General features: G+C 70.6%; 52 protein-coding genes and 4 pseudogenes. 25 read left to right on the top strand and 31 right to left on the bottom strand.

The window, feature by feature from the left end; all coding sequences use genetic code 11:
• Positions 1-295: 295 nt before the first annotated feature.
• Genes ACWDSL_RS23930 through ACWDSL_RS23920 form a run of 3 tightly spaced genes read right to left on the bottom strand, consistent with a single transcriptional unit; the run spans position 296 to position 1,734 of the window.
• Positions 296-1,063, bottom strand: coding sequence for an MBL fold metallo-hydrolase (locus tag ACWDSL_RS23930; protein WP_450488528.1), 768 nt, complete (start codon positions 1,061-1,063; stop codon positions 296-298).
• A gap of 2 nt (positions 1,064-1,065) precedes the next feature.
• Positions 1,066-1,266 (bottom strand): DUF397 domain-containing protein, encoded by a 201-nt coding sequence (locus tag ACWDSL_RS23925; protein WP_450488527.1) that lies wholly within the window; start codon positions 1,264-1,266, stop codon positions 1,066-1,068.
• A 45-nt stretch (positions 1,267-1,311) separates the two neighbouring features.
• Positions 1,312-1,734 carry a winged helix-turn-helix transcriptional regulator gene (locus ACWDSL_RS23920; RefSeq protein ID WP_450488525.1) on the bottom strand — a complete coding sequence of 141 codons (423 nt, stop codon included), beginning with the start codon at positions 1,732-1,734 and terminating at the stop codon, positions 1,312-1,314.
• A gap of 86 nt (positions 1,735-1,820) precedes the next feature.
• Here ACWDSL_RS23920 and ACWDSL_RS23915 point away from each other — a divergent pair, with 86 nt between their 5' ends.
• Positions 1,821-2,636: an NAD(P)H-binding protein gene (locus tag ACWDSL_RS23915; protein WP_450488523.1), complete on the top strand. Its 816-nt coding sequence runs from the start codon at positions 1,821-1,823 to the stop codon at positions 2,634-2,636.
• A gap of 42 nt (positions 2,637-2,678) precedes the next feature.
• Here ACWDSL_RS23915 and ACWDSL_RS23910 read toward each other — a convergent pair whose 3' ends face one another.
• The 3 genes from ACWDSL_RS23910 to ACWDSL_RS23900 form a co-directional block, all read right to left on the bottom strand.
• Positions 2,679-2,924: a VOC family protein gene (locus tag ACWDSL_RS23910; RefSeq protein WP_450488540.1), complete on the bottom strand. Its 246-nt coding sequence runs from the start codon at positions 2,922-2,924 to the stop codon at positions 2,679-2,681.
• Positions 2,925-2,997: 73 nt separating this feature from the next.
• On the bottom strand, positions 2,998-3,303 hold the full coding sequence (locus ACWDSL_RS23905; RefSeq protein ID WP_450488521.1) for a hypothetical protein: 306 nt from the start codon (positions 3,301-3,303) through the stop codon (positions 2,998-3,000).
• A gap of 62 nt (positions 3,304-3,365) precedes the next feature.
• Positions 3,366-4,919: a DHA2 family efflux MFS transporter permease subunit gene (locus ACWDSL_RS23900; RefSeq protein ID WP_450488519.1), complete on the bottom strand. Its 1,554-nt coding sequence runs from the start codon at positions 4,917-4,919 to the stop codon at positions 3,366-3,368.
• A 109-nt stretch (positions 4,920-5,028) separates the two neighbouring features.
• Here ACWDSL_RS23900 and ACWDSL_RS23895 point away from each other — a divergent pair, with 109 nt between their 5' ends.
• Positions 5,029-5,670 (top strand): TetR/AcrR family transcriptional regulator, encoded by a 642-nt coding sequence (locus ACWDSL_RS23895; RefSeq protein WP_450488517.1) that lies wholly within the window; start codon positions 5,029-5,031, stop codon positions 5,668-5,670.
• An 83-nt stretch (positions 5,671-5,753) separates the two neighbouring features.
• On the opposite strand, the gene mctP is transcribed toward ACWDSL_RS23895, so the two are convergent.
• From mctP to ACWDSL_RS23880, 3 genes are all read right to left on the bottom strand, one after another.
• Positions 5,754-7,391, bottom strand: coding sequence for a monocarboxylate uptake permease MctP (mctP, locus tag ACWDSL_RS23890; protein ID WP_450488515.1), 1,638 nt, complete (start codon positions 7,389-7,391; stop codon positions 5,754-5,756).
• On the bottom strand, positions 7,388-7,669 hold the full coding sequence (locus ACWDSL_RS23885) for a DUF3311 domain-containing protein (RefSeq protein ID WP_450488513.1): 282 nt from the start codon (positions 7,667-7,669) through the stop codon (positions 7,388-7,390). Before ACWDSL_RS23885 ends, mctP begins: the two co-directional genes overlap by 4 nt.
• 193 nt (positions 7,670-7,862) lie before the next feature.
• Positions 7,863-8,750: a GntR family transcriptional regulator gene (locus ACWDSL_RS23880; RefSeq protein ID WP_450488538.1), complete on the bottom strand. Its 888-nt coding sequence runs from the start codon at positions 8,748-8,750 to the stop codon at positions 7,863-7,865.
• A 240-nt stretch (positions 8,751-8,990) separates the two neighbouring features.
• On the opposite strand from ACWDSL_RS23880, the gene ACWDSL_RS23875 reads away from it, so the two are divergent.
• The 6 genes from ACWDSL_RS23875 (at position 8,991) to ACWDSL_RS23850 (ending at position 16,744) form a co-directional block, all read left to right on the top strand.
• A complete protein-coding gene (locus tag ACWDSL_RS23875) occupies positions 8,991-10,262 on the top strand; it encodes an extracellular solute-binding protein (RefSeq protein ID WP_450488511.1) in 1,272 nt (423 codons plus the stop codon).
• 5 nt (positions 10,263-10,267) lie between these two features.
• Entirely contained in the window at positions 10,268-11,296 is a 1,029-nt protein-coding gene (locus ACWDSL_RS23870; protein ID WP_450488509.1) for a carbohydrate ABC transporter permease, read from the top strand.
• On the top strand, positions 11,293-12,123 hold the full coding sequence (locus tag ACWDSL_RS23865) for a carbohydrate ABC transporter permease (RefSeq protein ID WP_450488507.1): 831 nt from the start codon (positions 11,293-11,295) through the stop codon (positions 12,121-12,123). Before ACWDSL_RS23870 ends, ACWDSL_RS23865 begins: the two co-directional genes overlap by 4 nt.
• Before the next feature lie 9 nt (positions 12,124-12,132).
• Positions 12,133-13,698 carry a glycoside hydrolase family 3 protein gene (locus ACWDSL_RS23860; protein WP_450488505.1) on the top strand — a complete coding sequence of 522 codons (1,566 nt, stop codon included), beginning with the start codon at positions 12,133-12,135 and terminating at the stop codon, positions 13,696-13,698.
• A gap of 65 nt (positions 13,699-13,763) precedes the next feature.
• Positions 13,764-14,834, top strand: a complete 1,071-nt coding sequence (locus ACWDSL_RS23855; RefSeq protein ID WP_450488503.1) for an SIS domain-containing protein — start codon at positions 13,764-13,766, stop codon at positions 14,832-14,834.
• A 440-nt stretch (positions 14,835-15,274) separates the two neighbouring features.
• Complete coding sequence (locus ACWDSL_RS23850) at positions 15,275-16,744, top strand: PAS domain-containing sensor histidine kinase (RefSeq protein WP_450488536.1); 1,470 nt, start codon at positions 15,275-15,277, stop codon at positions 16,742-16,744.
• Between the two features lie 237 nt (positions 16,745-16,981).
• Here ACWDSL_RS23850 and ACWDSL_RS23845 read toward each other — a convergent pair whose 3' ends face one another.
• Together ACWDSL_RS23845 and ACWDSL_RS23840 are read right to left on the bottom strand one after the other, a co-directional pair.
• A complete protein-coding gene (locus ACWDSL_RS23845) occupies positions 16,982-17,239 on the bottom strand; it encodes a WhiB family transcriptional regulator (RefSeq protein WP_003953983.1) in 258 nt (85 codons plus the stop codon).
• 318 nt (positions 17,240-17,557) lie between these two features.
• On the bottom strand, positions 17,558-18,526 hold the full coding sequence (locus ACWDSL_RS23840; protein ID WP_358627711.1) for a diacylglycerol/lipid kinase family protein: 969 nt from the start codon (positions 18,524-18,526) through the stop codon (positions 17,558-17,560).
• A gap of 84 nt (positions 18,527-18,610) precedes the next feature.
• On the opposite strand from ACWDSL_RS23840, the gene ACWDSL_RS23835 reads away from it, so the two are divergent.
• On the top strand, positions 18,611-19,159 hold the full coding sequence (locus ACWDSL_RS23835) for a hypothetical protein (protein ID WP_450488501.1): 549 nt from the start codon (positions 18,611-18,613) through the stop codon (positions 19,157-19,159).
• 26 nt (positions 19,160-19,185) lie between these two features.
• Here the strand turns inward: ACWDSL_RS23835 and ACWDSL_RS23830 are convergent, their stop codons facing one another.
• From ACWDSL_RS23830 to ACWDSL_RS23820, 3 genes are all read right to left on the bottom strand, one after another.
• Entirely contained in the window at positions 19,186-20,094 is a 909-nt protein-coding gene (locus ACWDSL_RS23830) for an RNA polymerase sigma factor SigF (protein WP_450488499.1), read from the bottom strand.
• 16 nt (positions 20,095-20,110) lie between these two features.
• On the bottom strand, positions 20,111-20,524 hold the full coding sequence (locus tag ACWDSL_RS23825) for an ATP-binding protein (protein WP_089511125.1): 414 nt from the start codon (positions 20,522-20,524) through the stop codon (positions 20,111-20,113).
• 388 nt (positions 20,525-20,912) lie between these two features.
• Positions 20,913-21,173, bottom strand: a complete 261-nt coding sequence (locus ACWDSL_RS23820; protein ID WP_450488497.1) for a UBP-type zinc finger domain-containing protein — start codon at positions 21,171-21,173, stop codon at positions 20,913-20,915.
• Between the two features lie 45 nt (positions 21,174-21,218).
• Here ACWDSL_RS23820 and ACWDSL_RS23815 point away from each other — a divergent pair, with 45 nt between their 5' ends.
• Positions 21,219-22,823, top strand: a complete 1,605-nt coding sequence (locus ACWDSL_RS23815; protein WP_450488495.1) for a Na+/H+ antiporter — start codon at positions 21,219-21,221, stop codon at positions 22,821-22,823.
• Positions 22,824-22,868: 45 nt separating this feature from the next.
• Here ACWDSL_RS23815 and ACWDSL_RS23810 read toward each other — a convergent pair whose 3' ends face one another.
• Positions 22,869-23,459, bottom strand: coding sequence for an N-acetylmuramoyl-L-alanine amidase (locus ACWDSL_RS23810; RefSeq protein WP_450488493.1), 591 nt, complete (start codon positions 23,457-23,459; stop codon positions 22,869-22,871).
• Positions 23,460-23,627: 168 nt separating this feature from the next.
• Between ACWDSL_RS23810 and ACWDSL_RS23805 the strand changes: the two genes are divergently transcribed.
• The 3 genes from ACWDSL_RS23805 (at position 23,628) to ACWDSL_RS23795 (ending at position 25,581) form a co-directional block, all read left to right on the top strand.
• On the top strand, positions 23,628-24,539 hold the full coding sequence (locus ACWDSL_RS23805; protein ID WP_450488534.1) for a glutaminase: 912 nt from the start codon (positions 23,628-23,630) through the stop codon (positions 24,537-24,539).
• 63 nt (positions 24,540-24,602) lie between these two features.
• Positions 24,603-24,827: a hypothetical protein gene (locus ACWDSL_RS23800; RefSeq protein ID WP_450488491.1), complete on the top strand. Its 225-nt coding sequence runs from the start codon at positions 24,603-24,605 to the stop codon at positions 24,825-24,827.
• Between the two features lie 43 nt (positions 24,828-24,870).
• Entirely contained in the window at positions 24,871-25,581 is a 711-nt protein-coding gene (locus tag ACWDSL_RS23795; protein ID WP_450488532.1) for a DUF6597 domain-containing transcriptional factor, read from the top strand.
• Between the two features lie 25 nt (positions 25,582-25,606).
• Here the strand turns inward: ACWDSL_RS23795 and ACWDSL_RS23790 are convergent, their stop codons facing one another.
• Together ACWDSL_RS23790 and ACWDSL_RS23785 are read right to left on the bottom strand one after the other, a co-directional pair.
• The gene (locus ACWDSL_RS23790; RefSeq protein ID WP_450488489.1) at positions 25,607-26,005 is read right to left on the bottom strand and encodes a VOC family protein; all 399 of its coding nucleotides are present in this window, start codon (positions 26,003-26,005) and stop codon (positions 25,607-25,609) included.
• Between the two features lie 65 nt (positions 26,006-26,070).
• The gene (locus ACWDSL_RS23785; protein WP_450488487.1) at positions 26,071-27,036 is read right to left on the bottom strand and encodes a beta-ketoacyl-ACP synthase III; all 966 of its coding nucleotides are present in this window, start codon (positions 27,034-27,036) and stop codon (positions 26,071-26,073) included.
• 385 nt (positions 27,037-27,421) lie between these two features.
• Between ACWDSL_RS23785 and ACWDSL_RS23780 the strand changes: the two genes are divergently transcribed.
• The 3 genes from ACWDSL_RS23780 (at position 27,422) to ACWDSL_RS23770 (ending at position 29,843) form a co-directional block, all read left to right on the top strand.
• The gene (locus ACWDSL_RS23780) at positions 27,422-28,576 is read left to right on the top strand and encodes a DUF2330 domain-containing protein (RefSeq protein WP_450488530.1); all 1,155 of its coding nucleotides are present in this window, start codon (positions 27,422-27,424) and stop codon (positions 28,574-28,576) included.
• A gap of 169 nt (positions 28,577-28,745) precedes the next feature.
• Positions 28,746-29,138, top strand: a complete 393-nt coding sequence (locus ACWDSL_RS23775; RefSeq protein WP_450488485.1) for an STAS domain-containing protein — start codon at positions 28,746-28,748, stop codon at positions 29,136-29,138.
• A 237-nt stretch (positions 29,139-29,375) separates the two neighbouring features.
• On the top strand, positions 29,376-29,843 hold the full coding sequence (locus ACWDSL_RS23770) for an anti-sigma factor antagonist (protein ID WP_450488483.1): 468 nt from the start codon (positions 29,376-29,378) through the stop codon (positions 29,841-29,843).
• Positions 29,844-29,889: 46 nt separating this feature from the next.
• Here ACWDSL_RS23770 and ACWDSL_RS23765 read toward each other — a convergent pair whose 3' ends face one another.
• Together ACWDSL_RS23765 and snpA are read right to left on the bottom strand one after the other, a co-directional pair.
• The gene (locus ACWDSL_RS23765) at positions 29,890-30,105 is read right to left on the bottom strand and encodes a hypothetical protein (protein WP_450488481.1); all 216 of its coding nucleotides are present in this window, start codon (positions 30,103-30,105) and stop codon (positions 29,890-29,892) included.
• Between the two features lie 167 nt (positions 30,106-30,272).
• Complete coding sequence (snpA, locus tag ACWDSL_RS23760) at positions 30,273-30,935, bottom strand: snapalysin (protein WP_450488479.1); 663 nt, start codon at positions 30,933-30,935, stop codon at positions 30,273-30,275.
• A gap of 284 nt (positions 30,936-31,219) precedes the next feature.
• Between snpA and ACWDSL_RS23755 the strand changes: the two genes are divergently transcribed.
• Entirely contained in the window at positions 31,220-32,218 is a 999-nt protein-coding gene (locus ACWDSL_RS23755; protein ID WP_450488477.1) for a LysR substrate-binding domain-containing protein, read from the top strand.
• A gap of 30 nt (positions 32,219-32,248) precedes the next feature.
• Here the strand turns inward: ACWDSL_RS23755 and ACWDSL_RS23750 are convergent, their stop codons facing one another.
• Positions 32,249-33,220, bottom strand: coding sequence for a quinone oxidoreductase family protein (locus ACWDSL_RS23750; protein ID WP_450488475.1), 972 nt, complete (start codon positions 33,218-33,220; stop codon positions 32,249-32,251).
• A gap of 102 nt (positions 33,221-33,322) precedes the next feature.
• Between ACWDSL_RS23750 and ACWDSL_RS23745 the strand changes: the two genes are divergently transcribed.
• Complete coding sequence (locus ACWDSL_RS23745) at positions 33,323-33,796, top strand: MarR family winged helix-turn-helix transcriptional regulator (protein ID WP_450488473.1); 474 nt, start codon at positions 33,323-33,325, stop codon at positions 33,794-33,796.
• Positions 33,797-33,843: 47 nt separating this feature from the next.
• Here the strand turns inward: ACWDSL_RS23745 and ACWDSL_RS23740 are convergent, their stop codons facing one another.
• On the bottom strand, positions 33,844-36,396 hold the full coding sequence (locus ACWDSL_RS23740; protein WP_450488471.1) for a SpoIIE family protein phosphatase: 2,553 nt from the start codon (positions 36,394-36,396) through the stop codon (positions 33,844-33,846).
• A gap of 172 nt (positions 36,397-36,568) precedes the next feature.
• Positions 36,569-36,901, bottom strand: coding sequence for a hypothetical protein (locus tag ACWDSL_RS23735; protein WP_450488469.1), 333 nt, complete (start codon positions 36,899-36,901; stop codon positions 36,569-36,571).
• 152 nt (positions 36,902-37,053) lie between these two features.
• On the opposite strand from ACWDSL_RS23735, the gene ACWDSL_RS23730 reads away from it, so the two are divergent.
• Positions 37,054-38,445, top strand: a complete 1,392-nt coding sequence (locus ACWDSL_RS23730; RefSeq protein ID WP_450488467.1) for a pyridoxal phosphate-dependent decarboxylase family protein — start codon at positions 37,054-37,056, stop codon at positions 38,443-38,445.
• Between the two features lie 293 nt (positions 38,446-38,738).
• A complete protein-coding gene (locus ACWDSL_RS23725; RefSeq protein WP_450488465.1) occupies positions 38,739-39,659 on the top strand; it encodes a nitroreductase/quinone reductase family protein in 921 nt (306 codons plus the stop codon).
• A 102-nt stretch (positions 39,660-39,761) separates the two neighbouring features.
• Here the strand turns inward: ACWDSL_RS23725 and ACWDSL_RS23720 are convergent.
• From ACWDSL_RS23720 to ACWDSL_RS23695, 6 genes and pseudogenes are all read right to left on the bottom strand, one after another.
• A pseudogene (locus ACWDSL_RS23720) lies at positions 39,762-40,260 on the bottom strand (NUDIX domain-containing protein).
• 35 nt (positions 40,261-40,295) lie between these two features.
• A pseudogene (locus ACWDSL_RS23715) lies at positions 40,296-40,585 on the bottom strand (hypothetical protein); the annotation flags it as partial.
• Positions 40,586-40,662: 77 nt separating this feature from the next.
• Positions 40,663-41,013, bottom strand: a complete 351-nt coding sequence (locus ACWDSL_RS23710; RefSeq protein ID WP_450488463.1) for an ASCH domain-containing protein — start codon at positions 41,011-41,013, stop codon at positions 40,663-40,665.
• Positions 41,010-42,125 (bottom strand): hypothetical protein, encoded by a 1,116-nt coding sequence (locus ACWDSL_RS23705; RefSeq protein ID WP_450488461.1) that lies wholly within the window; start codon positions 42,123-42,125, stop codon positions 41,010-41,012. Before ACWDSL_RS23705 ends, ACWDSL_RS23710 begins: the two co-directional genes overlap by 4 nt.
• Positions 42,126-42,153: 28 nt before the next feature.
• Positions 42,154-42,441, bottom strand: coding sequence for a hypothetical protein (locus tag ACWDSL_RS23700; protein WP_450488459.1), 288 nt, complete (start codon positions 42,439-42,441; stop codon positions 42,154-42,156).
• A complete protein-coding gene (locus ACWDSL_RS23695) occupies positions 42,435-42,896 on the bottom strand; it encodes an ATP-binding protein (RefSeq protein WP_450488457.1) in 462 nt (153 codons plus the stop codon). Before ACWDSL_RS23695 ends, ACWDSL_RS23700 begins: the two co-directional genes overlap by 7 nt.
• A gap of 104 nt (positions 42,897-43,000) precedes the next feature.
• Here ACWDSL_RS23695 and ACWDSL_RS23690 point away from each other — a divergent pair, with 104 nt between their 5' ends.
• The 3 genes from ACWDSL_RS23690 (at position 43,001) to ACWDSL_RS23680 (ending at position 45,554) form a co-directional block, all read left to right on the top strand.
• Positions 43,001-44,338 (top strand): helix-turn-helix domain-containing protein, encoded by a 1,338-nt coding sequence (locus tag ACWDSL_RS23690; protein WP_450488455.1) that lies wholly within the window; start codon positions 43,001-43,003, stop codon positions 44,336-44,338.
• Positions 44,335-45,153: a class I SAM-dependent methyltransferase gene (locus ACWDSL_RS23685; RefSeq protein WP_450488453.1), complete on the top strand. Its 819-nt coding sequence runs from the start codon at positions 44,335-44,337 to the stop codon at positions 45,151-45,153. Before ACWDSL_RS23690 ends, ACWDSL_RS23685 begins: the two co-directional genes overlap by 4 nt.
• Before the next feature lie 86 nt (positions 45,154-45,239).
• On the top strand, positions 45,240-45,554 hold the full coding sequence (locus tag ACWDSL_RS23680; RefSeq protein WP_450488451.1) for a helix-turn-helix domain-containing protein: 315 nt from the start codon (positions 45,240-45,242) through the stop codon (positions 45,552-45,554).
• A gap of 114 nt (positions 45,555-45,668) precedes the next feature.
• On the opposite strand, the gene sodN is transcribed toward ACWDSL_RS23680, so the two are convergent.
• Positions 45,669-46,064: a superoxide dismutase, Ni gene (gene sodN / locus ACWDSL_RS23675; protein WP_450488449.1), complete on the bottom strand. Its 396-nt coding sequence runs from the start codon at positions 46,062-46,064 to the stop codon at positions 45,669-45,671.
• 112 nt (positions 46,065-46,176) lie between these two features.
• On the opposite strand from sodN, the pseudogene sodX reads away from it, so the two are divergent.
• Positions 46,177-46,527, top strand: a pseudogene (sodX, locus tag ACWDSL_RS23670) (nickel-type superoxide dismutase maturation protease); the annotation flags it as partial.
• A gap of 53 nt (positions 46,528-46,580) precedes the next feature.
• Here sodX and ACWDSL_RS23665 read toward each other — a convergent pair.
• Complete coding sequence (locus ACWDSL_RS23665; protein ID WP_450488447.1) at positions 46,581-47,264, bottom strand: CGNR zinc finger domain-containing protein; 684 nt, start codon at positions 47,262-47,264, stop codon at positions 46,581-46,583.
• Positions 47,265-47,352: 88 nt separating this feature from the next.
• Here ACWDSL_RS23665 and ACWDSL_RS23660 point away from each other — a divergent pair, with 88 nt between their 5' ends.
• The gene (locus ACWDSL_RS23660) at positions 47,353-48,141 is read left to right on the top strand and encodes a class I SAM-dependent methyltransferase (protein ID WP_450488445.1); all 789 of its coding nucleotides are present in this window, start codon (positions 47,353-47,355) and stop codon (positions 48,139-48,141) included.
• A 77-nt stretch (positions 48,142-48,218) separates the two neighbouring features.
• Here the strand turns inward: ACWDSL_RS23660 and ACWDSL_RS23655 are convergent.
• Positions 48,219-48,493, bottom strand: a pseudogene (locus ACWDSL_RS23655) (ectoine/hydroxyectoine ABC transporter ATP-binding protein EhuA); the annotation flags it as partial.

Below are 48,493 nucleotides of genomic sequence, written 5' to 3'. Positions count from 1 at the left end.
CCCGGGCGGCGCGCACCGCTGGGCTGACCGGCTCGCCACCGCGCGGCAGCAGCTGCGGCGGAGCGCAGCGGAGCCTGTTCTGAGCTCAGCCGCCTGCCGGGCTGAGGACGGGGACGCCGGGCCGGCCGCCCCCTTCCCTCCCGCTGCCGCCGCTTTGGACCCGGAGGGTCCGAGACGAAACCCGCACCCGCCCGAACCGAATGCCGCGAGACGGCGCATAGGCCACGTACGGGCGCGGGCCGCTACACCGTGCGGATCTGCGCGGACAACTGGGGCGGTCCGCCGCGCAGGCGAGTTAGCCGACTACAAACGTGGCGCCGGGTGCGGCGTAGTCGACGGGGCCGGTGAAACGGGCCGAGGCCCGGGCCACCGCCTGCTGCGGGGTGAGGAAGCGGCCGACATGCGTGACGATCAACCGTCCCGCCCCGGCCGCGCGGGCGGTGTCGCCCGTGTCTTCGGGCGTGTGGTGGACCTGTTCCCCCGAACTCGGCCGTTCCGCGCTCTCGGCCTCGCACAGCAGCACATCGCACCCCTCGGCCAGGCTGGTGAGGCTGGGGCACGGGGCGGTGTCCCCGGAGTAGACCAGCGACCTGCCGTCGGCCTCGGCGCGCAGGGCGAAGGCCGGGATGCCGTGCGCCACCGCGCGGCTGGTGAGGGTGAGCGCGCCGACGCGCACCTGGTGTCCGTCGTGCAGTTCGTCGATGGCGAAGGCGGACTCGACCGGGCTGCGCTCTGAGGTGTTGGTGAGGAAGTGCGCGAGCCGGTCGGCGATACCCGGCGGGCCGTACAGGGGGATGGGCGCGGCGAGCTGGATGTCCGCGAAGAGCGCGCCGTAGTAGGCGGTGAGCAGGTCCGCGCTGTGGTCGGCGTGCAGATGCGAGATCCAGATCGCGTCCAGCTCGTCGAGCCGGACATGTCGTTGCAGCGGGGACAGCGTCCCGGTGCCCGCGTCCACCCATATGCGGGTGTCGCCACTGGTTACGAGGTAGCCGGAGCAGGGGTTGTCGGTGCTGGGGTAGGGCGTGGCGCACCCCAGGACGGTGAGACGCAGTTTTGCGGACATGGTTACGCCTTGTCGAGATGGTCGAGGTGGCCCGCCTTGGCGCTGCGTATGAAGGCGCGCAGGGCGTCGGGGGTGGTGGTGAGGATGGTGTCGGGGGCGTCGCTCTCGCGGAGCCGGATGGTGGCGTCGTCGGTCGAGGATATATAGAGGCAGGCGTTGCCTTCAGAGCTGTACGAGGACTTCCGCCAGCAGCGTGTGCGCATGCGTTCCCTCCCAGGTGTCGTATGCGATGCCGCGCATCAGCCCGATCAGCGCATGTCGTGACCAGGGTGCTTGTGGTCGTACTCGCTTCGGGCTTCGGCGATGACGGATCGGTGGGCCAGGGACCACTCGGCGAGCGCCCTGATCAGGTGGGTGAGGCTCGCGCCGGTTTCGGTGAGGCGGTAGTCGACCTGGGCCGGGACCGTGGGGTACACGGTGCGCAGGACGAGCCCGTCGCGCTCCAGTCTGCGCACCGTGAGGGTCAGCATGCGCTGGGAGATGCCGTCGATCGCGCGTTGCAGTTCTCGGAAGCGCCGTGGCCCGCCGGCGAGCTCGACGATGACGAGGACCGACCACTTGTCGCCGACCCGGTCCAGCACATCCCGGATGCCGCAGTCGGGGTGGTCCTTCTGGCCGCAGGGGCTGAGTTCGGCGGGCCCAGCGGTTACACCGGTGTGCGTGAGTGACATCGAAGTGCCTTCTTGTGGCCGATTTGCGGGCGGGTCAGGATCCGATCGTAGTTACTGACGAGAACCACGAAGGAGGCTTCGGCCCCATGATCTTGGTGACCGGCGCGAGCGGAAACCTCGGCTCACTCACCCTCGCGGCGCTGCGTGCCCGCCGTGTGGAGGCGATCGGCGGCAGCCGTACGCCCGGCGAAGGAGTACGGCTCCTCGACTTCGACCAGCCGTCCGGTATCGGCCTGACCGGTGTCTCGACGCTCGTGCTGGTCTCCGCGGGCTACGCGGAGGACGATCAGGTGATCCCTCGGCATGCGGCGGTGCTTGACGCCGCCGCCCGCGACGGCGTCAAGCACGTCATCTACACGAGCGTGACCGGCGCCGGCGACCACCTCGGCTTCGCGTTGGCGCATCGCGCGACGGAACGACTGGTCAAAGAGAGCGGCCTGAGGTGGACGATCCTGCGCAACGGCCTGTACGCCGAGCTCTTCGGTGCCCTCTTGATATGGAACGGCGATGCGGTGGAGTCCGCGTTCGGTGAGGGCGCGCTGTCCGCCGTGGCGCGTGAGGACCTGGCCGACGTGGCGGCGATCGTCGCGGGCGATCCGGAGCGACACGGTGAGCGCGTCTACGACCTCGTCGGCGCGCCGATCACGGCGCCCGCTGTCGCCGATGGCCTTGGAGTCGCCCACCACACCATCGGATTGGGCGAATACCGGCGCAGGCTCCTGGAGGCCCCTGGACTGTTGCCGTTCCAGCCGCCGATGCTCTCCTCGATCGCCACCAGCATCCGCCACGGCTTCCTGGGCAACACCGGTACGGATCTTCAAGACCTGCTCGACCGCCCTGCGCGCGACCCACTCGCCGTTGCTGTCGCCGCCGCGGCGGCGGCGCGCCCGGGTCCGAGCTGAACGGCGCGGCTCACCGCCGCGGCCCGTGACGCGGCGCGCCGTCTAATCGCGTTCGAGAGCGGTGCAGATACAGACGTTATTGCCCTCTGGATCGGCGAGCACGGTGAACGACGGGGCCTGGGAATCGTCGACCAAGGTGCCACCCGCGGCGACGGCGGCCGCGATGCGCTCGTCCGCCACCTCGGGGGCCAGCCACAGATCCATGTGCCAGCGTTGGCGTGGGGTCGGGTGCCTGTCGGTCTGCTCAGCACGGTGTGGGTGGCGTCTCCTGTCAGCAACGCCGCCCAGAAGGGGCCCGCTGCCGAATCGTCGGCGGTGTCGAGGGCGAGCTCAAGCTGTGCCACCTCGCCGGGGACGGCAGTCAGGTCGAACTCGCGGGCAAGCCCGGTGATGACGCCGGCCAGTTCAAGGTCCTGGCGGTAACCCTCCGGGCGCCGGCCTCGTCGACGCTGAACAGGGTCACGTCGATGACTCCGCGCCCCAGCCTGATCTCCGGTACGTCGTAGCGGGCGGCGGCTGCCGCCCGCGCGACCGCTGCCACGAACGCGGCTCCGGCCACGGCGTCCGTGGCGCGGTAGCGAGCAGCGAGAGGCTGAGCGAGCTTGCGCCAGTCGGCCAGGCCGCCGGCGATCTCTGCGAGGATCTCAGCGTTGCTGATCGTATCCATGATCCTCATGCTGCCAGTCATGGCGGCACACAGCACCGGAAACGCCATGTGCCGCCAAGCGGCTACGTCTTGTCGCCGCTGTGAGAACTACGCGCGCGCCGCGACAGCAGCACCACCGCCGAGACCGCGCCCAGGACGACGACCGCGATGCCGCCGAGCAGCGCGTTGGCCATGCCGCTGTTGAACGCCTCGCGGGCCGCGTCGGCCAGCCGGGCTCCGGTCCGGCCGTCCAGTTCGGCGGCGGTGCGCAGCGCGCCGGCCAGCGAGTCGCGGGTCGCGTCCGCCGCCTCGGTCGGCAGGCCGTGGGTCGTATCGGCGACGTCGGAACGGTAGGTGGTGTTGAAGACGCTGCCGAGGACGGCGATGCCGAGGACTCCGCCCAGTTCGCGGGTGAGGTCGTTGAGCGCGGAGGCGACGCCCTGCTTCTCGGGTGGCAGTGCGGCGACGATGGCCTCGGTGGCGGGGGTCGCGGCGAAGGCGATGCCCGCGCCGAGGAGGGTGGTGCTGGCGAGGAAGGGCCAGAGGCCGCCGCCGTCGACCGTGGCGGCCAGGACGCCGAGGCCGGCGGCGATCAGGGCCATGCCCACCCCCATCACGGCGCGCATGCCGTACCGCTTGGCGAATCCGGGGGCGACGGGGGAGAACAGGATCGCGCCGAGGGCCATGGAGACGAGGGCGAGCCCGGAGCGTATCGGGGAGTAGCCGAGGATCTGCTGCAGATACTGCAGGCCGAGGAAGAAGAAGCCGAACATGGCGATCGACTCGGCCGTGATGATGAGCGAGCCCGCCGAGACACCCGGCAGCCGGAAGACCCGTACGTCCAGCAGCGGGTGCGCGGTCCGCAGCTCCCAGCCGACGAAGGCCGCGAGCCCGACGGCGCCCAGGGCGAAGCCCGTGATCACCGTGGCGTCGGACCAGCCGAGCTCCGGGCCCTCCACGATGCCGAAGACCAGCGCCCCGATGCCGACCACCGACAGCAGGGCGCCCACGACATCGAGCCGCGACGACTCCGACTGCTTCGAGGCCGGGGCGATCGCGGCGGCGACGACGAGGGCGAGGGCGGCGAGCAGGGCGTTGGTCAGGAACACCGAGCGCCAGGAGTACGCCTCCAGGAGACCCCCGGCCAGCAGTACGGCGAGCAGACCGGATCCGAAGCTGACGCCGGACCAGATGCCGACGGCGCGGCCGCGCTCCTCGGGCGGGAAGACATGGGTGATGATCGACAGGGTCATCGGCATGACCAGGGCCGCGCCCACGCCCGCCAGGCCGCGCAGGCCGATCACCAGCGTCACATCGTCGGTCCAGACGACGGCGCCCGAGGACAGCGCGAAGAGGGCGAGCCCCGCGAGCAGGACGCCCTTGCGGCCGTAGCGGTCGCCGAGGGCGCCGCCCAGGAGCAGCAGACCGGCGAAGGCCACACCGTACGCGTTCATGATCCATTGCAGCTCGGACTCGGTGGCCCGCAGATCGCGGGCCATGTCGGGCACGGCCACCAGGAGTGAGGCGAGCATCCCGACCACGACGGCCAGGGCCAGGCACATCACCGTCAGGACGGCCGTCCGTTGGGCGGCGCCGGGGCGTGGCGGTGCGACGGGCGGGGCCGTGGACTGCTGCATGGCGATCACTCCGTTTAAGCGAGCGTTTCAATCGACTGTTTCAAGCGAACGTTTAAAGTGGAGCATGGACCGCTTGCTTGAATCAAGCGCTCGTTTTACTTTGGTGTCGATGAATGAGCCTCAGCCCGCCCCGACCCGGGACCGCCTCCTCGACGCCGCCGAGCGGCTTTTCGGCGAGCACGGCTTCGCCGCCACCTCGCTGCGCACGGTGACGGTCGCGGCCGAGGCCAATGTGGCCGCGGTCAACTACCACTTCGGGTCCAAGGAGGGGCTGCTGCGCGCGGTCGTCGAGCGCGCCATGGCCGCGGTCAACGGCGAGCGCCTGCGCCTGCTGGAGGAGTTGCGCGCCTCGGGCGATCGGCAGCCCACCGTGGAGGAGTTGGTGCGCGCCTTCGTCATGACGGGCGCGCGGCTCGTGGAGCGGAGCGGGGAGCGGGGTGTGTCGGTCGCGCGGTTCCTGGGTCAGGTGATGTCCGAGCCCGACCCCGCGATCCGGCGCCTCTTCGCCACGGAGGTCGGCCCGGCGGAGGGCCAGTACCTCGATGCGCTGCGGGCGGCGCTGCCTCAACTACCGGCGGCCGAAGTCGCGTTCCGCTTCCGGGCCATGGTCGGGCTGCTGGGCCTGTACCAGTCGAGTGCCCTCGGCGATCTCCACCCGGGCGGCGCCGCCGAGGACGTGGCGCCGGGGGATGACGACGCCGGGCGGCTGGTCACCTTCCTGACCGCGGCCTTCCAGGCGCCGCCCGGCTGAGGCTGGTGCGTACGCATACGAACGGGCCGTCGCCTCCCCGGTGCGGGAAGGCGACGGCCCGTCGGTGCGAAGGAGCCGAGGCGTCAGTGGCCGCCGGGGGCGCCCGCCGTGGCCGGGGGCAGCTCGGTCTTGACACCCGGTTTGCCCGAGTCCGCCTGGTAGTCGGCGGGGGAGGTCTCGTCGATTCCGTCCGGGGCCTTGAGGGCGCGTAGGACGAAGGTGAGGACGACCACCACGACGACGTTGAGCACAAAGGCGGTGAAGCCGATGTAGCCGATCTCGCCGATACCGGGGATCTCGGCGGTGTTGCCGAAGTGCTTCTGGCCGGCGGCAGCGGCCGGGGTGTCCCACGCCTTCCAGGTGCCGTAGATCATGCCGACCGCCCAGCCGCCCAGCAGCGCCCAGCGGTGGAACCAACGGGTGAACAGGCCGCCGACCAGGGCCGGGAAGGTCTGGAGGATCCAGACGCCGCCCAGCAGTTGGAAGTTGATCGCGACCGTCTTGTCCATGCCGAGGACGAAGACCAGCGCGCCGACCTTGACCAGCAGCGAGACCAGCTTGGAGACCTTGGTCTCCTGCTCGGGCGTGGCGTCCGGCTTCAGGAAGTCCTTGTAGATGTTGCGGGTGAACAGGTTCGCCGCCGCGATGGACATGATGGCCGCCGGGACCAGGGCGCCGATGCCGATGGCGGCGAAGGCGACGCCGGTGAACCAGTCCGGGAACATGTCCTCGAACAGCTGCGGGATGGCGAGCTGGTTGTTGCCGTTCACGTCCACGCCCGCCGCGATCGCCATGAAGCCGAGCAGCGCCAGCAGGCCCAGCATCAGGGAGTACAGCGGCAGGATCGTGGTGTTGCGGCGGATCACCTCGCGGCTGCGGCTGGAGAGCGTCGCGGTGATCGAGTGCGGATACATGAACAGGGCGAGCGCCGAGCCGATGGCCAAGGTGGCGTAGGCCCACTGCGCCTTCTCACCACTGGCCAGGGCGCCGCGTGGCGCCCCGGTCTTCGGGTTCGGTTCGGAGAACCAGTGGCCCGCCTTGGCGAAGATGTCGTCGAAGCCGCCCAGCTTGATCGGGATGTAGATGATCGCCACCGCGATGACGATGTAGATCAGCGCGTCCTTGACGAAGGCGATGAGCGCGGGGGCGCGCAGACCCGAGGAGTAGGTGTACGCGGCGAGCACGCCGAAGGCGATCAGCAGCGGCAGGTCCTTGATGAACCAGTTGGTGTTCTCACCGCCGCCGACGCCCATCACGTCCAGCACGGCCTGGATGCCGACGAGCTGGAGGGCGATGTACGGCATGGTGGCGAGGATGCCGGTGACCGCGACGGCCAGCGACAGGCCCTTGGAGCCGAACCGGCCGCGGACGAAGTCCGAGGTGGTGACGTACCCGTGCTTATGGGACACCGACCACAGCTTGGGCAGGAAGAGGAAGATCAGCGGGTAGACCAGGATGGTGTACGGCACGGCGAAGAAGCCGGACGCGCCCGCCGCGTAGATGGCCGCCGGGACGGCGACGAAGGTGTACGCGGTGTAGAGGTCGCCGCCGAGCAGGAACCAGGTGACCCAGGTGCCGAAGCTGCGGCCGCCCAGACCCCACTCGTCGAGGTTGTTGGCGTTCTCGGCCCGCCGCCAGCGCGCGGCCATGAAGCCCATGACCGTGACGGCCACGAAGAAGAAGATGAAGACGGCGAGTGCGACGCCGTTGACGTCCTTCATTCCGCCGCACCTCCCTTCTGTGCCTGCTCCGCCGCGCGCAGCGTCCGCTTCTCACGGCGGACCAGGATGTACGCGACCGTCGTCAGCAGGGCCGACACGGGCACCCAGAGCATCTGGTACCAGTAGAAGAAGGGGATGCCGATGAAGGTGGGGTCGATCTTGGCGTACGAGCCGACCCACAGCATTCCCACGAAGGGGGCGATCAGGCACAGACCGGCGACGACGCGCGAGGGCGTGACGACCGGTCTCCTGCCTTGCGTACCGGATGTTCCTGACATTGGCGGCTGCTCCGTCCCGCGGCTGAGCACCTGCGTAAGAGACTGATCGTTTGCTTAATGCGCAGGAAATCTAAGCCAGGGGTCAGGCGGACGTCACTACCCGTCCGTATATCGGTATGGGAAAGATAAGGACGTCGGCCGTGGCCCGGGTGGCGTGGGCGGAGCCGTCAGGCGTCGTGCCGGCGGCGTGGGCTCAGCCGTTCGGGCGCTGTAGCCGGGCCACGAACTTGTAGCGGTCCCCGCGGTAGACCGACCGCACCCACTCCACCGGCTCGCCCGCCGCGTCCAGCGAGTGGCGCGAGAGCATCAGCATCGGCAGCCCGACGTCCGTGCCCAGCAGCCCCGCCTCGCGCGGGGTGGCCAGCGAGGTCTCGATGGTCTCCTCGGCCTCGGCGAGGTGGACGTCGTACACCTCGGCCAGGGCCGTGTAGAGGGAGGAGTACTTGACCAGGCTGCGGCGCAGCGCGGGGAAGCGCTTCGCCGACAGGTGGGTGGTCTCGATGGCCATGGGTTCGCCGCTGGCCAGCCGCAGCCGTTCGATGCGCAGCACCCGGCCGCCGGCCGTTATGTCCAGGAGCCCGGCGAGCCGGTCGTCGGCCGTGACGTAGCCGATGTCCAGGAGCTGGGAGGTGGGTTCCAGGCCCTGGGCCTTCATGTCCTCGGTGTACGAGGTCAGCTGGAGCGCCTGGGAGACCTTGGGCTTGGCCACGAAGGTGCCCTTGCCCTGGATCCGCTCCAGCCGTCCCTCGACGACCAGTTCCTGGAGCGCCTGCCGCACGGTGGTGCGGGAGGTGTCGAACTCGGAGGCGAGGGTGCGCTCGGGAGGGACCGGGGTGCCGGGTGGCAGGGTCTCGGTGATCTCCAGCAAGTGCCGCTTGAGGCGGTAGTACTTGGGCACGCGCGCGGTGCGGGTCCCGCCGGCGGTGTTCCCGGTGCCGGTCCCGGTGCTGGCCCCGGCGTTGTTTCCGGCGCTGCTGCCGGAGCCGTGGGCGGAGCGGATGCCGCCCTCGGCTGTGGCTGTCGTGGCTGTGGTGGCTGTCGTCCCCGTCGCGGCCGCCGCCGTTGCCCCCTCGGTCTCCATCGCGCGCCTTTCCGACCCCTGGTCTGCTGCCGTCACCGGCTCCTCCGTTTTCAGCGGCTCACATCGTGGCACGGCCTCGGCCGTAAGCGGCTGCTCAGCCCGTATGTCGTCAGGTGTCGGTCCGGTAACGGAGCCGATGGCGGCTCTTGGACACCCTTGACACCCCAAAAGGTCTAGGCCAAGCTGCGGGCACTGGTCTAAACCATTAAACCTGTCTTCCGGTCCTTTGGGGAGTGTGCTGTGAAGCGTGGGCTGATAGCGGCGACGGGCGTCGCGGCAATGCTGGTGACCGTCGCGGCCTGCGGGTCCGGCGATGACGACGAGAAGACCGGAGCGGACGGCTTCAAGGGCGAGACGCTCACCGTATGGGCGATGGACGGGTCCACCCCAGACGGCTGGACGAAGGACGTCAAGGCGGCGTTTGAGAAGAAGACGGGTGCCAAGCTGAAGCTGGAGGTCCAGCAGTGGAACGGCATTCAGCAGAAGGTGACCACCGCGCTCTCCGAGTCCGATCCGCCGGACGTGATCGAGATCGGCAATACCCAGACCCCGGCGTACGCCCAGACCGGCGGCCTCGCCGAGCTGACCGACCTGAAGGAGTCGGTCGGCGCTGACTGGGCCGACTCCCTCAACAAGTCCGCGGTCTACGAAGGCAAGCAGTACGCCGCCCCGTGGTACGCGGCCAACCGCGTGGTGCTCTACAACAAGAAGGTCTGGGCGGAGGCCGGGATCAAGGCCACCCCCAAGACCCGGACCGAGTTCTTCCAGGATCTCAACGCGATCCAGAAGAAGACGGACGCCGAGCCGATCTATCTGCCGGGCCAGAACTGGTACTTCTTCGACGGGCTGACCATCGGTACCGGTGCCGACCTCGTCAAGAAGGAAGGCGAGAAGTGGGTTTCCAACCTCGCCGACCCCAAGGTCGCCAAGGCCATGGACATCTACAAGCAGTACCAGTCCTTCAGCAAGGCCCCCAAGGACAAGGACGAGGCCACCCCGCAGCAGGCCGAGGTCTTCGCCAAGGGCAAGACGGGCGCCTTCATCGGGATGGGCTGGGAGGCGGCGACCGCGATCAAGGCCAACCCGAAGATCGAGAAGGACATCGGCTACTTCACCATCCCGGGGGAGACCGCCGACAAGCCGGAGGGCGTCTTCCTCGGCGGCTCCAACCTGGCGGTCGCGGCGGGCAGCAAGAAGCAGGAACTCGCAAAGGAGTTTCTGAAGATCGCGCTGTCGGACACCTATGAGGGACAGCTGGCCAAGGAAGGCGGCGTGATCCCCAACAAGGAGTCGCTGCAGTCCCAGCTCAAGGGCAACGCCGCGGCCGAGGCGGCGGCGCCCGCCGTCGCGGGCGGCGGCACCACCCCGCTGATCCCCGAGTGGGCCCCGGTGGAGAACGCCCCGAACCCGGTCAAGGCCTATATGACCGCCGTGCTGAACGGTAAGTCCCCGACGGACGCGGCCAAGTCGGTCGAAGACGAGATGAACAAGCGCCTCAGCCAGGAGCAGTAACAGCGATGGCTGTAGCGACCACACGTAAGGACCCCGGCCGCCCCGCGGCGGCCGGGGTCCCCGGGCGCGGGGCGCCGCCGGGCCGTACGGGTACGGGTAGGGGTACGGGCCGCGGGGCGCCCCCGGGGCGCGGCCGGCTCATCGGCACCGCGCCCTATCTGCTGCTTCTTCCCGCGCTGGCCGCCACCGTGGTGCTGCTGGGCTGGCCGCTGGTGAAGAACGGCATGCTGTCGTTCCAGAACCTCAATATGCGGCAGCTGATCCAGCACCTCACCGAGTGGAACGGCGTCGACAACTACCGCGAGGCGCTGACCAGCGAGGACTTCTGGCGGGTCACGGTCAGGTCGGTGGTCTTCACCTCCGTCAACGTCGTGCTGATCATGCTGCTCGGCACGCTGGTCGGGCTGCTGCTGGCCCGGCTCGGGACGAAGATGCGGCTGCTGCTGTCGACCGGTCTCGTACTGGCCTGGGCCATGCCGCCGATCGCGGCGACCACCGTCTACCAGTGGCTGTTCGCCTCCCGCTTCGGGGTGGTCAACTGGGTCCTGGACAAGCTCGGCTGGCACTCGATGGCCGACTACAACTGGACCGGCAGCCAGTTCTCGACCTTCTTCGTCATCACCCTCCTGATCGTCTGGCAGTCGATCCCCTTCGTGGCGATCAACCTCTACGCGGCGACCACGACGATCCCCAAGGAGCTGTACGAGGCGGCCTCGCTGGACGGCGCCGGGGCCTGGCGCTCCTTCACCTCGGTGACCCTGCCCTTCCTGAGGCCGTTCCTCCTCGCGACGGTCTTCCTGGAGGTGATCTGGGTCTTCAAGGCGTTCCCGCAGGTCTTCGCGATCAACGAGGGCGGCCCTGACCGGCTCACCGAGACCCTTCCCGTCTACGCGTTCATCGAGGGCGTGGGCAATCAGCACTACGGTATGGGCGCGGCGATCTCGCTGCTGACCATCGTGATCCTGCTGGCCCTGACCTCCTACTACCTTCGGATCGTGCTCAAACAAGAGAAGGATGAGGGGGACGAGCTGTGAAACGCTCGGCGGCCGGGCGGCTGTGGCCCAATGCGACGGCGATCGTCCTCTTCGTCGCCTTCGTGTTCCCCGTCTACTGGATGTTCAGCACGGCCTTCAAGCCGACCTCGGACATCATCTCCGAGGACCCGGTGTGGTTCCCGACCAACGCCACCTTCGAGCACTTCAAGACGGCGACGAACGCGGAGAACTTCTGGACCCTGGTACGGAACTCCCTGACCGTCACCGTCTCGGCGGTGGCGTTCTCCCTGGTGCTCGCGCTCCTCGCGTCCTTCGCCCTCGCCCGGATGCGGTTCAAGGGCCGTCGCGGCTTCCTGGTGACGTTCATGATCGCCCAGATGGCGCCCTGGGAAGTCATGGTGATCGCGATCTACATGATCATCCGCGATGGCGAGATGCTGAACAGCCTGGTCCCGCTGACCCTCTTCTACATGGTCATGGTGCTGCCCTTCACCATCCTCACCCTGCGCTCCTACGTCGCCGCCGTGCCCAAGGAGCTGGAGGAGTCCGCGATGGTCGACGGCTGCACCCGGCCGCAGGCGTTCATCCGGGTGATCTTCCCGCTGCTGGCGCCCGGACTGATGGCCACCTCGCTGTTCGGCTTCATCACGGCCTGGAACGAGTTCCCGCTCGTACTCATCCTGAACAAGGATCCCGAGGCCCAGACGCTGCCGCTGTGGCTGTCCAAGTTCCAGACGAACTTCGGCGACGACTGGGGCGCCACCATGGCGGCCGCCTCGCTCTTCGCCATTCCCATCCTGCTTCTCTTCCTGTTCCTGCAACGCAAGGCGGTCGGTGGTCTCACTTCCGGCGCTGTGAAGGGATGATCTTTCTCCATGACGACCCTCGCACGCGGCCTGGACACCCTCACCAGGGACGCCCTGGCGGTTCTGCAACCCGGCTTCTCCGGCACCACGGCCCCCGACTGGGTGCTGCGGCGGCTCGGTGAAGGACTCGGCTCCGTCGGCATCTTCGGCCGCAACATCAACTCGTCCGAGCAACTCGCCGCCCTCACCGCCCAGCTGCGGGCCGAGCGCGACGACCTGCTCGTCGCCATCGACGAAGAGGGCGGCGACGTCACCCGGCTCGAGGTGCGGACCGGCTCCTCCTTCCCCGGCAATCTGGCGCTGGGCGCCGTCGACGACACCGCCCTGACCCAGGCCGTGGCCCGCGAGATGGGCCGCCGGCTCGCCGCCTGCGGGGTCAACCTCGACTGGGCACCGTCCGCCGACGTCAACTCCAACCCCGACAACCCGGTCATCGGCGTACGCGCCTTCGGCGCCGACCCGCAGCTCGTGGCCCGCCACACCGCCGCGTACATCCGGGGCCTCCAGGGCGCCGGGGTCGCCGCCTGCACCAAGCACTTCCCCGGGCACGGCGACACCGCCGTCGACTCCCACCACGCCATGCCGCGCATCGACGCCGACCTCGACACCCTCACCGCCCGCGAACTGATCCCCTTCCGGGCCGCCGTGGCCGCCGGTACCAAGGCCGTGATGAGCGCCCACATCCTGGTGCCCGCGCTCGACTCCGCCCTGCCCGCCACTCTCAGCCCGGCCGCGCTGCACGGCCTGCTGCGCGCCCCCGTCAGCGAGGGCGGCCTCGGCTTCGAAGGGCTCATCGTCACCGACGGCATGGAGATGCAGGCCATCTCCGCCGCGTACGGCATCGAGCGCGGCAGCGTGCTCGCCATCGCCGCGGGCGCCGACGCGATCTGCGTCGGCGGCGGACTCAGCGACGAGGACACCGTGGTACGGCTGCGCGACGCGCTGGTGGCCGCGGTACGGGCCGGGGAACTGCCCGAGGCGCGGCTCGCCGACGCCGCGGCCCGGGTGCGCGCCCTCGGAGACTGGGCGCGACAGGCCGGAGGGCCGGGCGCGGCGGAGGGGATCGCGCCCGCCCCCGAGGCGGGGCTGCGCGCCGCCCGCCGGGCGCTGCGCGTCACCCCGGGCGAGCAGCCGTACGAGCCGCCGACCGGGCCCGCGTTCGTCGCCGCCTTCACCCCCATGGCCAATATCGCCGTCGGCGACGAGACCCCCTGGGGCGTCGCCGCCGAACTGGCCCGGCTGCTGCCCGGCACCGGCACCGCCACCTATGGCCAGCGTGACATCGAGGGGGCTGCGGACGGTGTGACCGGCGGTGTGCCCGCCTTGATCGCAAATGTACTCGGGAAGGCGGCTGACCGTAGGATCGTCGCAGTGGTACGCGATGTCCACCGCCACCCCTGGATGGCCGATGCCCTGGACACCCTGCTCGCCGCCCGGCCGGACACGGTCGTCGTCGAGATGGGCGTGCCCCAGGCGCCGCCGACCGGGGCGCTGCACATCGCGACTCACGGCGCCGCCCGGGTCTGTGGGCTGGCCGCCGCGGAGGTCATCACCGGCGGCGTGGCCGGGGGATGACGCCACCACCCGGCTCGGCCCGCACCGCGGGCACAGCACAGCACAGCCAACTGGAGGCACCCAGCATGTCCGCCACGACTCCGGCCCAGCACAGCGACCAGCCGGGCCGGATCATGTCCGGGGAGATGGCCGAGCAGCCCGCGGTGCTGCGCCGGATCCTCGACGAGGGCGCGCCCCGCATCCGCGAGATCGCCGAACGCATCGCCGCGCGCAACCCGCGCTTCGTGCTCCTCACCGCACGGGGCACATCCGACAACGCGGCGCTGTACGCGAAGTATCTGATCGAGGTCCTGCTGGGCAAGCCGTGCGGCCTCACCTCCATGTCCACCACCACCGCGTACGGGGCCGAGCAGGACCTGACCGACGTACTGGTGATCACGGTCAGCCAGTCCGGCGGCTCCCCGGACCTGGTCGCCTCCACCGAGGCGGCCCGCGAGGCCGGCGCGATCACCCTCGCGGTCACCAACAACCCCGACTCCCCGCTGGCCGCCGTCTCCGAGTTCCACATCGACGTCCTGGCCGGCCCGGAGAACGCGCTCCCCGCGACCAAGACCTACACCGCCGAACTGCTCGCCCTCTACCTCTTCGTCGAGGGCCTGCGCGGCGGCGACGGCGCGGCCGCCAAGGTCCTCCCCGAGCTGGCCCAGCAGATCCTGGACCGGGGGGACGAGGTCAAGCAGCTCGCCGGCCGCTACCGCTTCGCCGAGCGCATGGTCATCACCTCCCGCGGCTACGGCTACCCCACGGCCAAGGAGGCCGCGCTGAAGCTGATGGAGACCAGCTACATCCCGGCGCTGTCCTACTCGGGCGCCGATCTGCTGCACGGCCCGCTCGCCATGGTCGACAACATCTCGCCGGTGATCGCGATCGTCACCGACGGCAAGGGCGGCCAGGCGCTCCAGCCGGTCCTGGAGCGGCTGCGCGGCCGCGGCGCGGACCTGGTCGTCATCGGCCCCCAGGCCGAGGTCGACCGGGCCTCGGCGGGCTTCGCGCTGCCCACGGAGGGAGTGGCCGAGGAGGTCCAGCCGATCCTGGAGATCCTGCCGCTGCAGCTGCTCGCGTACGAGGTGACCATCGCCCGGGGCCAGGACCCCGATGCGCCCCGCGCCCTGGCGAAGGTCACGGAGACCAGGTGACCGAGACCAGGTGAGGCTCTGAGACCGCCACCCCCCACCGGCTCCCGCGCTTCCCCGCGAAGCGCGGGAGCCTTGCGTTGGGGGAGTGAAAGAAGGATGTCGGCCGGAGGCCGGCCAGCCGCCCGAAGCCTGGGAGGCCCCCTGGGGCCGAGCAGTGCGAGGGCGGCAGAAAAAGAGGTGACCCGCGGGCCGCGGCGCCAGGGCGGGACCCTCAACCCACCCGGCACCGCAGCCCGGAGTTGCATCGGCCGCAGTCGGCCGACCTGAGGCCCCCGGAGCGGTCAGGGCAGAGCACCCCGTGTGCCTCGATCCACCCTCCTGTGCGGGGAGGGCGGAAGATCGCAGTGCGCCCTATTCTGGACTAGACCACTCTCGCCTGTCCACGGCTCTGCGCGGAAAGGCTGAATCGAACGTCCAGGTAGGCTCACAACGTGCCCTCCATGAACGACCTCGTACGCCAGCACACCGCACTCAGCGACTCCGACCTCGAGTGGCTTCATCTGCTGGTATCGGAGTGGCAGCTGCTCTCCGACCTCTCCTTCGCCGATCTCGTCCTCTGGGTCCCCACCCGCGACGGCACCCGCTACGTATCGGTGGCGCAGATGCGTCCCAACACCGGGCCCACCTCCTACCAGGACGACATGGTCGGCCACCTCGCCCCGCGCGGCCGCCGCCCGATGCTCGACGCCGCCCTCGACGAGGGCCGTATCGTCCGGGAGGGCGACCCCGAGTGGCGGGAGGAGGTCCCGGTCCGGGTCGAGTCCATCCCGGTCCGCCGCGAGGGCCGGGTGCTCGGGGTGATCGCCCGTAACACCAATCTGCTGACCGTACGGACGCCCAGCCGGCTCGAGCTCACCTACCTCCAGAGCGCGTCCGACCTCGCCCAGATGATCGCCGCAGGATCGTTTCCCTTCCCCGAGCAGCAGGTCGACATGGACGCCTCGCCCCGCGCGGGCGACGGCCTGATCCGGCTCGACGCGGACGGCGTCGTCCAGTACGCCAGCCCCAACGCCCTGTCCGCCTACCACCGCCTCGGCCTGGCCGCCGACCTGGTCGGCCACCACCTCGGCCAGACCACCGCCGAACTCGCCCCCGTACGCGGGCCGGTGGACGAGGCGCTGGTCAAGCTGGCGAGCGGCTGGGCGCCGCGCGAGTTCGAGGTGGAGGGCGACGAAGGGGTGATCCAGCTGCGGGCCATCCCGCTCAAGCCCAAGGGCACCCATATCGGTTCGCTCGTCCTGCTCCGGGACGTCACCGAGCTGCGGCGCCGCGAGCGCGAGTTGATCACCAAGGACGCCACCATCCGGGAGATCCACCACCGGGTGAAGAACAACCTCCAGACCGTGGCGGCCCTGCTGCGCCTCCAGGCCCGCCGGATGGACTCCGACCAGGGGAGGGACGCGCTCAACGAGGCGGTACGCAGGGTCGGCTCGATCGCGATCGTGCACGAGACGCTGTCCCAGAATCTGGACGAGCAGGTCGAGTTCGACGAGATCGCCGACCGGGTCCTGGCCATGGTGGCCGAGATATCCCCGGGCAAGGTCACCGGCCATCGCACCGGCCGCTTCGGCATCCTCGAGGCCGAGGTGGCCACCCCGCTGTCCATGGTGCTGACCGAGGTGCTGCAGAACGCGCTGGAACACGGCTTCGGGCCGGGGGAGCTGGGCACCGTCGAGGTGACGGCGGTGCGCTCCGCCCCCGGTGGGGAGGGGCGGCTGCTGGTCACCGTCGAGGACGACGGGCGCGGGCTGCCCGAGGGGTTCGACCCGCAGCGGGCGGGCAACCTCGGCCTGCAGATCGTACGCACGCTGGTGGAGGGGGAGCTGGGCGGGACGTTCGACATGGTGCCCGCGCCCGAGCGCGGCACCCGAGTCGTCCTGGACATCCCGGTACGGGCGGAAAAGCACTGATCCGGTGACCGGGGCAATTCCCGGCCCGATCCCCGGGTGGGGCCGCGTAAGACGGCATGAGACCTTGAGCACACCCACTCACATGGTGAGCATGCCGCTCACATAGTGAGCACGCGGCTCACATGGTGAGCACAGCACTGAGCCCCGGACCGGGAGTGGTCCGGGGCTCAAAGCTCACGTTGCTGTGCGCATCGGGGTTACTGCGCGCTGCGGCTCGGGGGCCACGGGGTGTGGGCGTCAGGCGCTGGCGTTGCGTGCCCGGTTGCGAGCGGCACGGCGCTTCATCGCGCGGCGCTCGTCCTCGCTGAGTCCACCCCAGACGCCGGAGTCCTGGCCGGACTCAAGCGCCCACTGCAGGCACTGCTCCATGACGGGGCAGCGGCGGCAGACGGCCTTGGCTTCCTCGATCTGCAGCAGCGCAGGACCGGTGTTGCCGATGGGGAAGAACAACTCGGGGTCTTCCTCGCGGCAAACGGCGTTGTGACGCCAGTCCATGGCTGCTCCATCTCCTCGTGTTGCATGTGGATTGCTTGTGAATGTGAACGCTTTCACGAACCCCTCGACAAACGTAGGGACGTCAACCAGTTGGGGCTGGTGCGGTCCCGTGGAATGAGGAAGGGGATTCGGGCTCTCAAGGGGGCCTTCTGGAGGCCGTCCCGATCGCCAAGAAGAGATTCGCAAACCTCGGCGGCGGATACAACCCCTTCCGGAAAGTTTTTTTTGATTCCTTGGTGTCGGCTCTGTCACAGCCCTACTTCCGGGGGGTGGAAGCCAGGCTAAACGTTCGACTGAAAGGACTTTTTGCGGTCTCACTCACACAATCACACGCAGTGCACGGCGTACGCCTGTGAACGTCACGCTCGTACGCAGTCCCAGGTGGTCACCGTCCATCTGAAACGGCAGTGGCGCCTGCGATTGCAAGGTGAAGTCCGTCAGGTCGTGCAGAGAGGTCGCGTGCTTGCCGCGGGGCCCTCGGTCGGGGCTGGAGGTCAGCAGCTGGGTCGCGTAGCGGGTGGCCGCCGAGGTGGACAGTTTGGAGAGTCCAAGCACGTCAAGGGCGGTGTCGAAGGAGGCGCGCGGCGTGGCGTAGATCGGGCGGTTGCCCAGGAAGGTCCAGGGGACGGTGTTGCAGATGATGGCCAGCACCAGTTGTTCGATGGGGTCCTCGTCCGGCCGCTTGAGGGTTATGGTCCCCTCCCGGCGGTGCGGATCGCCGAGGAATTGACGCATCACCTGGCGTATGTAAAGCGCATGGGTCGAGCGCTTGCCGCGCTCGCGCTGTTGTTCGACTCGGCCGATCACGCCCGCGTCGAAGCCGAAGCCCGCGCAGAAGGTGAACCAGCGCGCCGGCACCGACTCGTCCGGGGTGCCAGGGGTGCCCCCCGCGAGCCCGAGGCCCACGGTGCGCTCGGTGCCGTCCCGCAACGCGTCCAGCAGGGCGCCGGTGGCCTCCACGACGTCATTGGGCAGGCCGAGGGCGCGGGCGAAGACATTGGTGGAGCCGCCGGGCACGACGGCCAGGCGGGGCAGCCCGTCCGGATCGGGGCCGTGGTGCAGCAGCCCGTTGACCACCTCGTTGACCGTGCCGTCACCGCCGAGGGCGACGACCAGCTCGTGTGTGCCCCCCTCCGCGGCCTGCCGGGCCAGGTCGCGGGCGTGCCCCCGGTACTCCGTGGTCGCCACGTCCAGCTTCAGATCGCTGGCGAGCGCGTGGATCAGGACGTCGCGGGTGCGGGCACTGGTGGTGGTTGCTGCCGGATTGACCACGATGAGCGCGCGCATGCTCAGCAGCCTACCCACTAAGGGTGAATCGACCGCAATCGCGGCCTGGCCCCGGCCCGGGCGGGCGGCGGCTACGCTGCTGGGGTGAGCAGTAAGAAGTCCGCCACCGCCAAGAAGGCCAGGGCCGCGAAGACGGCGAAGCCGACCTCCCAGGCCAAGGGGACCACTCAGGCCAAGGGGACCGGGGGGACCAAGGCCGCCAAGGCCGCCACGGTCACCCCCGCCGACGAGACCCCGTCCGGCCCGCGCCCGACCCGGATCACGGCCGCCGCCATGCTGGCCGCCGCCGAGGCCGTGGTGCTGGTGGGCCTGGGGGTGTACGTACTGGTCATGGGGCTGACCGGGGACCCGGACAGCCCTCAGCAGGCCGAAATGCTCGGCGTGACCGTGCTGGCGCTGGCCGCGCTCCCGCTGGCCGCGGCGCGCGGGCTGTGGCAGCGCCGGCGGTGGAGCCGCGGGCCCGCGATGATCACTCAGCTGATGGCGCTGCCCGTGGCCTGGACGCTGGTGCAGAACGGCGGCGGGCTGATCGCCGTCGGGGTGGCCACCGCCCTCGCGGCGTTCGCCGTCCTGGCACTGCTGATCAACCCGACGGCGACGGAGGCCCTGGGCATCGGCCCGCGCGACGCCTGACCCCTGCTCTCACTCCGCTGCTGCTCTCACTCCTCCACCAGCAACCGCTCCCGCAGCTGGGCGAGGGTGCGGGCCAGCAGCCGTGAGACATGCATCTGGGAGATGCCGACCTCCTGCGCGATCTGCGACTGGGTCATATTGCCGAAGAAGCGCAGCAGCAGGATCTTCTTCTCGCGCGGCGGCAGATCCTCCAGCAGCGGCTTCAGCGACTCGCGGTACTCGACGCCCTCCAGCGCCTCGTCCTCCGCGCCGAGCGTGTCCGCGACCGCCGGGGACTCGTCGTCCGTGTCCGGCACGTCCAGGGACAGCGTGCTGTACGCGTTGGCCGACTCCAGGCCCTCCAGCACCTCCTCCTCGGAGATGCCCAGATGCTCGGCCAGCTCATGGACCGTGGGGGCGCGGCCGTGCCGCCGGGAGAGCTCTGCGGTGGCCGTGGTCAGCGAGAGCCGCAGCTCCTGCAGCCGACGCGGCACCCGCACCGCCCAGCCCTTGTCGCGGAAGTGCCGCTTGATCTCGCCGACGACCGTGGGGGTCGCATACGTCGAGAACTCCACACCGCGGTCCGGGTCGAACCGGTCCACGGACTTGATCAATCCGATGGTGGCGACCTGGGTGAGGTCGTCCAGCGGCTCGCCGCGGTTGCGGAAACGCCGCGCCAGGTGCTCCACCAGCGGCAGATGCATCCGCACGAGCTTGTTGCGCAACTCGGCGCGCTCCGTGGAGCCCTCCGGAAGGCTGCGCAGCTCGACGAACATCGCCCGCGCTCCGCTGCGATCATGCGGATCGGGCTGCTCGCGCCGCTCGTGGTGATGCTGATCCATGTGGTCCGCCCGCTCTGGTCGGTCTCCTGCCGCCTCCGGGTCCGCGGGATGCGGCTGGGCCGGCGGGTGCGGGATGGCCGGGGTACGCACTCCCCGCGATGATGCGGTGCTCACGGAGCCCCCCTTTCCTTCACGGCTGTCCGGGGCCGGCGCCGCGCTCCTTGTACAGGCTGATACTGACCGTGCGGTCTTCGGCGACGGTCGAGTCGACCTTGCCGGCGAGCGCGGAGAGCACTGTCCAGGCGAAGGTGTCGCGCTCGGGGGCGCGCCCGTCGGTGGTCGGAGCCGAGACGGTCACCTGAAGTGCGTCGTCGATCAGGCGGAAGACGCAGCTCAGCACACTGCCGGGCACGGCTTGCTGGAGCAGGATCGCGCACGCCTCGTCGACGGCGATGCGCAGATCCTCGATCTCGTCGAGGGTGAAGTCCAAGCGGGCTGCCAGGCCGGCCGTGGCCGTCCGCAGCACCGACAGGTAGGCACCCTCAGCGGGCAGCCGGACTTCTACGAAGTCCTGGGTCCCGGGCTCGCCTGCGATCTGGGACACCCTCACCTCCAAGGTGACACAAGCTGATTGAGCTGAGCTGATTGGAGCGCCGGTCGTGAGCCCTTATGGTGGAGGGGGTACGGACCGACGCGGCACGTGGTTCGGCTGCGACGCTATCGCGATCTGCGGCTCGGTGTCGCCCGGACGAAGCACGGCCCCCGTCATGGGTGAACGCCGACCCGAAGGTCCTCGATATCACTCAGTGTAAGCACATGAGTACGCACAGTGGCTAGAGGTCTGCGGTCTCAATTCGAAAGAGATGTCGCCTCGTTGAAGGAACCGCTGGTGACAGGCTCCTTTCCGGCCCTCTCCCCGCTGAAGGCATCGCTGCTCGGATCATTCCGATCATGAGTAAGGCTAGCGGGCCACACCCACAATGCGGCAGTCATTAGAGGATCATGTGGTCCACGTAGCACCAGCGCCAGCTCTCGCCGGGCTCGAAGCTGCGCATCAAAGGATGTCCGGTCTCCTTGTAGTGCTCGGTGGCGTGCTGGAACGGCGATGAGTCACAGCAGCCCACATGTCCGCAGGACAGACACAGCCGCAACTGCACCGGGTGGGTCTCCACGGCCAGGCACTCCCGGCAGGTGTCGTACCTGGGCTCTGGTTCGGGCAGCGGCAGCTCGGGAACATGCGGACACTCGTTCATGATTGCCAGACTAAACCGACTACCACCATCGGGACGGGCTGGTTCATGGACGTACTTCCACTGCTGGTGCTGGTCGCGGGCAGCGCGGCCGTCGCGGGCGCGGCCCGCCGCACACCGGTGCCCGCCCCGCTGCTGCTGGTCGCCGTCGGACTCATCGCCTCGTATGTGCCCGGGGTGCCCGAGTACACGCTCGACCCGCATATCGTGCTGCCCCTCGTACTGCCGCCCCTGCTGCACACGGCGGCGCTCGAAAGCTCGTACCTGGACCTGCGCGCCAACATCCGCCCCGTCGCCCTGCTGTCGATCGGATATGTGCTCTTCGCGACCCTCGTGGTCGGCTGGCTCGCCTATCTGCTGGTGCCGGACCTGCCGCTGACCGCCGCGCTCGTCCTGGGCGCGGTCATCGCCCCGCCGGACGCGGTGGCGGCGACGGCCATCGCCCGGCGCGTCGGCCTGCCCTCCCGCCTGACCACCGTCCTCCAGGGCGAATCCCTGGTCAACGACGCCACGGCCATCACCGCCTACAAGGTGGCGCTGGCCGCGGCGGTCGGCGAGGGGGCCACCTGGACAGGGGGCCTGCGGGAATTCGCCATCGCCGCCGTCGGCGGAGTCGCGGTCGGTCTGATCCTGATGGTGCCGCTGCACTGGCTGCGCACCCATCTGCGCGATCCGCTGCTGCAGAACACCCTCTCGCTGCTCATCCCCTTCGTCGCGTACCTGGCGGCCGAACAGGTCCATGCCTCGGGTGTGCTCGCGGTCGTCGTGGTCGCCCTCTACCTGGGGCACCACTCCTGGCAGGTGGACTTCGCCACCAGGCTCCAGGAGGCGGCGGTGTGGAAGATGATCGCCTTCGTGCTGGAGTCCGCCGTGTTCGCCCTGATCGGGCTGCAACTGCCGGTGGTGCTGCGGGGCCTGGGCGAGTATGGGGCCGGCGCGGCGGGCTGGTACGCGGCCATGCTCTTCCTCGCGGTCGTGTGCGTACGCTTCCTCTGGGTCTTCCCCGCGACCTTCCTGCCCCGGGTGCTGTCCCGCCGGATCCGCGAGCGGGAGCCGGAGACCGACTGGACCTCGCCGGTCATCGTCGGCTGGGCCGGGATGCGCGGGGTGGTCTCGCTGGCCATCGCCTTCTCGATCCCGCTGACCGGGCACGGCGGACTCCCCTTCCCGGCTCGTAACCTCATCCTCTTTCTGACCTTTACGACCGTCATCGGCACCCTCGTCATCCAAGGGCTCACCCTGCCCGCGCTGATCCGGATGCTGCCCGTGCCCGGCCGTGACGTGCAGGCCGAGACCCTGGCGGAGGCGCAGGCGCAGAACGAGGCGTCCCGGGCCGCCGAACGCCGCCTCGACGAACTCCTCGCCGATGAGCGCAACGCCCTGCCCCAGCCGCTCGCCGACCGGCTCCGCGCGGTGCTGGAGCGGCGCCGCAACGCGGTGTGGGAGCGGCTGGGGGCGGTGAACGAGGTGACGGGGGAGTCGGCCGACGACACCTACCGCCGACTGGCCCGCGAGGTGATCGGCGCCGAGCGCGCGGTGTTCGTGGAACTCCGCGACGCCCGGCGGATCGACGACGAGATGCTGCGGACGCTGCTGCGCAGGCTGGACCTGGAGGAGGCGACGGCCTACCGGGAGGGGAGCGCGGACGGCTAGAGCCCGTCGCCTCAGCCGGTCGCCTCAGCCGGTCGCCTCAGCCGGTCACTTCAGCCGGTCGCGGATGCGCGCCCGCATCGAGGCCATGGTGAAGCCGCGCGGGTCCGTCTTGCCCGGCTGCCATTCGAGATGGCCGATCACCGAGCGCTCGGTCCAGCCGTGATAGCGGCAGATCGCCGCCGCGGCGCGCTCGATCGCCTCCAGTTGAGCCTCCGGCCAGGGGTCCTTTCCATCGCCGAGGTTTTCGCATTCGAAGCCGTAGAAACAGCGATTGCCGTCCGTGTTCGCCTCGTTGTCCGGAGGCAGGGCCTTCTCGGCGATCACCGCCCGCAGCACCTCGTCGTCGCCGAGCCCCGCGTGGTTTGCGCGGCCGTAACCGACCAGGTGCACCCCGCCGTCCTTGGCGATCACGCCATGGCACAGCGGACCGGGCAGCGCCTCGAAGCCGTCCCGGCAGATCCGTACGGTGAGGTCGGTGCCCGAGGTGACCGTGTGGTGGATCATGACGCCGTGCACCTCGCCCCAGGGCCCCTTGTGGTTTCTGTTGTGGTGCCGCCAGTCCCCGACCTGCACCACTTGCAGGCCCTCTCGCTGCAGAGCCACCAAAAAGTCCCCTGCGGACATGGGTGAGGCCATGGCCGCCTCCGTTCGCGTCGTGCGGGGCCGCCCATCGCAGCCCGACTGTCACCCCCTGCATACCCACGAAAACACTCGGTGATGAATCCCTGGTGCAAGCGATGTGGGGAACTCCGGTTATGGTGCGTTCCGATCCGCTCGACGATGCGCAGGAAGAAGCACGCCACCATGGACTACCAGGGACTTCTGGAGGAGGTCGCGACCCACGTCGCACCGCATATCGGCCAGGGCGAGCCGGCCCAGTACATCCCCGCGCTGGCCTCGGTGGACCCGCGCCGGTTCGGCATCGCCGTCGCGGACGTGGACGGCACGGTGACCGGGGTCGGCGACTGGGAGGTCCCCTTCTCCGTACAGAGCATTTCCAAGGCGTTCAGCCTCGCGCTCGTCCTCGAACAGGACGGCGAGCGGATCTGGCGCCGGGTCGGCCGGGAGCCGTCCGGCAACCCCTTCAACTCCCTGGTGCAGCTGGAGTACGAGAACGGCATCCCGCGCAATCCGTTCATCAACGCCGGCGCCCTGGTCGTCACCGACCGGCTGCAGACCCTGACCGGCGACGCCAGCACGACCATGCTGGAGTTCCTGCGCGCCGAGAGCGGCAACCCCGACCTCGCCTTCGACCAGGGCGTCGCGGCCTCCGAGTCCGAGCACGGCGACCGCAACGCCGCCCTCGCGCACTTCATGGCGAGCTACGGCAACCTCGACAATCCCGTCACCACCGTCCTGGAGCACTACTTCTGGCAGTGCTCGATCGAGATGAGCTGCCGCGACCTGGCCGTCGCGGGCGGCTTCCTGGCCCGGCACGGGCTGCGCGCGGACGGCTCCCGGCTGCTGTCGCCGCGCCAGGCGAAGCGGATCAACGCGGTCATGCTCACCTGCGGTACGTACGACGCGGCGGGCGACTTCGCCTACCGCGTCGGCCTGCCAGGCAAGAGCGGCGTCGGCGGCGGCATCGTCGCTGTGATACCCGGCCGGTGCACGCTGTGCGTCTGGAGCCCGGGGCTCGACGCGCGGGGCAACTCGGTGGCCGGGATGGCGGCGCTCGACCATTTCACGACGCTGACCGGCTGGTCGGTGTTCTAGCTCGGCGTCCGCTGGCAAACGGCCGGGGCGGGCGGGACCATGGAGAGAGCAGGAGGTGTACGCATGCAGCACGAGATGCGCGCCGAATACGAGGAGGGCAGCTCGGGTCGGGTGGCCGGCGCGCCGGTCAAGATCTGGCACATGGTCCGCGCCAACGGCACGACCGCGATGTGCGGGCGCGAGCTGGCCCCGGACGCCGAGACGCAGACGGCGGAGGTCTGGGCCACGGACGACTCCGTGCCCTTCTGTCATTCCTGTGGCGCGATGTATCTGCGCGAGGTTCCCTGACGAGGTGCCGTATCAGGAGCTGTACCAGGAGCTGTACCAGGAGCTGTACCAGGAGTGGGGATCCAGGCCGCTGGGCGGCCGGGCGGTGGTGTGGTCCCGTACCTCCGGGGCCGGGCCGCAGCGGGTGCTGCCGGACGGTTGCACCGATGTGATCTGGAGCGCCGGGGATCTTTTCGTGGCCGGGCCCGACACCCGGGCCCACGTCGCCGAAGGCGCGCCGGGCACCCGCTGGGTCGGGCTGCGGTTCGCCCCGGGCACCGGCCCGGCGGTGTTCGGCGTGCCCGCGTACGAACTGCGGGACCAGAGGGTGCCGTTGGCGGCGCTGTGGCCGAGCGCGGAGGTGCGGCGGCTCGCCGAGCGGCTGGCGGAGGCGGCGGACCGCGGGGGCACGGGCCCTCGTGGGGTCAGCCGCCTCCTGGAGGCCGTCGCGCTGGACCGGCTGCGGCGTGCGGAGCCGCCCGATCCGGCGGTCGGGGCGGTCGTCGCGGGGCTCTCCGGCGGCCGGTCCGTCGCCGAGGTCGCCGCGGCGGTGCGCCTCGGGGAGCGGCAGCTGCACCGGAGGTCGCTCGCGGCGTTCGGCTACGGCCCCAAGACGCTGGCCCGGGTCCTGCGGCTGAACCGCGCGCTGGACGCGGCCCGGGCGGGGACGGCCTTCGCCGAGGTCGCGGCCGTCACCGGATACGCCGACCAGGCCCATCTCGCACGCGAGGTCAGGGCGCTGACCGGGGTGCCGCTGGGCCGGCTCCTGGGGTAGTGGCGCCCCGGTCAGCCGGACAGAGTCAGCCGGGCAGGGGCGCGAACAGGTCGACGCCGTTGCCGTCCGGGTCGAGGACGGTGGCGTACCGGTGCCCCCAGAACGCGTCCCACGGCTGCTTGTAGCCGCGCACACCCGACTGGACGAGGTCGGCGTACGTCTTGTCCACATCCGCCGGGCTGTCGCAGGCGAAGGCCAGGCCGATACGGCTGGACCCGCCCGGCGACGGCGTCCAGTCGGGGTCGAAGGAGCGGACCGTCTCGATGGGGTCCCACATCAGGCGCAGCCCGCCGGGCAGGGTCGCCTCGACATGCGGCTGGTTGTCGGCGTCCGCGGGAATGTTCAGACCGAGGCGTCGATAGAAGGCGAGAGATGCGGCCAGGTCGGTCACGACCAGGCCGATCGCGTCGAATCGTGCTGTCATGGCGGCAGCGTAGGCACGCGGGAGGCCGCCGGTCTTGAACGAATCGGACACGGCGGGCCGCGCGCTCACGGGCAGCGGATGACCTGACCCGCGTACGACAGATTGCCGCCGAAGCCGAAGAGCAGCACCGGCGCGCCCGGAGCGATCTCCCGCCGCTCGACCAGCTTGGAGAGCGCGAGTGGCACGCTGGCCGCCGAGGTGTTGCCGGAGTCGACGACATCGCGCGCGATGACCGCGTTCGTGGCGCCGAGCTTGCGCGCGACCGGCTCGATGATCCGCAGGTTCGCCTGGTGCAGCACCACCCCGGCCAGCTCCTCGGGGGTGATCCCGGCCCGTGTGCACACCTCGCGCGCGATGGGCGGTAGTTGGGTGGTGGCCCAGCGGTAGACCGCCTGGCCCTCTTGCGAGAAGCGGGGCGGAGAGCCCTCGATACGTACGGCGTGGCCCATCTCGGGCACCGAGCCCCAGACCACCGGACCGATCCCCGGGACGCCGTCCCCGTCCGCCCCCTGTGCCCGGTCATCGGGCACCACGACCGCCGCGCCGGCGCCGTCGCCGAGCAGTACGCAGCTGGAGCGGTCGGTCCAGTCGGCCGCCTCGGTGAACTTGTCGGCGCCGATGACCAGGGCGGCGGAGGCCGCCCCGGCCCGGATGGTGTGGTCGGCGGTGGCCAGGGCGTGGGTGAAGCCCGCGCACACCACGTTGAGGTCCAAGGTGGCGGGGGAGCCGAGGCCGAGCCGGGCGGCGACGCGGGCCGCCATATTGGGGCTGCGGTCGATCGCCGTGGACGTGGCGACGACCACGAGGTCGATATCGGCGAGTGCGAGCCCGCTCGCGGCGAGGGCCTTGCTGGCCGCCGCGGCGGCCATCTCGTCCACTGTCTCGTCCGCCCGGGCGATGTGCCGGGTGCGGATCCCGACCCGGGTGCGGATCCATTCGTCGCTGGTGTCGACGATGGCGGCCAGATCGTCGTTGGTGAGCACCCTCGCGGGCTTGTAGTGGCCGACGGCGGCTATGCGTGAACCCGTCATCTCTGCCCCTTCGCGCGGGTGTCGTCCATCCGGCCGTCGCCCGGATATGCGGGCTGGGCGGCGCCCGGTCGGGCTGTGCAGGCCAGTCTTGTGGGGCGCACGGGCCCCGCGCGCGCCGTTATGTACCAACATTGCGCCTCGAGATCTGGAGCTTTCCACCTTTCCAGCCGAGGAACCGGATCCCTCGTTGCCGCCGTCTGAGGACATATCCGCCGGTCAGGCGGGTACGGGCACGATGTATATCACGGTGATACGCGGTACGGCCGAGCCAAAGCCGCGGGTGGGGGAGTGCGGAGTGCGGTACGTCGGGGGACGGATATCGCGGCCGGGGTGGCAGCGGACCTGGCTGGTGGTGCTGGCGCTGGTGTCGATCCAGCTCGGATCGCTGGTCTGGCCGGCGTACGCCTGCGGCTGCGGCGGGCTGGTGCCCGGCCGGAACACCAGCGTGGCGGTGGCGCGGGAGACGTCGGTGGTGCGCTGGGACGGCCACACCGAGGAGATCGTCATGAGCCTGACGGTGGGCGGCGACGCCCACGAGGCGGCGTGGATCATGCCCGTGCCGAACCGGGCCACGGTCCGGCTCGGGGACCGCGCGCTGTTCGACGAGGTGGGCGAGGTCACCGCGTCGGCGCACCGGACGCGCCACTACTTCTGGCCGAGGACGGGCGACTGGCCCTTCGACGACCGGAAGATCAGGTACGTCGACGGGGCTGGGGCCGGGGCGGGCGCCCCGTCGAGCGCGCCCCCGCGCGTGGGCGTCGTCGGCCGTGAACGGCTCGGTCCGTTCGACGTCGCCCGGCTCACCGCGACCGACCCGGACGCGCTGCGCGACTGGCTGGAGGAGCACGGCTTCCAGCTGCCGGACCGGCTGGCGGACGGGCTCAAGCCGTATGTACGCGCCAAGTGGGAGTACGTGGCGGTGCGCCTGGCGCCCGCGGCGGTCGCCGACCGGGGCGACGGGGCCAAGGATGGGGCCACGGACGTGCTGGGCGGGACGCTCGACCCGCTGCGGCTCACCTTCGACTCGAACCGCCTGATCTATCCCATGCGGCTGTCGCGGCTCGCGAAGACGCCGCAGAACCTCGAGCTGTACGTCCTGGCGCCGCACCGCATGGAGCCGCGCGGCGACATCGGGGGCGGGGCGCCGCGGGTGACCTACGCCGGGTGGGTCACCCCGGGGCAGGCGCCGCGGGGGGACCTGGCGGAGCTGGCGGGGAAGCGGATGTTCCTGACGAGCTTCCAGCAGTCGTTTCCGCGGCCGGAACTCATCTACGGGGACCATGAGTTCCGGCGCGCGGAGAAGGACGACACCTATCAGCGCGTCACGTACGACCACAAGCTGCTGACCGTCGGGGGCGTCCCCGCGTGGCTGCTGACCGTGGGCGGCGGCCTGCTGGCCGTGCTGGCCGGCGCGCTGACGCTGTTGATGGCGGCCAGGCGGCGCAGGCGGGCGGATCGCTTCTGGGGGCCGGGAGGCCCGCCCGGGCCGGGGGACTCGCCGGGGTATCCGCAGCACCTGTCGCCGGGTCAGGACAGCTAGCCGTCGTAGTCCGGGAAACTCGCAGGTCCGCGGGGTGCGGGGGGTTGTTCATGTGCCCACCGCAAATACGCCAACGACACTTGCCCGCCCGTTCGTTGACTGGTGGGCGGATAGATGGGTATGTCATGTACTGACGGGGTCGCGCCTCCATCACCCCAAGGGGGCTTTCATGTTTGACGATGGGCCCGCATTCGGCGTTCGTGTACGTGTGCTCGGCGGCGTCACGGTGGCCGAGATCTCCGGTGAGCTGGACATCTTCGCCACGGCGAGGATCTCCGCCCGGCTCGATTCCCTCGCCCGCGAGGCCCGTCCGAACCTGGTCCTGGACCTGCGGATGGTGACCTTCCTGGACTGTGCCGGGGTGTCCCTGCTGTGCCGCCTGCGCAATCGCGCACTGGAGCGCGGCGGACGGCTGCGGCTGGTGATCGTCGACCCGCGGTTCACCCGGCTGCTGCGCATGGTCCGGCTCGAGGACGCCTTCGAGGTCGTGGACGACCTGGCCCTGGCGGTCGCGCGGTCGGGGGAGGTGAGCGCCGGAGGGAGCAACGGCGTCATCGCCTGAACCGTCGCCAAGCATCGTCCGACCAGGTGTCAATAGTAAGAACAGAAATTCACTCGTACGAGCGCATTTACTCTGGGAAATATGGGGTGCCTACCTCCGTAACCGGCGGTCACCCCTCTACGCTCGCGGCACGTCACCCAGGACCCGGTGGTATCCGCCCCGATGCAGACTGTGCCCGCTTCCGGGAGCCTATCGATGGTGAGAGGGGGCAGTGTGCCGTTCCGAGGTGATTTCGCGATGACGCAGCAAGGCGCTCCCCGCCAGGAGGCGCCTCCGCCTGCCGCGATCACCCCCGAGCGCTTCCGTACGGACCGCAGCGCGACGCCCCACGCCTGCGCGTACGGCGTCGGCGGATACACGGTCGTGGAGCTCCACGGCGAGATCGACATCGTCGGCCGCGAATGCGTCGGCCTGGAGCTGGACCGGGCCACCTCCTCGCCCGCGCCCGCCGTCGTCATCGACCTGACCCCGACGTGCTTCTTCGACTGCTCGGGGGTGGAGCTGCTGTGCCGCGCCTACCGCCGGGTGCGGGACCGCGGCGGCCGGCTGCGGGTGGTCTGCGACAGCCCGCTGATCCTGCGCACGCTGCGGGTGGGCGGGCTGCTTGACGTGGTGTGCCCGGTGCCGACGCTGGCGGACGCGTTACGGGAGGACCGGCCGGGGCCGGACGGGGCTGCGGCCGACCGGGGCGGGGGCCGGGGCTGAGGCTCCCGGGTCCAGACCGCTCAGGCCCGCTGCTCAGGCCCGCTGCTCACGCCCGCCGCTTCCGGCCGCCGGAGCCGGCGCGGTGGCCTGACCGCCAGTGGCTGAGGATGCGATGGTGCCGCAGGGGGCGTTGTCCGGGCGGGGTGTCGCCGTAGCGGAGAGCGGAGACCCGACTGCCGTGCTGGGCGTTGAGCCGGTGGATCACCACCACCCCCACGGCGATCAGCGCGGCGATCACGGCCACGGTGACGACGGTCTCCATGGTGCTCACTCCCCGCGGCCGGACCCCAGCGCCAGGGGAATCCGGCCGGTATGTGCGAAATGCTCTCGGTGCCTTTACCGTACTCCCGGCGGACACCGGACCGCACCCGGCGTGAAGCGGGTGCCGGGTGCGGTGCGAGGCAGTGCGAGGTGCTGGTGATGGTGGCCCTATCGGGCGCTCACCCCGAGCGTCTTGGTGAGGCCGGCCAGGCCGTTCGCCCACAGCTGGTTCACCCTGCTGATCTCGGCCGAGTTGGGCTGTGAGTTCTTGCAGGATGTGCCCGGCCCGCCGCCCGACATCAGCTCGCTGCACGGACCGGAGTAGTGGTCCGGCAGCCCGAGCACATGCCCGGTCTCGTGCGCGGTGACACGGGTGGAGTCGTACTGCTGGTTCTGCGCGTAGTCCAGGAAGATGTAGCCGCTGCCATGGCCGTCCGTGCTCGCGTACGAGCCGGCGGGGTCGTTGCCCTCGCGGTACTCGAAGTCGGCGTTGCTGCCCTCCTGGAGCTTCACATTGCTGACCGAGGAGTTCCAGATCTGGGTGGAGCGCGCTATCACGGACTTGAAGCTCGGGGCCCTGCTCGTGCTGTAGGTGACGGTGACGGCCTGCGTGCCGGGCACCACGCCCCGCTTGGCCAGCACCGACTTGATCACGGCCTTGAGGAAGGCGTCGGTGTCGCTGCGGCTCTCGCCGCTCGCGACGTACGCGGACTTGGCGGTGTCGCTGACGGCGCCGCTGTCGGGTGTGGCGGCGGAGGCGGGTACGGCGGACAGGGTCGAGGCCAGGCCGAGGCCCAGGGTGGCCACGAGCGCAGACGTGGAGAATCTCATGTGGGGGGCTCCTCATCGTCCGTCAGGCCGCGGCCGGCCGCCGTGGTGTGGGGAGGCGGGCCGAGGCCGTGGGATGAACGCTTGGTGCCCCGAAGTCTTGGTGAGATCCGGCGCTGCGCGGAGATATCAACAGGCGATAGCACCATCACATAACCCCGACGCGCCCCCCATTTCCGGCCGCCGCTTCCGCGGCGCGATCGACCGTCAATTGGCTGCCCGGGATGTGGTGTTCGTGTGGGTTGAGTGTCTGGTGTGACGTCCTGACGCCCCGTTATGCTCGCGCCGTGGAGCTCGAGGTCAGGCACCTTCGCGCACTGTGCGCCATCGCCGACACCGGCAGCTTACGGAAGGCCGCACGGCAGCTGGGCATGAGCCAGCCCTCGTTGACGACTCAGCTCAGGCGCATCGAGAACGCCATCGGCGGTTCGCTGTTCTCGCGCGAACTCACCGGCAGCCGGCCGACCCCGCTCGGACGCTCCGTGCTGTGCCGGGCCCGGCCCATCGTGGCCGAAATGAACGCCCTGGTCGCCGAGGCCAAACAGGAGGCCGGCCGGGCCACCGGCGCCCGGCTGCGGGTCGGCAGCACGGGCAGCCAGGCCGTGGCGGGATGGCTGCGCCGACTCCGCGCCCGCTTTCCCGACGCTGACACCACGATCCATATCGACGTCTGGGCCGACTCGCTGCTGCGGATGGTCGCCGAGAACCAACTGGACGTCGCCTTCGTCCACGAGGCCGAGGACGCCCCGCTGCGGGCCCCCGACGGCGTACGGCGACGCGTCCTCGTCGCCCGCGAGCCGCAGTTCGTCGCCCTCCCCGCCACCCACCCGGCCGCCGCCTGCCCCCTCGTCACCCTCGCCGACCTCGCCGCCGACCAGTGGATGGTCGACCCCGCCCTGGACGGCCAGGAAGCCACCCTGCGCCGCGCCTTCGCCGCGGCGGGCCGAAGACCCCGCGTCGTCTACGGCGACTACCCCACCGCCGCCGACCTGGTCGCCTCCGGCGAACTCATCACCCCCTGCCGCCCCACCGCCACCCCCCGCCCCGGCCTCACCATCCGCCCGCTCCGCGACGACCCCCTCACCCTCCGCCTGTCCCTGGCCTCCCGCGCCACCGACCCGCCCACCGCGGACGCGCTCTTCCACGACCTCAGGGACTCCTACCTGGAGGCGGCCTGGGCGAGCGCGGCGTACCGACAGTGGCTGCTGCGCAACGGCAACCCGCTGCTGCGCACCTGCGACGGCATACTCCCCGGCCCGCCCTCGGCTCGTGAGGCGTCGGCGTGAGGCGCGGAATTCCCAGTCCGGCTCAGGTGCTCAGGCGGCGATGCGCAGGACGCTCTTGCCGTGGGTGGCTCCATCGGCCAGGCGCTGTACGGCCTCGGCGAGGTCGGCCAGCTCGTACTCGGCGGTGACATCCGGACGGATTCGCCCGGCGGCCACCAACTGAAGCGCCTCCCGGGCGCTTTCGGCCAGGCGGTCGGGGTGGGTCCGGCTGAGCAGGTTGCTGTTGTACGTCAGCGCGGACTTGCCGCTCAGCAGCAGATCGTTGGCGCTGAGCGCGACGGTTTCGAAGGTGGCGAGGTTGCCGTAGATCGCCAGCCGGCCGTGCGGTGCGAGGCGCCGCAGGTTGGTCTCGCGTACCGGCCCGCCGACGGGATCCAGGATCACGTCGAACAGCTCCTGGTCGGGGGCGTCGGGGGCGTCGGTGAACTCCTGGGTGAACTCCTCACGCGTGATCAGCTGGTCATAGCCGAATCGGGCGGCGTAAGCGGCGCGTTGGGCGTCTTTGACGACGCCGACGATGCGGCCGGCGCCGGCGGTTCTGGCGACCTGGGCGGCAAGGCTGCCGACGCCGCCGGCCGCCGCATGGATGAGGACGCTCTCACCGGGACGCACCCGGCCAACGGTGTTGATCAGGTCGTAGGCGGTGGGGGCGGCCCAGCCGCACCCGGCGGCGGTCCGCAGGTCCGTGCCGAAGGTGTCGAAGGTGAGCGCGGCGGGCGCCACCACCACCTCGGCGTAGGCCCCGCCGCTGGTCAGCGCCGTCACCTGCTGCCCCAGGCGGTCTTCGTCGACGCCCTCGCCGACGGCGACGATGTGCCCGGCCGCCTCGAAGCCGGGTACGAACGGTCGCGGCACGGGGAAGTGGCCGCCGCGCAGGAGGACATCGCCCCACTGGATTCCCGCGTACTGAACGCGGATCGCGACCTCGCCAGGACCAGGAGTGGGCTGGTCGATATCGGTGAGGTGGAATCGGTCGTCGGTGTCCAGGACGACAGCCTTCATGGTCACTGCTCCCTGAGGTGAATCAGTATCCTGATACGGAAGACGCTAACGAGTATCAGCTACCTGAGTCAACCAAGAGTCCTGTGAAAGATGGAGGGCGACGTGACCGAGATCCCGGCCGAGGAGTACCTGTGCACGCGCATCCGCCGCACCGAACAGGCCCTGATGGCCCACCATGAGGCGGTCCTGCGCGGCTACGGCCTCACCATGACGCAGTACACGGTCCTGCTCGCGCTGTCGCGCCAGGAGGACATGTCCGGCGCGCAACTCGCCCGCGCCGCCGGGGTCACCCAGCAGACCATGGCCTCCGTCCTGACCGGTCTGCAAAGAAAGCAGCTCATCGCCCGCCGGCCGTCATCCGTGCACGCCAAGGTGCTGCTCGCCGCCTTGACCGATCAGGGCCGTGAAGTGCTCGAGGGTGCCTACGGTGAGGTGATCGTGCTCGAACGCGCCCTCACCGACGCCTTCACCCCGGACGAGCACGCCACGCTGTGCGACCTCTTGGAGCGCGCCACCACGGTGCTCGTCCAGCAGACCCCTCAGGCCGAAGCCCGCGCCACGCGCCAGGGCGGCTGATCCGGCTTCGTACGACGCGGCTGCGCCGTCATGACGCGGCTGCGCTGTCATGACTCGGTCGACGGCAGCGCCTGCTCCGCCCAGATCGTCTTCCCGGTGGCCGAGTGCCGGCTGCCCCAGCGCAGGCTGAGCTGGGCGACCAGCAGCAGCCCGCGCCCGCCCTCGTCGAAGACGCGGGCGCGGCGCAGATGCGGGGCGGTGTTGCTGCCGTCGGAGACCTCGCAGATCAGGGTGTGGTCGTAGATGAGGCGCAGCTGGATGGGCGCGGTGGCGTGCCGCATGGCGTTGGTGACCAGCTCGCTGACGACCAGTTCGGTGGTGAAGACGGCCTCCTCGAGACCCCAGGTCATCAGCTGGTCCGTCACGTCTCGGCGGGCCCGGGCCACGAGGGCCGGGTCGTCGGGCACGTCCCAGGTCGCCACGCGCGAGGCGTCCAGGCCGCGGGTGCGGGCCAGGAGGAGGGCGACGTCGTCGGGGGCGCCCTGCTCGGGGAGCAGCGTGCGCAGCACCCTGTCGCATCCGGCCTCCAGGGAGGTGGAGAGGCCGGTCAGCGCCCCGGTGAGGGCGGTGAGCCCTTCGTCGAGGTCGCGGCCCCGGCCGCCGATCAGGCCGTCGGTGTAGAGGGCCAGCACCGCGCCCTCGGGCATCTCGAACTCGACCGCCTCGAAGGGCAGCCCGCCGACGCCCAGCGGCGGCCCGGCCGGCACCTGGACGGGGCTCACCGTGCCGTCGGGGGCCACCAGGACCGGCGGCGGATGGCCCGCGCGGGCGAGCGCGCAGCGGCGGGCGACCGGGTCGTACAACGCGTACAGGCAGGTGGCCCCGACGTCCCCGGCGGGTGCCATGTCCTCGGTGGGCGCGACGCCCCCAGTGGGCATGACGCCCCCGGTGGGCGTGGACCCGGCGCCCTCTGGGGACAGGTGGATGACGAGGTCGTCGAGGTGGGTGAGCAGTTCGTCGGGCGGCAGGTCGACGTCGGCCAGGGTGCGGACCGCCGTACGCAGCCGGCCCATCGTGGCCGAGGCCTGGATGCCGTGGCCGACCACATCGCCGACGACCAGCGCGACCCGCGCCCCGGACAGCGGGATCACATCGAACCAGTCGCCGCCCACCCCGGCGTACGGCCCGGCGGGCTGGTAGCGGAAGGCGACGTCCAGCGCCGTGGGCCTGGGCAGCGTCTGGGGCAGCAGGCTGCGCTGCAGCGCCAGGGCGGTGTCGCGCTCCCGGGTGAAGCGGCGCGCGTTGTCCAGGCAGACGGCGGCCCGGGTGGTGATCTCCTCCGCGAGCAGCACATCGTCGTGGGTGAACGGATCGGGCCGGGTGTGCCGGGAGAAGGTGGCCACTCCGAGGGTGACCCCGCGGGCCCGGATGGGCACCGACATCATCGAGTGGAGGCCGTAGGTGCGCAGCATGGCGGCGAGGGCGGGGCTCTCGGCCGTCCAGCGCCTGAAGACGGGGTCGGTCACGCGATGGATGCTGGGACGGCCCACCGCCAGGGACCTGGCCTGTGGGGAGAACTCCGGATAGGTGCCCACCTGCCCCAGCTTGATCACGGCCTCCGGGGCGCCGGAGAAGACGGACTGACGGGCGACCCGGCGCAGCACCACCGGGCCGGCCGGCGGGCCGGGCGGCGGTTCGGCGAACGCCTCGGCCCCCTCGGCCCCCTCGCCCGGGTCGAGCCGCTCCAGCAGGTCGACGCTGACGAAGTCGGCCAGGCCGGGAACGCCCACGTCGGCCAGCTCCTGCGCGGTCCGGGTGATGTCGAGCGTGGTGCCGATGCGCACGCTGGACTCGCTGAGCAGCAGCAGCCGCTGCCGGGCGAGGTACTGCTCGGTGATGTCGTGGGCGGCCAGACAGATGCCACGCACCTCGCCGTCCGGCGCCTTGACCGGGGCGAGGCGGGCGGACCAGGCGTGGGCGTGGGCCTCTTCGCCGACGCGGCGGAACGTCTCCACATCGCGCCGCTCCCCGGTGCGCAGCACCTCGGCCATGTGCCGTTCGAGCTCTTCGCTCTCCAGCATTCCGCCGATCTCCGAGAGCCGCAGGCCGCGGATCTCGTTCTCGGGCAGGCCGATGACCTCGGCCATCTGATCGTTGATCCTGCGCAGTCGCAGCATCCTGTCGTAGATCGCCACCGGGCAGGGGGACTGCTGCGAGGCGAGCGCCAGCAGAGTCTCGTCCGCCGTTTCCGCCCCCTCCTCTTCGGCGTCTCGGGTGCCGCCCTCGGGCCCCGGGAGCGGGGAGACCAGCAGCCAGTCGCCCGGCCCGTCGGCGGCCGGCTCGCCGCGGTGGGCCAGCAGCCTGACGCGTACGGGGCGGCCGTCGCGGTGGCGCAGGGTCAGCGTTCCGCTCCAGCGGGGGAGGGCCGCGACGGTCCGTACGTCGGCGGGGGAGACCTCCTCGGCGAGCAGCGCGGCGGCCCGCCGCCCCACCACCTCCGCGGGAAGGTGGCCGAGCAGCCGCCGGGCGCCCTCGTTCCAGCTGGTCACGATGGCGTCAGCGCTGATCGTGGCCCTGGCCGTGGCCGCCTCGTCGAGCGGGTCGTACGGCCTGCCGCCGAGCCCGTCGCCAAAGGGAAGGGAGATCTTGTGGCCCGTCATCGTCGATCTGTCCCACCTTCAGCACGCCTGGCCCCGGCCTCCGAGGTGGGAGGTCACGGTCACCAGGGCGCGCAGATCCAGCGTCGTGCAGATCCGTCCCCACATCAACCGGGGCGGCCCCCTCGTCAGGACGTGGCGAACGCGCCTCCGTCAGGGCCCGTACGCGCCTCCGTCAGGGCCCATACGCCGCGTCCAGGACGGCCGCGACGCGCGGGCGCAGATGCGCGACGAGCAGCGCCAGGGCGGCGCGGGCGCCCGAGGTGACCAGGATCTGCTCGGGGCGGGTGGGCAGCCCCTCGTCCGTGTGACGCCGGGCGATCAGCGACCGCAGCTCGGGCAGCCCCGGCCCCGGCTCCCCGTCCTGGGCCAGCACGGGGTCCGCCCGCTCGGCGGCGAAGCCGCGTTCGGCGGGCAGCCTGCCGCCGGTGCGCAGCCGGCCGTCCAGCACGGCCTCCCGTACGGCCTCGGCCAGCGCGGCGACCAGCGGGTGCCGGGCCTGCGCCACTCACCCACCACTGAGACCAACTGCTCGGCGCCGATACGGACGTCGGTCACTGGTCCAGTTTTCCACGATTGGACCAGGCTTCGAGACCACCCCCTGCCTAGGCTCGCCCCGACCCCCATCGAACCCTCATCGAAACGGAGCACGGAACCGATATGCACCCTGGACTGGCCCAAGACCTGGCCGATCTGCCCGCCGCCCTGGAGGCCACCCGGCTGCTCGCCACAGGTGTGCTCGACGGGCTGGAGGAGCGGCCGGTCGTCCCCTCCGTACGGCCGCCCGAGCCCGTACCGCTGCCGGCAGAGGGGGCCGGGCTGCGGGCCGCGCTGGCAGAGTTCGCCGAACGCTGGGAGCCGGCCTTCGGAGCGAGCCCCGGGCCGCGCTACCTCGGGTTCGTCACCGGCGGCACCACACCGGCCGCACTGGCCGGGGACTGGCTGACCGCGGCCCTGGACCAGAACTCCAACTCGTCGCTGGACGGCACCGGGCAGCACCTGGAACGTCAGACGGTCGGCTGGCTGCGTGAGTTGTTCGGCCTCGGCGCGGCCCACGAGGGCGCGTTCGTCAGCGGCGCCACGATGTCCAACACGGTCGGCCTGGCGATCGCCCGCGAGTGGCTGGGGGAACGCCGGGGCGTCTCGGTCGCCGAGGCCGGGGCGGCGGCCCTGGGGCCGGTACGCGTGCTGTCCGGCAGCCCGCACTCCAGCGTCGCCAAGGCCCTGTCCATGCTCGGCATGGGCCGTGCCGCGCTGGTCCCGGTGGCGACCCTGCCCGGGCGGGAGGCGGTCGACCCGGCCGCGCTGGAGGAGGCGCTGGAGCGGGCGGACGGCCCGTGCGTGGTCGTCGCGAACGCGGGCACGGTCAACACCGTCGACTTCGACGACCTGCGCGCCGTCGCCGCCCTGAAGGAGCGCCACGACTTCTGGCTCCACGTGGACGCCGCCTTCGGCGCCTTCGCCGCGCTCAGCCCACGCCACGCCCACCTCGTCGCCGGCCTGGACGCGGCCGACTCGGTCTGCGTGGACCTGCACAAGTGGCTGAACGTGCCGTACGACAGCGCCGTCCAGTTCACCCGCCGCCGCGATCTGCAGGCCCGGGTCTTCCAGAACGCGGCCGCCTACCTCGGCCCGCTCGGCGCGACCCCCGACCTCGTCCACCTCACCCCCGAGAACTCCCGTCGCCTGCGCGCCCTCGCCGCCTGGTTCACGCTGCGGGCCTACGGCCGGGACGGGCACCGCGACATCGTCGAGCGCTGCACGGACTGCGCCCACGCCCTGGGCGAGGCCGTCGACGCCACTTTGGGGCTACGGCTCCTCGCGCCCGTCCGGCTCAACGTCGTCTGCTTCACCCTGGCCGAGGACCCGACCCCCGACCGGCTCGCCGCCTTCGCCGAGTCGCTGGCCGACGAGGTCTTCCTCACCCCGACGGTCTACGCGGGCGTCCCCGCGCTGCGCGCGGCCTTCAGCAACTGGCGCACCACCGGGGCCGATGTACGCCGCATCGCCCGGCGCCTCGCGGAGGCGACCCGAGGCGCGGACGCAAGTTGACAGGGGATGACCGCCTGACTGTAATAGCGCACGGTGCCACGTGGCGTCGACCAAAGAGCAGTGGGCCGGTCGGCAGCTGGGCGAGCACCATCATGAAGGGGCCACGCCATGAGTTCATACTCCGCGCCTCGCATCTGACCCGAGAGCCATCGCGCGTCGGGCCCCGTCCGCCATTTCTGTTCGTCGGCTGAACACATCCACGTCCATCTCCGGATCTTCAGATCTCGGGGCCTCCGGACGAGGGCCGCGCGCCTCCGCACCCTTTCTGGCCTTTTCTGGAGAGTCGACACCGCATGCCCAAGTCCTTCAATCAGCAGATCATCGAGGAGTTCCGAGCAAACGGAGGAAAGGTCGGTGGCCCCTTCGAAGGCGGCGACCTCCTCCTGCTCACCACCACCGGAGCGAAGTCGGGGGAGCCCCACACCGTTCCGCTCGGCTACGTCCGCGACGGCGACCTGCACCTCGTCGTCGCGTCCAACCTCGGCGCGTCCCGCCATCCCGCCTGGTACCACAACCTCCTCGCCCACCCCGTGGTGCGGGTGGAGGTGGGCACCGAGGCGTACGAGGCGATCGCGGTCCCCGCCGAGGGAACGCGGCGCGACGAGCTCTTCGAGCGGGTGGTGCGGGCGGCGCCCGGATACGGCGACTACCAGAGCCGTACTGCCCGCACGCTGCCGGTCGTGGCGCTGGAGCGCCCCGACCACGCAGCGGGGGAGGCGCCCGGCGAGGTCAGGACCCTCGCCGACAAGTTCGTGCAGATCCACACCTGGCTGCGCGGCCAGCTGCGCCACATACGCGACGAGGCCGACGCCCACCTCGCCGCCCGCGCCGCCCACCAGGGCCCGGGGGAACCCCCGCCGCCCGGGCTCGGCCTGCAGATCCGCCAGCACTGCCTGGCCTTCTGCGAGGGCCTGACGCACCACCACACCGGCGAGGACGACCATGTCTTCCCCGCCCTCGCGACCCACCACCCCCAGCTCCGCGAACCCCTGGAACACCTCCGCGACCAGCACCACACCCTCGCCCGCCTCAAGGACCGCCTGCTCACCCTGCTCGCCGACATCGCCACCGCCGACCCCGTACGCTTCCGGGCAGACCTGGACCGGATCAGCGAGGAACTGACCCGGCACCTGGACGACGAGGAGAAGTGGCTGCTCCCGGCCCTGGCACAGATCCCCTTCCCACCGAAGCCGCCCGCACAGCAGGCCGGATGACGGTCGGCAGCTCGCCCCACGGGACACCGGGGAAGCGGCCCAGGATCGAGTCGTAGGCCAAAAGACGGGCCACCAACCGGTCGAGTCGCATCAACGTCTCTTTCACCAGCCGTTGAGGGAGATCCCCGGGTCGCCGACGAGGTACCGGCGAAGGGCGCTGGCGGTGGTCTCCACGAACTCCTGGGGGACCGCGTCGGCGTCGACCCAGCAGACCTGGGCATGCTTGCGTGGCTCGCGGTTCTCGGGCTCGCCGGTCCATTCGTGGGCGGCGAAGACGACGGTGAGGAAGCCGTTGGGCGCTTCGACTCCCCAGGACCCATGGATGATGTGGGCGACCTTCAACGATTCCGGCTTCACTGTCAGGCCGGTCTCTTCGTGCAGCTCGCGCACCGCGGTTTCGGTGATCGGCTCACCGGGCTCACTCTTGCCTACGGGAAGGTCCCACATGCCCTGGGCGAACTTGGCGTTCCGGCTGCGCTGGAGGAGGACGACGCGGTTGGTGGCCTTATCGTGGACGATAACGGCGGCGACCAGCAGGGTCATGGATTCGAGGGCGGGCGGGCAGGGCTCTGGGCCGGTCGTCGGTTGTCCGCTGAGCCACGGCAGGTGTCCCTTCGTCGGCCGGATGGTGGCAGCTTAGGCCGGCGCTTCGCGTGCGCGGCGGGCGAGTTCGGCGGCTCCGGGCACTTTGCGGCGCTGGAGATCAAGAGGGTGGAGCGCAGCGATGTGATGGCCTTGCGGGTGCGGTCGGAAGTCATCCCCTCCATCAAAGTCAGGGACTGGGACCAGTCGGCGACGGCCTCATCGGCTCGGGCCTGGGCGGCGACGCTATCGCCAAGGTCGGCGAAGGTGCGGGCGTGGATGATGTGGAGCAGCGCCTCGGTCTGGCCGTCCACGTGGCCAAGACCGCGGCTGAGGGCCCCTTGTCCAGCCGAGAGTGCAGCACTGAATCCGTCCCTGCTCGCGAAGCCCAGCAGCCGGAAGAACCGTCACAGCTGAGAGGTCACACGCGAGTGATTTCGATGGCGAGGGCGCCGAGCGCTTCCTTCTCGGGCAAGTAGATGGCACGGATATTGGTGAGCTGCTGTTCGCGGGTGGCGGTCGGGTTGACGTTGGCCGGCCCCTCGCCGTCGAGCAGGGATTCGAAGTCGGGGTACTCGGTGACTCGCTTGACCTTTACGTCGCAGGTTTCCTCGGTGCCCTTGATACGGAAGCGGACGATGTCGCCCGCTGCCAGGTTGGCGAGGTGCGGGTGCTTCACCCGCACCTCGATGGTCTTGGTGCCCGCGGCGACGAGGTCGAAGTACTGGCGGTAGAGGTTGAGCTCGCGCACGCGGGCGGTCGTGTCGGTCATGGGGCGTGAACGCTCCTGGTGGCTGGTGCGGTCATCATGCGGCCGATCTCGGTGGCCGAGTACGCGCGGAAGAAGTGCCGGGGGTCGGACAACAAGGTATCGGTCATGGCGAGCAGTTGCTCGGCATGGTCCGTGATGGTGCCGGGCCACTGCCGGGTGTCGAGCATCCAGTCGGCGGCACCCTCGGGTAACGGTGTATGGCCTTCGCGGATCAGCGACTTGGACAGTTTGGCGCCAGTGTCGGTGACGATCTGTGGGCAGAACAGGCGGGCGGGGAGTTGGGCGCGGGTAAGGCCGACTGCCTGGAGGGCCTCGTCGACCAGCTGGGAGCCGAAGACCCAGTCGCCGCCTTTGACCATGATGTGCAAGGTGCCTTGGGGGCCGGACAGGGCGAGTTCCTTGACCATGTTGCGGTACAGCGTGGCCAGGTCCAGGTAGGCGCCCCCGGCCGGGGTGATGGTGGCCCGGTAGGGACCGTGGTGGAGGCAGACGGCAGCCACCTGCGCGGCCTCGCGGTCGGTGGGGTGGACGCGGGTACGTTCAGCGTGTTTCTCGGCCCAGCCGCAGGCGGGGTGCGGGCAGGGGACGCGCAGGTGCGGGCTGCCGGTGGACGGTGCGAGCCACCAGCGGGCTGCGTCCAGGCGGGGCAGGAATCGCAGCCAGGTGCGGCGGAAGTGCTCGCCAGCCTGCTGCTGGGTGTAGGTCTCGACCCGGAAGGGGATGCCCAGGCGTCGTGACAGCGCGGTGAACAGGGGTTGGTAGAGGGCTGAGACGAGGTCTCCGAGAGCCTGGTCTCCGAGGGCCTGGGCGTAGGCACGCTGGTAGCGGTGGCCGGTTGCGGGGTCGGTGGCCAGCTCGTAGGGAGCGTTGTCCAGGGCGCTGAAAAGGACCTCGGTGGGCAGGCCGAAGCGGTCGCGTAGGCGGGCGGCCATGGCGAAAGCCAGGGACTGGACGAGTGAGGTGCCGATGTGCGGAGCGCCGTTGATCTGGCTGCCGACGACCAGAACGATTCGCTCGGGCGGGGCGGCCAGGATACGCGGGGTCAGAACGTCCTCGGCCCGATGGAGGGCGTTGGCGAGGACGGTGTTCGGTGAGACTGGGTGATTTGTCACGGGATGACCCCCTGGGGTGAGTTGCGGTTCATTCGGTTCGGGTGTGGCCGAAGAGGAGACGTTGGCGGAGGGTGCCGAGGTCGAGGTAGCTGTCGATCTCGGCCGGAGTGGCGCTGCGGGAGAGCGGGTCCAGGCCGAGCATGCGTTGCTCGATGACGGCTGGTGCCTCGTGGTGGACGCGGTTTGGTTGGGGCACCAGCAGCAGGCAGCACAGGGTGGCGCCGGCTGGGTCGGTGTCCAACCAGGTGGCGGTGGCCAGAGACGCGATCAGCCCGGCGGACAGCATGGAAGGTTCGGTGCGGGCGGGCGTCAGCATGCGGGCACCGCGCTGTGATGGAAGGTGGCCCAGACGCACTTGCCGGGGCCCTGCTGTTGCTCCACGCCCCAGCTGTCGGCGACGGCGGAGACGAGCAGCAGGCCACGACCGTCGTCGGCGGTGTCTCGTGGTTCCCGCTGAGTGGGCGTGCCGTCACCGTTGTCGTGCACTTCGAGGCGCAGCAGGGTGTCGTGCAGCTCTACGCGTACAAGAACCAGCCCGTCCTCGGGGGCTCCGTGGAGCACCGCATTGGTTGCGAGTTCGGAGGTGCACAGCCGGATGTCGTCAAAGCGTTCGGTCCGCCCCCACTGGGTAAGGGTCTCGGCGACGAATCCGCGGGCGGCGTGGGCGGTGCGGTCTCGCCGGGCGAAGCGCATCGAACGGTGCTCGACAGCGCCGCCGGGAGCGCGGTCCGGTGTGGGGGTTTCCGGCTCGTCAGGCATTCTGCTGGGCATGGTCAACAGCCAACCGCTGTCGCTCGTTTGGGTCGGGAGCCACCGTGGGGGCCGTTCTGGGGGCCACTATGGGGGCCAGGGTTCGTGTGCTCAGGGGAGACGGGATGGGCGACACGGGGATTGGCACGCTGCTCGCGCGGCTGCGAACCGCTCGTGGCTGGAGCCAGCAGCGGGTGGCTGATGAGTACAACGCCCTGGAGGGGCGCTCCACCAAGACCGGCAAGGAGATCGGGCGCTATGAGCGCGAGGCGCGCATCCCGGTTCCGTATACACGCGGATACCTGGCGAAGGTCTTCGGCCTCGATGTCGCGGTGCTCGACCAGGCCGTGGCGTTCAGCAAGAGCCGCCGGGACGTCGACGGTGCGACGGGGAGGCCGCTGGAGCCGTGCGCATGGCCGCAGGCGCACCCATGCCCTGTGGCGAGCGCGGTGTCGGCGGATGCGGTGGTGTCCGCCGACTTCGCCCGGTTCATCGCGCAGCGCAACGCCGACGAATTCGTCGTCGAGCAGCTGGAGGCCGACGTTGCCCAGCTTGCCCGCGCCTACGTCAGCCACCCGCTTCTGGAGCTGTACGTTGAGATCAAGCGGCTGCGGAACGGGGCGTTCGAGCTGCTGCGCGGCCGCCAGCGCCCCCAACAGACCGCCGACCTGTACGTTGCGGCCTCACGGCTGTGCGGACTGTCCGCGCATGTCTGTCTGGACCTGGGCAACTACGACTCCGCGGCCACGCACGTCCGCACGGCCCGGGCGTGCGCCGAGGCGGCCGGCCACGAGGGGATGCTCGCCTGGGTACGGGCTGTGGAGTCCCTGATCGCCTACTGGACAGGGCGGTACGAGCAGGCGGCGCGGCTGGCGCAGGCGGGTCGACAGCATCGGGCGGGCGGCAGCATCGGGGCTCGGTTGGCGAGCCTGGAGGCGCGGGCGCTGGCCATAGTCGGAGACCGGGCGGGCGCGGTGGCGGCCTTGGTGGACGCCGAGCGCTCCCGTCAGGCGATGGCCGGCCACGACGAGGTGCCGGGGGTCTTCGCCTTCCCGGCTGCCAAGCAGTTCGCGTACGCCGGAACCACCCACCTGGCGGTCGGCGGACGCGACCACGTCCGGCAGGCCATCACCAGCGCGGACACCGCGATCCGGCTCTACCGAGGCGCGGAGCTCGCCGACCAGTCCGTCGGCGACCTGTTCGCCGCCCATGTCGACCTCGCCCGCGGCCACCTGCTCCTGGGCGACCTGGATGGCACCGAGGCGATGCTCGGCTTCGTCCTCGATTCCCCGCCGGAGCGCATGTCGGCCAGCATCGTGCGGCGGCTCAGCGCGCTCGGCCGGGAGCTGGATGGGCCGCAGTACGGTGGAGCCGCGCAGGCGGCACAACTGCGCGCACGACTCCAGCACACGGCCGTCCTCGCGGGCTCACCTGCCGCCCACTCACCGGAGTTGCCGACGTGACCGACCTGCCCGCCGCACACGACGCCGCTGTCACCGACCGGGGCCGCCTCGCCGGAAGGGCCTACAAGAGCGACCGGGACCTCGCCGCGCGCCAGTCGCTCTACCAGTGGCAGACGCCCCGCTACGATCTGCCCGGCATCGTCGCCCAGCATCTGAGCGGTGTGCGCGGGCGTGTGGTCGATGTCGGCTGCGGCAACGGCAAGTTCGTCCGGCGGCTTCGGCAGGATCGGCCGGACCTGGTCGTGCTGGGCTTGGACATCGCCCCGGGAATCCTCGCCGGTGTCCCCGGTCCGGCCGCCGTAGCGGATGCCACCCGCCTGCCGCTGGCATCTGCGAGCATGGATGCGGCCTTGGCGCTGCACATGCTCTACCACGTCCCGGACATCGCCGAGGCGGTCAAGGAGCTGTCCCGTGTTGTGAGCCGTGACGGGCTGGTGGTCGCCTCGACCAACAGCGACCGAGACAAGGCCGAACTCAACGACTTGTGGCAGCGGGCCGCCGGCGACGTCCTTGGCACTGAGCGAGGCCCTGCGCGTATCTCGCTCAGTGCCCGATTCTCCCTGGAGAAGGCACCCGCCTTGCTGGGCGAAGAGTTCGGCTGCATTGAGACGATCGAGCTGCCCGGCAGGCTCACTGTCCGTGCCCCCGAGCCGGTAGTGGCGCACATGGCCTCGTACCAGGCATGGGCGGACCAGCACGATGTGCCGTTCCAGGCGACCGTCGAGCGTGCTCGCACCATCCTGGCCGAGCACATCGCCCGGCATGGGGCCTTCGAGATCACCTGCCTCGGCGGCATCCTCGTTTGCCACCGCTGACAGCACGAGAGAGCAGGTCGGCACGGCCATGCGGCGGCTGAGCACGGCCGTGCTCAGCACACCTACGATCGGCGCAAGGAGAGCTGATGAATCACAGCACGTGGAGGACGCGACGGGCCCGGCAGCTTGCCGGTGAGGCGGTGGAGTACGACCAGGAGTACGTCGACGCGCGGTTGGCCGGCGATCTCGGGCAGGCGGTCTACGACCGTCGGATCGAGCTCGGACTGTCCCAGGCCGAGCGGGCCGGGATGACACAGCCTCAGGTCTCCCGGATGGAGGGTGGCGACACCGTGCCCACGCTGCCGCTGCTGCGGCGCCTGGCGAAGGCCCTGGACGGCTCGTTGAACGTCGCTATCGACGAGGGTGACTCCCGCGTCACCTTCACCCCGCACGCCGCGTGACCCCGACGCGCACCCGGACCGTCATGGACGCCGTGTTCGGCGGCCTGCGGACCGGGTGCGGACAGGTAGACCAGGCGACCAAAGGAATCGCAGGTCAGGCGGCATGATCGAAGATCAGGCCTTCTTGGTCTCCCAGAAGATCTTGTCGATCTGGGCGATGTAGTCCAGAGCCTTCTGGCCCGTCGCCGGGTCCGTGGAGGCCTTGGCGGCGCTGAGGGCCTTGAGGGTGTCGTTGACCAGCTGGTGCAGCTCCGGGTACTTCTCGAAGTGCGGCGGCTTGAAGTAGTCGCTCCACAGCACCGAGATGTGGTGCTTGGCGAGCTCCGCGCGCTGCTCCTTGATGACGGTGGCGCGAGCCCGGAAGTGCGGGTCCTCGTTGGCCTGGTACTTCTCCTGGACGGCCTTGACGGACTCGGCCTCGATACGGGCCTGGGCCGGGTCGTACACGCCGCAGGGCAGGTCGCAGTGGGCGCTGACCTTGACCTTCGGGGCGAACAGGCGGGAGAGCATACTGCTGTCCTTCCTAAGTGATCGTCTTCTCAGGTGCGAGATTACTCCGTGGGGGAAGGCTTTTCTCGGGTGCCCCGGGGGGCTTAGGTCAAAAGTCCAGTGGCAGTCTGAGATGCCTGGGATGCTGAATGTGTACGTGACCGGAGGTGCCGTGATGCGAGAGCAGCTGCACGATCGCGGGCAGGAGCAGGACCGCGAGCGCGGTGGGCTGCTGCGGATCGGGCTCGCCGAGGTGTACAACCCGTCGATGGTGCCGACGCTGAACCCCGGTGACCGGTTGGTCGTCCGGTACGGCGCGGCCGTCCGCGCGGGCGATGTGGTCGTGCTGCGGCATCCGTTCCGCCAGGACCTGCTGATCGTCAAGCGCGCGGTGGAGCGGCGCGACGGCGGCTGGTGGGTCATGGGGGACAACCCGTACGTGGAGAACGACAGCCGGGAGTTCGGCGTGGTGCCGGACGATCTGGTGGTGGCCCGGGCCTGGCTGCGGTTGCGGCCGCGGCCGGCCGCGGGGTCCGGTCAGCGGTCGCTGACCGGGATGCTGTCGTGGGCGCTGTCCGCGGTGCGGCCGGTGCGGGTGCTGCGGCCGCTGGGGGCTGCGCGGTCGTTGTCGGGCTGGCGTGGGGCGCTGTCGGAGCGCTCGGCGTCGAGGCGTTTGCGGGCGCGGTAGGCGGCGACGTTGGCGCGGGTGGCGCAGCGGTCCGAGCAGTAGCGCCGGGACCGATTTGTCGATGTGTCGAGATAGGCGTTGCGGCAGGGTGTGGCCTCGCAGATGCCGAGGCGGTCGACGCCCAGCTCGGTGAGGTGGAAGGCGAGCCCCATGGAGGCGGTCGCGGCATAGCCGGCACCCGCGTTGGCCGCGTAGTCGGCGATGTGCATATGCCAGTCGGGGCGGCCGTCCTCGTCCCGGTGCTCATGCCCGGAGATCTGCGGGCTGACCGGGAACTCGATCAGCAGCGCGTTCAGCAGGTCCACGGCCAGCACCTCGTCCCCGCCCGCCGCCGCCTCGAAGACGGCGCGCAGCCGGGCGCGCACTGATCTCAGCCGGGTGACATCGGCGTCGGTGGCGCGCCGCGCCGCCTGCTGGCTCACCCCGAAGAGCTCGCGTACGGCCTCGACCGAGGTGAGGGTGTCGGTGCCGCGGGCGGGCTCCTCGCTGTTGACCAGGCGCACGGCGAGATCCGAGTAATAAGCCAGTTCCACTTGTGGTCCTTACGAGGGCGGGGCTAGGGTCGGTAATGGCTGATCTAGGTACGAGGGTATTACGACCGAGGGACGGGGAGAGCGTTCGATGGTGGACACCGTCGCCGCGCCGCACTGGCGGGCATGGCAGCAGAGCTGGGATCGACAGCAGGAGTGGTACCTCCCCGACCGCGAGGAGCGGTTCCGGGTGATGCTGGACGCGGTGGAGGCGCTGGTCGGCCCGGAGCCCAGAATCCTGGACCTGGCCTGCGGTACGGGCAGCATCACCGACCGGGCGGTGCGCAGATTCCCCCGCGCCACCAGCACGGGCGTGGATCTGGACCCGGCGCTGCTGACCATCGCGCGCGGCCACTTCGCGGCGGACCACCGGGTCCGGTTCATCACGGCGGATCTGCGCGACCCGAAGTGGACGGACGAGCTGCCGCACCGTTCGTACGACGCCGTACTCACCGCCACCGCGCTCCACTGGTTGGACAGCGACGCGCTGCGGGTGCTGTACGGGCAGCTGGCCGGGGTGGTGCGGGACGGCGGGGTGTTCCTCAACGCCGACCATATGCCGGGGGAGGGCACGCCGCGGATCGACGCCGGGGTGCGCGCGTTCGAGGACGCCCGGCGGGAGCGGGCCAGGGCCGAGGGCGTGCAGGACTGGGCGGCGTGGTGGCAGGCGGCGGCCGGGGATCCGGCGCTCGGCGCGCCCGTCGCCGAGCGGTTCAAGATCTTCGGCAACCCGGCCGACGGGCCCGACCACGCGAGCGGTGTGGCCGAGGCGTTCCAGCCCGTCGGCTGGCATGCGGAAGCGCTGCGCGAGGTCGGGTTCGGCGAGGCGCGGGCCGTGTGGTGCTCCCCGTCGGACGCGATGGTGCTCGCGCTGAAGTAGTTCAAGGAGCTCAAGCGGGCACGGGCGGTACGGGCCGGGTTCGGGCCGTACCGCCCGTCGTGCGCTGCCGAACAGCTCTACAGAACCTTCGACAGGAACGACTTCGTCCGCTCGTGCCGCGGATTGGTCAGCACTTCGCGCGGATGCCCGGACTCCACGACCACCCCGTCGTCCATGAACACGATGGAGTCCCCGACCTCGCGGGCGAAGCCCATCTCGTGGGTCACCACGATCATGGTCATCCCGTCCTCCGCCAGCCCGCGCATCACATCCAGCACATCGCCGACCAGCTCCGGGTCGAGCGCCGAGGTGGGCTCGTCGAAGAGCATCAGCTTCGGCTCCATGGCCAGCG

Source organism: Streptomyces sp. NPDC000941, from assembly GCF_053599555.1.
This window is presented reverse-complemented; position numbering and strand designations above follow the sequence as displayed.

Bases quoted from the DNA above. Each gene is read 5' to 3' on its own strand.
- ACWDSL_RS23850 (WP_450488536.1), top strand. From the start codon at position 15,275: ATGAACGACCTCGTACGCCAGCACACCGCACTCAGCGACTCCGACCTC.
- ACWDSL_RS23770 (WP_450488483.1), top strand. From the start codon at position 29,376: ATGACGCAGCAAGGCGCTCCCCGCCAGGAGGCGCCTCCGCCTGCCGCG.
- ACWDSL_RS23895 (WP_450488517.1), top strand. From the start codon at position 5,029: ATGAATGAGCCTCAGCCCGCCCCGACCCGGGACCGCCTCCTCGACGCC.
- ACWDSL_RS23710 (WP_450488463.1), bottom strand. From the start codon at position 41,013: ATGACCGACACGACCGCCCGCGTGCGCGAGCTCAACCTCTACCGCCAG.
- ACWDSL_RS23925 (WP_450488527.1), bottom strand. From the start codon at position 1,266: ATGCGCACACGCTGCTGGCGGAAGTCCTCGTACAGCTCTGAAGGCAAC.
- ACWDSL_RS23870 (WP_450488509.1), top strand. From the start codon at position 10,268: ATGGCTGTAGCGACCACACGTAAGGACCCCGGCCGCCCCGCGGCGGCC.
- ACWDSL_RS23880 (WP_450488538.1), bottom strand. From the start codon at position 8,750: ATGGAGACCGAGGGGGCAACGGCGGCGGCCGCGACGGGGACGACAGCC.
- ACWDSL_RS23765 (WP_450488481.1), bottom strand. From the start codon at position 30,105: ATGGAGACCGTCGTCACCGTGGCCGTGATCGCCGCGCTGATCGCCGTG.
- ACWDSL_RS23815 (WP_450488495.1), top strand. From the start codon at position 21,219: ATGGACGTACTTCCACTGCTGGTGCTGGTCGCGGGCAGCGCGGCCGTC.
- ACWDSL_RS23855 (WP_450488503.1), top strand. From the start codon at position 13,764: ATGTCCGCCACGACTCCGGCCCAGCACAGCGACCAGCCGGGCCGGATC.
- ACWDSL_RS23860 (WP_450488505.1), top strand. From the start codon at position 12,133: ATGACGACCCTCGCACGCGGCCTGGACACCCTCACCAGGGACGCCCTG.
- sodN (WP_450488449.1), bottom strand. From the start codon at position 46,064: ATGCTCTCCCGCCTGTTCGCCCCGAAGGTCAAGGTCAGCGCCCACTGC.
- ACWDSL_RS23730 (WP_450488467.1), top strand. From the start codon at position 37,054: ATGCACCCTGGACTGGCCCAAGACCTGGCCGATCTGCCCGCCGCCCTG.
- mctP (WP_450488515.1), bottom strand. From the start codon at position 7,391: ATGAAGGACGTCAACGGCGTCGCACTCGCCGTCTTCATCTTCTTCTTC.
- ACWDSL_RS23840 (WP_358627711.1), bottom strand. From the start codon at position 18,526: ATGCGCGCGCTCATCGTGGTCAATCCGGCAGCAACCACCACCAGTGCC.
- ACWDSL_RS23905 (WP_450488521.1), bottom strand. From the start codon at position 3,303: ATGGATACGATCAGCAACGCTGAGATCCTCGCAGAGATCGCCGGCGGC.
- ACWDSL_RS23920 (WP_450488525.1), bottom strand. From the start codon at position 1,734: ATGTCACTCACGCACACCGGTGTAACCGCTGGGCCCGCCGAACTCAGC.
- ACWDSL_RS23820 (WP_450488497.1), bottom strand. From the start codon at position 21,173: ATGAACGAGTGTCCGCATGTTCCCGAGCTGCCGCTGCCCGAACCAGAG.
- ACWDSL_RS23775 (WP_450488485.1), top strand. From the start codon at position 28,746: ATGTTTGACGATGGGCCCGCATTCGGCGTTCGTGTACGTGTGCTCGGC.
- ACWDSL_RS23660 (WP_450488445.1), top strand. From the start codon at position 47,353: ATGGTGGACACCGTCGCCGCGCCGCACTGGCGGGCATGGCAGCAGAGC.
- ACWDSL_RS23885 (WP_450488513.1), bottom strand. From the start codon at position 7,669: ATGTCAGGAACATCCGGTACGCAAGGCAGGAGACCGGTCGTCACGCCC.
- snpA (WP_450488479.1), bottom strand. From the start codon at position 30,935: ATGAGATTCTCCACGTCTGCGCTCGTGGCCACCCTGGGCCTCGGCCTG.
- ACWDSL_RS23680 (WP_450488451.1), top strand. From the start codon at position 45,240: ATGAATCACAGCACGTGGAGGACGCGACGGGCCCGGCAGCTTGCCGGT.
- ACWDSL_RS23750 (WP_450488475.1), bottom strand. From the start codon at position 33,220: ATGAAGGCTGTCGTCCTGGACACCGACGACCGATTCCACCTCACCGAT.
- ACWDSL_RS23790 (WP_450488489.1), bottom strand. From the start codon at position 26,005: ATGACAGCACGATTCGACGCGATCGGCCTGGTCGTGACCGACCTGGCC.
- ACWDSL_RS23805 (WP_450488534.1), top strand. From the start codon at position 23,628: ATGGACTACCAGGGACTTCTGGAGGAGGTCGCGACCCACGTCGCACCG.
- ACWDSL_RS23930 (WP_450488528.1), bottom strand. From the start codon at position 1,063: ATGTCCGCAAAACTGCGTCTCACCGTCCTGGGGTGCGCCACGCCCTAC.
- ACWDSL_RS23725 (WP_450488465.1), top strand. From the start codon at position 38,739: ATGCCCAAGTCCTTCAATCAGCAGATCATCGAGGAGTTCCGAGCAAAC.
- ACWDSL_RS23800 (WP_450488491.1), top strand. From the start codon at position 24,603: ATGCAGCACGAGATGCGCGCCGAATACGAGGAGGGCAGCTCGGGTCGG.
- ACWDSL_RS23695 (WP_450488457.1), bottom strand. From the start codon at position 42,896: ATGCCCAGCAGAATGCCTGACGAGCCGGAAACCCCCACACCGGACCGC.
- ACWDSL_RS23700 (WP_450488459.1), bottom strand. From the start codon at position 42,441: ATGCTGACGCCCGCCCGCACCGAACCTTCCATGCTGTCCGCCGGGCTG.
- ACWDSL_RS23845 (WP_003953983.1), bottom strand. From the start codon at position 17,239: ATGGACTGGCGTCACAACGCCGTTTGCCGCGAGGAAGACCCCGAGTTG.
- ACWDSL_RS23915 (WP_450488523.1), top strand. From the start codon at position 1,821: ATGATCTTGGTGACCGGCGCGAGCGGAAACCTCGGCTCACTCACCCTC.
- ACWDSL_RS23740 (WP_450488471.1), bottom strand. From the start codon at position 36,396: ATGACGGGCCACAAGATCTCCCTTCCCTTTGGCGACGGGCTCGGCGGC.
- ACWDSL_RS23810 (WP_450488493.1), bottom strand. From the start codon at position 23,459: ATGGCCTCACCCATGTCCGCAGGGGACTTTTTGGTGGCTCTGCAGCGA.
- ACWDSL_RS23900 (WP_450488519.1), bottom strand. From the start codon at position 4,919: ATGCAGCAGTCCACGGCCCCGCCCGTCGCACCGCCACGCCCCGGCGCC.
- ACWDSL_RS23690 (WP_450488455.1), top strand. From the start codon at position 43,001: ATGGGCGACACGGGGATTGGCACGCTGCTCGCGCGGCTGCGAACCGCT.
- ACWDSL_RS23785 (WP_450488487.1), bottom strand. From the start codon at position 27,036: ATGACGGGTTCACGCATAGCCGCCGTCGGCCACTACAAGCCCGCGAGG.